Consider the following 50,910-nt stretch of genomic DNA (forward strand, 5'->3'; position numbering starts at 1 on the left):
TCAACAACTAATGGTACAACTACAGAATCAGCTGCATATACAATAAAAACAGTTAATGGTAAAACATATGCTTATAAAAATGGTAATAAAGTGACTGGCTGGGTAACTGTAGGAACAAAGACATATTATTTTCGTACAAGCGATGGAGTAATGCTGCACAGTTGGCAAACAATAAATGGTAGAACATATTATTTTCGTACAAGTGATGGAGTAATGTTACGCAGTTGGCAAACAATAAACGGTAGAACATATTATTTTCGTACAAGTGATGGGGTAATGTTGCGTAGTTGGCAAACAATAAATGGTAAGACTTATTATTTTTATACTGATGGTAAGATGTTGCGAAGCTGGCAGACAATTGATAATAAAATATACTATTTTTACACTGATGGTAGAATGCTACGTAGTTGGCAAACGATAAATAGTCAGACATACTATTTTTATACTGATGGTAAGCTATTAAGAGGTTATCAAGTTATTTCAGGAGTAACGTATCATTTTAATGAGTTGACAGGAGTACTAATAAAATAAAAAAGTTAAATCCACGTTCTTCTTGAATGCTTCCCCGAGATTGGACAACAATCTTGGGGTTCACTGCATTTATGAACACGATTTAACTTTTTTTATTTTATCTTTTTTAATATTAACGATATAGTAAAATATGCAAAATAGTTAGTTATGAGAGTTATTTTTTTTCTTTAATAATATAAATGGGGCGATGCTTAACTTCAGTGAATATTTTGCCAATATATTTGCCAATAATTCCTAAAAACATCAGCTGAATACCACCGACAAAAAGAATTAGACAAACAGTTGAAGCCCAACCACTTACAGAGTTTCCATGTAAAATATATCTAATGATAATAAATAGGATACCTAATCCTGAAACAAAAGAAGAAAAAAATCCAAAAAATGCAGCTAAGTCTAATGGAAATTGTGAGAAGTTAACAATACCATCAATAGAATAGGTAAATAACTTCCAAAAATTCCAACTTGTTGTTCCAGCAACGCGTTCTTGATTTTTGTATTCAAGATACTTTGTTTTAAAACCGACCCAACTAAAGATTCCTTTCGAAAAACGATTATATTCAGATATTTCTAAAATAGAATTTACCATTTGACGTGTCATTAGTCTAAAATCACGAGCACCATCAACGATTTCAGTATCAGATATTTTATTAATTAGTTTATAAAACAGTTTTGCAAAAGCAGATCTGATTGGCGGTTCGCCTTTACGGTTCATACGACGTGTTCCAATGCAATCATAGCCCTGATTAATGTAACTAAACATATCGATGAGCATTTCAGGTGGATCTTGCAAGTCAACGTCCATAACAGTCACATAATCACCAGTAGCCATTTTTAAACCACAGTATAAAGCAGCTTCTTTACCAAAATTACGCGAAAAAGAGGCATAGTGAACTTGATGTGGATCTTTAGCATTAAGTTGTTGCATTTCAGATAATGAATTATCAGTAGAACCATCATTAATAAACCAATATTCTAATTCATCTATAGGAAGTTGATTCTTAATTTCTTCAACTGCTTCATAAAAGAGAGGAATGGATTCTTCCTCAAAGTAGCAGGGTATAATAATAGAAAGTTTTTTAGTCATGTTTAGAAATGACCCCCAATTGTTAAGTATTAATTTTAATTCTAGCATATTATATCTAAAATTGTGGTTTTTAAAATAATCTAATTAATTTTTAAAATACCAAAATGTCTAGTGATAAATGGTGCTGTGATAGCTTTCAATTTTGACCAAGAATTGCTTCCAATTTTTGCTTCCGTATAGTGAATACCATTATAAATGGATTCGCCTGCTTTATTAGTTTTATAAGGATCAACATAAAGTCGAATTTTATTTTTGTAAAATAGAGCTTCTAGACCTTCTGCAGATACATATGAACCCAAATCTACATTTAAGGATGTTGATTTATATGGGCCTAAATAATTATTAGAAGTTGCAATAGTTAATTTATTTGTTGTTACATCTTCATTTTTGTAAAATAATATATATTTTCCGTGAGAGTAAGTAAGATTTCCATCAATCATATTTGTAGGAAGATTTTTTCCAGTAATAACTTTCCAATTGTTTTTTATGTGACCAGTTTTTTCGTTAAAATCTGAAACATATAATTGAAAAGAGTGCGTGGTCACTGAATTTCCGGCCATAATAATGTGATATTTTCCATTTTTGTCTTTAAAAAACTCAGGAGCCCATTCGAAGTGATTAACAAATAAACTAGAGTGATGCCAAGGTATCTTCTCCCAATGACGAAAATTTTTTGTTCGAATAAGTCCCTTGGTATAGACGATATACCAATATCCATTAATTTTGGCAATGCTAGGATCACGTATATTTAGCTTAGGATAACTTATGTTCATTTTTTTCCATTTTATGCCATTATTAGAATAGATTAAGCGCAAACTATCTTTTCCAGTTTCTGTACCGATATAAGTTCGTGCGGTGTTGAAAGGATCTGATTGGAATCCATTATGTGATGATACAGTCATAGGTTGAAAGGTAGCAGCCACATATTTTGCACTGTTAAAGTTCTTTACTTCTTGAGAGAAATTTTTTGATTTGAATTTAACGGTAATTTGTTTGCTATGTCTGCTGAAAAAAATATATTTATTTACAGGCTGATATCCAGGAACTGCTTTTTCCAGCTTTTTAGTATTTAAGAGTAGATAAGGTTTAGAGTAATAAGTAATATTCTTTACTTTTAATAAGGTGCCATTTTTATCAACAAAATGGACAGTAATGCTAGATGTTGCATTTATCCAATAATAAAAGAAACTTGCAAAACAGATGATAAAAATAGTTAGAAAAATAGTGTAGACTTTTTTAATATGCATGTATAAGCATCCCCAATATTAAGCATTAAATGATGTTAATAACATAGTACACCTTAAGTCTTAAAATAGTATTACAAAAAGGAGAAACTATTGTAGTCGCTCCTTTTATTATAGTGTTAGTTATTTAATTTTCTTTCAATAACAATTGTTTAACAGCTTGCTCCATTTTCTCTGGCGTAACTACAGTGTTGTGAATGGTGGTTGCCTTAAAAAGTTTTTTAACTGTTTCAGGAAGTGGCGTTTTAATTTTTTCGTGTAATAGTTTAACGGATTCCAAGCCAGAAACAGAAGTTGAATCACCTAAAGCGCTAAGGACAGTTTGCGGAAATTTATAAGGACTAGCTGTTGAAACGACAATCATAGGCGTTAAGTCACCCGTAGCTTTTTTGTATTGGTTGGCCACGGCTGAGGCAACAGCAGTGTGTGGATCGATAGCTACATTTTCTTCGGAGTAAACGCGGGCTATTTCAGCTAGTGTTTGTTCTTCACTTGCATAACCAGCAGCAAAATCAGTTAAATTAGCTTTCATTAAGTCAGTTAAGCTATATTGACCTGTTGTATTTAGCTGTGACATTAAATCTGCTGTTGTTTTAGCATCTTCATTAGAAATGTAAAATAGGAGCCTTTCTAAGTTACTTGAAACTAAAATATCCATTGAAGGGGAACTAGTAACGTAGAATGGGCGTTTTTTATCGTAAACACCTTCATTGAAAAAATCCGTTAAAACATTATTCTTATTGGAAGCGCAGATGAGCTTATTAATTGGTAATCCGAGTTTTTTAGCAAAATAACCGGCTAAAATATCTCCAAAATTCCCAGTTGGAACAGAAAAATTAACTTTTTGACCACATTTTATTTTTTTATCTTTTATTAATTGACCGTAGGCGTAAAAATAATAGACAATTTGAGGGAATAAGCGCCCAATATTGATAGAATTGGCAGATGAAAACTGATATCCACGATCAGCTAATTTTTTAACGAGTGTTTTGTTGTTAAAGATGTTTTTGACATTGGTTTGGGCAACATCAAAATTCCCTGTAATACCAATAACATGGGTATTATTTCCAGTTTGTGTTACCATTTGCTTTTCTTGGATAGGACTTACACCATCTTTAGGGTAAAAAACACAAATTTGAGTTTTATCCACATTAGCAAAGCCAGCCATAGCAGCTTTACCTGTATCACCAGAGGTAGCAGTTAGAATAACAATTTCTTTAGTAGAATTATTTTTTTTAGCAGCAGTCGTCAATAGATGTGGTAATAATTGTAAAGCAATATCTTTAAAAGCAATGGTTGGACCATGAAATAGTTCTAAGTAGGCATTGCCAGCATAATAAGTGACAGGGGCAATTACAGGCGTTGAGAAGTTATCAGCATAAGCAGCATTTATACAATTTCTTAATTCTTCAGCTGTATAGTCAGAGAAAAAAGGTTGTAATATTTGGTAAGCTAATTCCTGATAAGTGAGTGAGACTAAGTTCTCTAAGGCAACATTAATTTTAGTTAACTTCGTTGGAACATAAAGACCGCCATCTGGGCTTAATCCTTGTAAAACTGCTTGAGAAGCAGTAATAGGTTCTGCATTTTCATCGCGAGTGCTGCGATATAGTGTAGACATTAAAAAAGCCTCCTTTTTAATCAATTCTTTTTTTAAGAATAGCACATCTCACTATTTTTTCATATAGAGAAGTAGCCTTTTGAATAGGAATAAAGTACAATATAGAACAACAATTAATTAGTCATGTAGAGATAATTATTTAATTAATTGTAGTTATTACACAAGAATTATGTGAAATATGTTAATATAAAATTAATTAAAAAATGTAATTATATAGGAGGCACAACATGGAAGCCATTAATATCGGAATACTAGGTCTAGGTACGGTTGGGAGCGGGGTCGTTAGAATGTTAACCAACCATGCAGAAAAAATCTCTTCTATAACAGGGCGCAGACTCGTTGTAAAAACGATTGTTGTTCATGATTTAAGCAAGAAACGGTCTGTTGATATGACCGGTATTAAGGTTACAGATGATGTTGATGCTGTATTAAGTGACCCAAGTATTCAATTAGTAGTAGAAGTAATGGGAACAGTCGAGACTGCAAAAAAATATATTGAACAAGCATTGAAGGCAGGAAAGCATGTAGTGACTGCCAATAAGGATTTGATTGCTACATATGGCCCAGAATTAACAAGTCTAGCTTTACAACAAAAATGTGATTTATATTATGAAGCCAGTGTTGCAGGTGGAATCCCTATTTTAAGAACGATTGTCAATTCGTTTGCGGCGGATAGAATTGTTGAAGTTAAGGGAATTGTTAACGGAACAACAAATTATATAATGACACAAATGAATCAAAAGGGTGTATCATATGCTGCAGCTTTGCAACAAGCACAGGAACTAGGCTTTGCTGAAGCAGATCCTACCAATGACGTAGAAGGTATTGATGCGGCCTATAAGATGATTATTTTAACGCAATTTGCATTTGGAAAAGACATCACATTAAGCAATGTTAAGTTAGAGGGTATTAGTGGTGTCAAATTAGAGGATATTGAAGAAGCAAAACGTTTAGGTTATAAGATTAAATTGTTGGGTATATCAAAACTTATTAATGAACATTTGGATGTTTCAGTTGGTCCGGTTTTAGTACCGCGTTCGCAACCATTGGCTACAGTTCAAAATGAAAATAATGCAGTTTTTGTAACAGGTGCTGCTGTGGGTGAAACAATGTTTTATGGCCCTGGAGCTGGTGAATTACCAACAGCCAATAGTGTCTTAAGCGATATTATTACAGTCACGAAGAATATCGCTATGGGGACAACAGGTGTCCGCTTTAACGATTACTCAGCGCAAATTAAATTAGCAGAATCATCAGAAGTAGTATATCCATATTATATTTCATTAAAAGTTTTGGATAAACCGGGACAAATGTTAAAAATAACAGAAATTATGACAAAAGAAAATGCCAGTTTTAATTTAATTACACAAACGGAATTAGATGAAAAAAATGCACGAGTAACGATGGTAACGCATGAGATGAGTGAAGCTCAATTAAATAGAATTAAAGAACAGATTAATGCAGTAGATACAATAGAAGTAATTGCAGCTTATAAGGTTTTGGGAGAGTAGAGGTAAGCTATGGAAATAATCAAAGTTCCAGCAACTAGTGCTAACCTGGGGCCAGGTTTTGATTCATTAGGCATTGCTGTAAATGTCTATCTTACTGTGACAATTGCAGAACAAACGGCTAACTGGGTAGTGGAACATCAATTAGGCAGCGATGTTCCGACCGATGAACGTAATATGATTGTTCAAACAGCTTTAAGTCTTGTCCCAAACTTGACTCCACATCGAATAATAGTAGATTCAGATATTCCGTTAGCGCGAGGTCTAGGGAGTAGTTCTTCTGCAATTGTAGCAGGATTAGAAATTGCAAATATTATTGGGAAGTTAGATATGGATAAAGAAACATTATTGCAAAAAGCTACCTATTTAGAAGGGCATCCAGATAATGTTGCACCGGCAATCTTAGGTGATTTTGTTGTTTCTGCCTATGTGAGTGGTCATGTAACTAGTGTAAAGGGAAGATTTCCTGAATTAGAAATGCTTGCTTATATACCAAAATATGAATTACCAACAAGTAAGAGTAGAGAAGCATTGCCTAAAGAATTGCCATTTAAAGAGGCAGTTGCGGCTGGTAGTATTGGTAATGCATTAGTGGCATCTTTATTAACAGAACGTTTTGATGAGGCAGGTCGTTTAATGGAAGCAGATCGCTATCACGAAATATATCGGGCTGCTCTTGTGCCTCATCTAGCAACACTACGTGAGATTGGGCATCATGTGGGGGCAATGGCTACATATTTAAGTGGAGCTGGCCCAACCGTAATGACAATTGTCGACAAAAAAAAGGTACCTGAGTTTATCCGGATAGCACGTGAAGCGTGGCTTGATGGTGATTTTAGACAATTAAATGTTGATCGTAACGGCGTAGTCGTTGAAAAAAAGTAGTAATTAAAAAATTAAGGATAATAAAAAACATCTTCCAAGAGTTCACTTGCTGTCTTTGGGAGGTGTTTTAGTTTGGATAAGGTTAGTAAAACTTAGTTTTAAAGAAATATTTTTTAATGCGGCGATAAACTTTGATATACCAGCTAACAATTGAGGGACCTAACTTTTTTTCAATGCTAACTCTTATTTGTTGAACATCAGTTGCAGTCAACTCAGTTGCTTTAAAAGGATAGTGTTTGAATTGAGCAGTATTTGAATCTAATTGAGCAACATAGTTACCTGCTAAAGAAGTGATAATTTCTTTTGATGCGAGAAACTCCTCTTTCGTTGGGACTTTGTTTATTGTCTTAAGGACAGTAGCGCAATCAGTTGCTAAGTCTTTAGTAATCCATGTTATTAGAGGTACTTTACTAAAATTTTCATAAATAACGTCATCATCGCCCCGATATGCAATAACACGATGGCCATTAGCAATACTTTCAGCGATGGAATAGCCAAGTGTTTCTACTTTAGCAGTTGATAAGCAGGTATAGTTTTGCGGAAGATTTTTACTATTGATAAAGACATTTGCGGTAAGATTATCTTTCTTAATCCAATTACGATACTTACTTTTGTCAGGACCCTTTCCGACCAGATACAGCATGAATTCCGAATGTATTTTTTGATTAACCAGCTGGGACATCAATTTAAGCGCATAATGGATATCCTTTTGACTTTCATCAAAACGTGAACGAATTAGTAGATTAGAATTGGATATTTGATTTTTAAGAAATTTCCATTTTAAATGCGCTAGACTAACTGTTTGAACATAGATGCGGTCAAAGTGATAACGCTGTTTGAAAGCCCTTTTTATCGAAGGTGTTGCAACCCGAATGCATGAGAAAGATTCTAGTTCACCCAGTGTTTGAGGTAGGAGCGTAAGTGGAGTATGGATTTCACCAATGATAATAGCGTGTGGGTAAACATTACGTAAAATTTTAGCTAGTGGAAAGAAATCTTCACGCGTAAGAAATATATAGTCATATTCACCATGGGGAATCAAATCGTATAATGCTGGAAAAAAGTGAAATGAGACATTTTCATTAATAGAAAGCTGCTTTTTTAAAGTTTCAACATCTTGCTTTGAAAAAGAAACATAATTGTAATAATTAACAAGATGTCCTGTATGGGTAAACTCTGTTATTAGATTAAGGTTGCTACGCGAGGTTCCACCAATTCCAAAAATATTATAACCTAAGATGGCTATATTAGACACAAAATCTCCTCCTTACTAATTGCTTTATCTGAATTGATTATACTAGAATTAACAGCATTTTAAAAATGTTCACTTTACAAATCTTATGATAATTGCTATTGTAATGGAAGAATTTTTTATGGATAGGAGAAAAAAATGAATAACTATGTATTATCATCAGTGCTTGACAAAAACAGTAAACATGCAGGTCCAAAAGCAAAAGTTGATATTGATGAATTCTTACAAGAAGAAGGTTATCAAGTGTTATCACTCAATTTGCCAACTTCTCGTTTAGATAAGCTAGGTTATCGTTTTTTTAAATTACCACAACTTTTCAAAGGCAAAAAGATTGATAATATTATTTTTCAATATCCAATATATTCAGTTTTTTTGACTAAACAAATAATTGCAGCTATTCGAAAATATACTCAGGCACGAATTATTTTTGTTATTCATGATGTTGAGACGTTACGGATTTATAAAGAGAATAGTATTTTTAAACAGGATGAACTAGCTATTTTTAATAGTGTTGATATGTTAATAGTGCATAACGCTAAAATGCTTAATTGGTTAAAAAAACAAGGGATAATCACTAAGATGATAACATTAGGAGTTTTTGATTATCGTAATCATCAAATAATGCAGCCAGAACATAGATATAATAAAACGGTCTGCTTTGCAGGAAATTTACAAAAATCTAGCTTTTTAACTGAATTGTCTTTACAAAATAGTTGTTGCAAAGTCTTTGGGCCACATCCAGCTGCAAGCTATCCAAAATGTATTGAATATTTAGGCGTCTATCCGGCTGATGATTTACCAAAGTACTTAACACAGGATTTTGGTTTAGTTTGGGATGGGACCTCACTTGATGAGTGTGATGGTGTTTTTGGAGAATATTTAAAGTACAATGCCCCCCACAAAACATCACTTTATCTAAGTACGGGATTACCGGTAATTATCTGGAAGCAAGCTGCCATGGCTGATTTTATTGTGGCGAATAAGGTTGGGATTGCAATTGAAAATTTACATGATTTAGATGATATATTAGCTGCTGTTACACAAGAGGAGTATCATCAAATGAAAGAAAATGCTTTAGAAATTGGACAACAGATTCGACAAGGAAAATATATTATTACAGCACTTAAAAAAGCATTATCAATTAGTTAAAAAAGATAATTAAAAAAATATGGTATAATTAACTGTATTTGCTGAATTGTAGGAGTAGATTCTACATGTCAAAGTAATTGTGCTATAATACGATAGATTGTTTGAAATATGAAGATACATACTTAAATGGAATAATAATGTTAATGATGGAGGATTTAAGATGACTAAATATTTAGTAGTAGGTGCAGGACTTTTTGGAGCAACATTTGCATTCGAAGCCGCTAAACGAGGCCATGAAGTAAAGGTAATTGAAAAACGGGGTCATTTAGCTGGTAACATCTATACTAAAGAAGTTCATGGTATTCAAGTGCATCAATTTGGTGCACACATTTTCCATACTTCAAATAAAAAAATTTGGGATTATGTTAACCAATTTGCTGAATTTAATCGGTATACAAACTCACCAGTTGCAAACTATAACGGTGAAATATATAATTTACCATTCAATATGAATACTTTTAACAAATTATGGGGTGTTATCACACCTAAGCAAGCTCAAGCTAAAATTGATGAACAACGTTCTATTTTAGCTGGTAAAAAGCCAGAAAACCTTGAAGAACAGGCTATTTCATTAGTAGGAACAGATATTTATGAAAAATTAATCAAAGGGTATACGGAAAAGCAATGGGGACATAAAACAACGGAGTTGCCAGCTTTTATTATCCGTCGTTTACCCGTACGTTTAACATATGATAATAACTATTTCAATGATTCCTATCAAGGAATACCTATGGGTGGGTATACACAAATTGTTGAAAAAATGCTCCAACACGAAAATATTACAGTTGAACTCAATAAAGACTTCTTTGCAAAAAAAGAAGAATATTTGCGTGATTACGATAAGGTTGTATTCACAGGCATGATTGATGAATTCTTTGATTACAAATTGGGCGAATTAGAGTATCGAAGCTTGCGTTTTGAAACTGAGGTCTTAGATGAGGATAACTATCAAGGCAATGCAGTAGTTAACTATACGGATGCAAAGACACCTTTTACACGTATTATTGAACATAAGCATTTTGAATTTGGAAAAGGTGAAAAGAATAAAACGGTTATTACACGTGAGTATCCAGCTGATTGGAAACGTGGCGATGAACCATACTATCCAGTAAATAATAAAGAAAATAATGCTTTATACAAGACATACAAGCAATTAGCAGATACGCAAGCACAAAATGTAATTTTTGGTGGACGTTTAGGACAATATCGTTACTATAATATGGACCAAGTGATAGGGGCAGCTTTGGTGACAGTGGATAAAGAATTCGAGGGATAATATGAAAGTTGTTCGTAACTATCTGTATAATGCAGGTTATCAGATTTTAGCATTGATAACGCCGCTGATTACAGCGCCATATATCAGTCGTACATTAAAACCACATGGTGTGGGAATATATGCTGATACAAGTGCATGGATTCAATGGTTTGTCTTAATTGCAAGCATAGGGATATCGTTATACGGGAATCGTGAAATAGCTTATGTACGTGATAGCAAAGAAAAGATGAGCCGTATCTTTTGGGAAATACAAATTATCAAAATGGTCATGACTATTGTGGCTTATTTTGCATTAATTATTTTCTTGCAAATATATACTGAGTACACATGGTATATTTGGCTTCAATCATTGAATATAATCGCTGCAACGTTAGACATTTCATGGCTTTATATGGGATTAGAAGATTTTAAACGGACAGTTGTGCGTAATACGATGGTGAAAATAGTTTCATTAGTATTAATTTTAACTTGTGTTAAAACACAAAATGATATAGGCCTGTATATAGTATTAACTGCTGCATCAACTATTTTTGGCAATATTACACTATGGCCAAGATTACGTATTCTTTTAACTAAAGTTAAATTGAGCTCTTTGCGGCCAATGCGTCATTTACGACCATCTATTGCATTATTTGTACCACAAATAGCTACGCAGATTTATTTAATTCTAAATAAGAATATGTTAAGTGTTTTCGACGGATCAACAGCGGTTGGATTCTATAATAATTCTGATAGTTTAGTTAAGATGGTTTTGGCACTAGTTACAGCAACAGGAACAGTCATGTTGCCACATGTAGCTAGCGAGTTTTCAAAGGGAAATAAAGAAGCAATTAAGGAAATGTTATATTCTTCTTTTGACTTTATATCTTTTATAGCGGTTGCAATGGCATTTGGCTTAGCAGCGGTTGGATTACATGGTGTGCCATATTTTTATGGTAAAGGATTTGATCCTGTTGGCCCCGCAATAATGATAGAGGCAGCAGTAATTGTTATAATAGGATGGAGTAATGCGGTTGGTGTACAATATTTATTACCAACAAATAAAGTAAATGCATATACGACTTCCGTTATAATTGGTGCTGTAGTAAATATAGTTCTCAATATTCCATTAATGAAATATTGGGGTTTAAATGGTGCAATGGTATCAACAGTTTTATCTGAAGCTGCTGTGACATTCTGCCAATTTTGGTCTGTACGAAAAGAAATTAATTTTAAAAAGTTATTTACAAATTTATGGAAATATATTATAGGTGGAGTTGTAATGTTTATTCCTGTTTTTAAATTGAATGTATCGTTACATACAAGTGTACTTTCTATAGGAATAGAAGTTGTTTTGGGAGTTTTAATTTATTTGTTAATGATGATTATATTAAAACCAACAATTTTGAAAAAAGCTAATAGCATGCTTGCACATATAATTAAACGAATATAACTGAGAAAGGAGATGATATTAATGATTTCTGTTATTATAGCAACTTATAACGGAGAAAAATATATCCAGAAACAATTACAGTCGATTTTAAATCAAAGAAAGCAACCAGATGAAGTAATAATAAGGGATGATTGTTCTACAGATAATACTGGAAATTTGATAAAAGAATTTATCAAAGAAAATGAATTATCTAACTGGTCTTTTGAAACCAATGTATCCAATAAGGGTTATAGGGGGAATTTTAATAATCTTCTTTCTTTAGTAAATGGTGATTATATTTTTTTAAGTGATCAAGATGATGAATGGTTGCCAAATAAAATAGAAAAAATGGTTTCAATTTTTGAAAATAATCAACATATTTTAGCTTTAAATGGAAGCATATCTTTAATAGATGGTCATTCACATAGTATTGAGATTATAGATGGGAAAAATATGTATAATTCAAATTTCTATTTTTCAGTTAAGAAGCTAAAGAGATTAAATCAAATACCTTTATCAGATTTAGTTATCAGCAATGTAACGCCTGGATGTGCAATGGCAATTACAAAGAATTTAAAAGAAATGTTTTTGCAATCGTATAATGAGATGATACCCCATGACTGGTATTTGAATATGATTGCAGCGATAAAAGGTGGATGCTATTATTTGAATGAACCAGTAATAAATTATCGAGTTCATTCAAATAATGCAATTGGGTTATCCTCAGCTGCAGAAAGAGGACTTAAAGCAAAGCTTAAATCTTTTGATAAAGAGGAAAGAATTAAAAACTTTCAGATGCAAATTGATGCTATAGATAAACTAACTATAGATTTTGCAAATGTTGACATTAAAACTAAAGAATCACAAAATTATTTAAAAACAAGAGTGGCTTTTTATAAAAAATCAACGTTTATGAATTTGTTAAAAATGTGTAAATATAAAGATTATCAGGAAAGAACAGCTATTCGAGGGAGAATATGGGATCTAGTTTTAGCATTAAAAATTGATTCATTAGCTTACTTATTAGATAGAAGAGCATAGTGGGAGGAAAATACGGTGGAGCTTATACTACAAAAAAGGAATGAGTTTAGTTTTTTTGCAAATAAATATAAAATTGACAGTCTTTTGTTTTTTATTTCATTTATAATTTATTTGATTGGACATTTTGTAAGTGGAACTATGTTTATCTATGTTTTGAATGAGAGTTTTCCTTATCAACTTTGGATGCTTGCTTGTGTTTTAGCAATAATAAAAATATTGTTATTTAATCACTTTGAAAATTGGCAGGGATGGGCATTTGTTATTTTGATAGGGTTGTTTATTTGGTGCTGTAGCTTAAATACAAATACTTGGGATATGGTTTATTATTATGTAATGATTATAGCAGCAAAGGATATCAAATTTGAAAATATCATTAAAACTTTTCTAGTAGTTGTAATAAGCTGTTTGGCAATAACTTTTATCTCAGCAAAGTTAGGTATAATTGATGGAATTACAAACATGAGAGATGGTTCTAGTGAATTAAGATACGCATTGGGAACAGTATATCCAACAGATTTAGCGGCACGTATTTTTTATATTGAATTATTTTATGTTACATTGAAAAAATTTAAGCTGACGATAGCTGAATATGTAATTTGGATAACTTTAGCGATATTTAGCTATATAGTGACAGATACAAAACTGGATTTTATTTTAATGATTTTAATATTAGTGACAGCTGTTTTTCTACCATATGTAATTAGAATTTTAGAACGGATTGGAAATATTGGAGTATCAAGTATCTTAGGCTTGCTAATAGCAGGTATGATGGGGGCAACTTATTTATATAGTCCACATAATTCGGTTCTATTAAAAATAAATAATGCCTTATCAGGAAGATTACAGTTTAGTCATATAGCATTTAAAAAGTTTAACGTTCCATTATTTGGACAAGTGATTGAACAGACTGGAAATGGGGGATTGCATCATGGAATATATGCCTATTTTTATATAGATAGCAGCTATATTCGAATTCTAATGATGAATGGTGTATTTTGCTTTATTTTAGTAATTGGAACTATGATATGGTTATCGAATAAACTTTTAGATGAAAAAATGTTTGCACTTGAATTAGCGTTAATTTTTATGGCAGTGAGTTCCATTATTGATCAACATTTATTGGAGATTTCATTTGAATGTATATTTTTAGCACTTTTGGCTAACAATCAAGTATTCAAAAATAGACAGGGGTATTAGGGGTATGTTTTTAAATCGAGAATTTTTAGATGCATGTACACAAAGGACTAGTTTAGTTATTAGCTTACATAAAGTACAAAATCAAAAATTCAGAAAATTTTGTGATAGTAAAGCTTTATTAATATTGGGTTGTTTAAATTTCTTGAGATTACTATTTTTAAAAAAATTAAAAAGTAATCCTAAGTATGAGTTAGCAGTTGTTGCTATTGTAAAAAACGAGGGATTATATCTAGAAGAATGGCTAAAATATTATTATTCTATTGGTGTAGGACAATGTTATATTTATGACAATGATAGTTCAGACAATACAAAGCAAATATTAAAAAAATATGATGACTTTGTAACATATAAAAAAATATCGGGTGCTAAACGCCAGTATGATGCATATAATGATGCTTTAAATCATTATAGAAAAGATTGTAAACTTATGGCTATGATAGATGGAGATGAGTTTATTTTTTGCCCTCCAAATAATACGAAGGTTATAGAAACTATTTCTTCTTATTTTAAAGATAAATCGATTGGAGGACTAGGTGTAAACTGGGAGATTTTTGGATCGTCGCATCTAGAAAATAAACCTGACGGACTAGTAACTGATAATTTTGTTTATAGAGCAGAAAACACATTTGAAAAAAACAAGCATATAAAAACGATTTGCGATCCTAATAAAGTTGTAGGGTTTATAAATCCACATTATGCAACTTATCTTCCTGGATATAAAGCAATAAATGAAAATGGTAAGGTAGTCACAGGCGCATTTACACACTACGTAAGCACTAATATAATTCGTGTTAATCACTATTTTACAAAGTCCAAAGCTGAATTTGTTTTGAAAAAAGCACGAGGAATGGCTGATAATTTATCAATTAGAAATAGCAATGATTTTAAAATGCATGACAAAAATGATGTATTGGATGAGTCAATGAAAAAATATAATCAATTAAATGGTTTAGACTAATGGAGGTGTAAAATGAATAATATTATTCTAACATCATTGGATCCAGGAAAAAATACAGGTGGAGTAAAAGCAAAAATAGATATTATTAATTTCTTAAAAGAACATGGATATACATCTTATGAAGTAAATCCGTATGTATCAAAACTTAAAAAAGCTATTTTAGCAAACATTACGATACCTAAAGATATTAATAGACTATCTCCTGATAAGGTTATTATTCAATATCCTATCCCTTCAGAGCATATTACGAGAAAAATTATTGAGTGTATAAGAAAAAAGAAAGACAGCAAAATTGTATTTTTGATACATGATATCCAAGGGTTACAATCAACTGAGTCAGAAACAATTGTAAAAGAATTGAAAATTTTTGATTTAGCTGATGAGATAATTGTTCATAATAAACATATGGGGAAATGGTTACAAGAAAAAGGGTGTCAAAAGCCGTTAGTTGATTTAGAGGTTTTTGATTATGCTAATCCACAGCCTATAAATAAAGCAGTAGAATATAATCGTAGTATCTGCTTTGCAGGAAATTTATTTAAATCAGAGTTTCTAAAAGACTTGGATTTAAAACATGGTTTCTATGCATTTGGACCTAATATGTTTTCTGAATATCCTAGTTGTATTGAATATTGTGGACAATATAGTCCTGAAGAATTACCAGCACATCTAAATCAAAATTTTGGTCTCATATGGGATGGTCCAAGTATAAAAACATGCAAGGGAACCTATGGGAATTATTTGCGCTATAATAATCCACATAAAACATCGCTATATATAAGTTCAGGTATTCCAATTATTATATGGAAAAAAGCAGCTTTGGCTGATTTTGTTTTAGATAATAAGATAGGAATTGCAATTGATAGTTTAAACGAGTTAGATTCTGTATTGGATTCTATTTCTGAAGAGCAATACCAGCAAATAAAAAGCAATACAAGAGAAATTGCCCAAAAATTACGTGAGGGATATTATACTAAAAAAGCTGCGGATAGTGTTAATTAATAAGGAGCTAATTATGAAAACAACTGTTGTAATGACTACTTTTAATGGACAAAAATATGTCAAAGCTCAGCTAGAATCACTATATACGCAAACATATCAACCGGATGAAGTTATTATTTTAGATGATAATTCAGAAGATAATACTGTTTCTATAGTTGAAAAATTTATTCGAGATAATGCATTATCTAGTTGGAAGATAAGTGTTAACAAGGAGAATAAAGGTTGGCGTCAAAATTTCATGTGTGGAATCTGGCAAGCTAAAGGTGATTTAATTTTTCCATGTGATCAAGATGATATCTGGCATCATGATAAGATTGAGAAAATGGAAAAAGTAATGGAAGAAAACTCACAAATTAATGTATTGGTATCCAATCATCGGAATTTCTATGATGATGGCTCTAAAAAAATTATGCCATCTAAAAATAATGGTCAATTAGAGAAAATACCGTTAAAAAACAATTGTATGGCCGTAATATATCCGGGGTGTACCTATTGTATTAGAAAAGATTTAGCCGTAAAAAGTGAAATGTATTATCGCAAAGGTTATGCACACGATGATTTAATGTGGCGTTTAGGTCTTTTTAGTGATGGATTATATGTTTTAAGGGAAGATTTAATTGATTATAGACAGCATAGTGATAGTACTTACTCTCTTGAAACAGTTGAAATGAAAACTATTTCTGAGAAAAAAAAGTGGATTGCTATGACACAAAACTTTTGTTTTGATTTAATAAGATTTGTTCAGGATAATAATTCATCAAATAAAGAAAAACAGCTAAGAATATTGAGTGGAGTTCAAGAATGGTTAGATGAACGCGCTAAATTGTATGAAAGAAAAAAAATCTGGCAAGCAGTAAAGCTGATTCGTTATTGGGGATATTATCAACGACGTCGCCAATATTTGGGTGATTGGTATATTATTTTTTTTAATAGAAAGTAGGAATAGATTTGAAAGCAGAAATTTATGTTGTGAGTCATAAAATTGCTAAAATGCCACAAGATAAGATGTACTTTCCTTTACAGGTTGGACAGGAAAAGGAAAACTTTCCTGGTTTTTTACGAGACAATACAGGAGACAATATTTCTGAAAAAAATGAAAATTATTGTGAACTAACAGCACAATATTGGGCTGCTAAAAATCGAACGGCAGATGTAAAGGGTTTGGTGCATTATAGACGCTTATTTTCTAATGGAAAAAAGAATTTTTTTAGTACTATTGATAAAAAGTTTGCAGATGTTATGACTAGTAGAACTATGGAGAATCTACTTTCGCAACATGATATGATTTTACCAACAAAGAGAAATTATTATATTGAAACATCATGGTCACAATATGCGCATGCACATCATGAAAAAGATTTGGAAATTACGCGGCAAGTTATTGAAGAGAAATTTCCAAATTATTTAACAGCATTTGATAAATGGACGCAACAAAAAGCAGTGCATAAATTTAATATGTTTATTGCTAAAGCGCAAATATTTGATGAGTATACATTTTGGTTAATAGATGTGTTAGAGGAAGTTGAAAAACGAACAGATATTTCGGATTATTCAGCTTATGAAAAAAGAATTTTTGGTTTTTTAAGTGAAATACTAATAGATGTTTGGGTGGAAGCAAATAAAGTTGATTATATTGAAATTCCTGTAATGTTCATGGGAAGTCAACATTGGCTAAAAAAAATAACCAATTTTTTAATTCGCAAAGTTAGAGGAAAGGCAAATATGAAATAGGTAGAATTTTGGGAAAAAAAATAATAATTTCATTTATCATACCAGCGCATAATGCCAGTAAAACAATTGAAAAAGCAGTAAAAAGTATAATTTGTGATCAAGAAGTAATGGATAAAATTGAAATAATAATTGTTGAAAACACTTCTAGTGATGAAACAACAAAAAAATGTGAGGAATTAGTAAATACAAATCATAATGTGTATTTATATCATTCTGATAAAGGTGTTTCTAATGCACGAAACAAGGGTATAGAGAAGGCTAAGGGCTGTTGGCTTTTTTTTGTTGATGCAGACGATTACTTAACCATAGGGACAACAAAAAAACTGTTAATTGACGCAGAGTCTAACAATGCGGATATGATTATGTATGGATATGAGTCTGGTAATGAGAAAGTAAGGCTAGTAACTAAAGACCAACTTTTTTCAAAAGAAAACTTAAATGACATAAAAGTAAAAATGCTTAAAAATCCAACGCGCTATATGACAGTTTGGTCTAAATTATTAAGAAAAGAGATAATAGTTAATCAAGAGATATCATTTAATTCGGAACTAAGATTAGCAGAAGATGGAGATTTTATTATTAATTATAATAGATATTGTCGATTAATTAAGCTTAGTTCTATAATTGGCTATCATTATACTGCCAATAGCATCTCAACTGTGCATGAATATGATGGAAATAAAGCCAGAGATTATATTACTGCTCTTATTACTAGCAAGAAAGCAATAGCTGATGAGAATGATGTTATTAAAAAAGCATATAACTTTTATATTATGATGCATCTTAATGTTATAATGGTGCATGAGGTTTTTGCTGTTGAGAATAAACTTAACTGGTGGAAGCAAGTAGGTTTATTAAGGACATTAGCTCAGACAGAAACTTTTAAAAAAGCTATACAAGAAACAAAAATTTCGGAATGTAAAACTGGCAGAATGTTACCTATATTGTTTATCAAAATGCATTTGTATAATTTAGCAGGCTTTTTGTTTCGTGCAAGAATATGGCAAAACAAGCGTAAGGAATTATTTGATAAATAATGAATATGTAAACTTAATATAATTATACTTTTTTTTAGACTTAAAATATAGTAGAATGATAACGGTATGTTTCTAATTTTGATAGTGTTTTTTATTATTACACACTTGTAAGTTCAATTAGAAATGTAATTAAATTGGACAACTTATGGGAACGTTTAAGTCTAAAGGAGTGCAATATTTTGTTTAATGGAGCAAATCAGATGATATACCATTTTATTAAACGACTACTAGATATTATTATTTCTTTAGTAGCACTGGTGTTTGTTTTGCCAATTACAATTCTCGTTTTTGTGATTGATTGTTTTGGAGATAATAAAGGACCGGTTTTTTATAAGCAGCGACGGATTGGTAAGGGTCATAAGCCATTTTATATCTATAAGTATCGTTCAATGATTGTTGAAGCTGAGAAACGTCTTTATGATAACAAAGAACTTTATGATAAATATGTAGCAAATAGTTATAAGTTACCTCCACACGAGGATCCTAGAATTACACGTTTTGGTCGTTTTTTGCGTAAATCATCTTTAGATGAATTACCACAATTTTTAAACATTTTGAAAGGCGAGATGACATTAATAGGTCCGCGACCAGTTGTTGAGCCTGAACTGCAGATGTATGGCGATAAAGTAGATAAACTTTTATCGGTAACACCTGGGGCAATGGGATATTGGCAAGCTTCAGGTAGAAGTAGCATAGGTTATCCAAAAAGATGTGAGTTAGAGTTGTACTATGTTGATCATGCATCACTTTGGTTTGACTTTAAAATAATGTTGAAAAACATAGTCAGTATTTTTAAGACTGATGGAGCTTTTTAAAATAACTATAACTTATAGGCAGGGAATATTTCCTGCTTTTTTAATAGATTTTTAAAACATAAAGTAATTGATGTTTTTAAGTGCGTATTCTAATTTACTACTTGCAAGAACGTGGAAAATATAAGACAATGAATACTGGAAGCATGGGCGATTTTTACCAATGCTTAATTAAAAAGCAAAGGAACTGAACAGATGAAAGGAATAATTTTAGCCGGTGGGAGTGGCACACGCTTGTACCCCATTACAAGAGGGATTTCCAAGCAATTGATTCCCGTGTATGATAAGCCAATGGTTTATTATCCACTATCCACATTGATGCTGGCAGGTATTCGCGATATTTTATTAATCTCTACACCAGAATACACTCATCTTTTCAAAGAGTTATTAGGTGATGGTTCTGAATTTGGAATTAATTTAGAGTATAAGATTCAAGATAAGCCAAATGGATTGGCAGAAGCATTTATATTAGGCAAAGATTTCATTGGAGATGATTCAGTCTGCCTGATTCTTGGAGACAATATTTATTATGGTAGTGGTCTTTCAGGACTATTACAGGATGCGGCCGCTAAAAAAGATGGCGCAACAGTATTTGGATACCATGTAAATGATCCAGAACGTTTTGGAGTAGTTGACTTTGATCAAGATATGCATGCTTTATCTATAGAAGAAAAGCCAGCACAGCCTAAGAGTAATTACGCTGTCACAGGACTCTATTTTTATGATAATGATGTCGTTGATATTGCCGCTAATCTAGCGCCTTCTGCTCGTGGCGAGTTAGAGATTACAGATGTGAATAAAGAATATTTACGACGTGGTAAGTTAGATGTTAAGTTGATGGGGCGTGGCTATGCATGGCTTGATACAGGAACACATGAGTCAATGCTAGAAGCAGCTAGTTTTATTGCGACAATTCAAAAACGTCAGAATTTAAAAGTTGCTTGTTTAGAAGAAATAGCTTATCGCATGAATTGGATATCTAAAGAAAAATTAGTTGAATTAGCTCAACCAATGAAGAAGAATGACTATGGACAATATTTATTGCGCTTAGCCGAAGAATAGGGAGGAAATATTGTGCGTATTTTAGATACAACATTACAGGATGCAAAAATCGTAGAAACAGATGTCTTTGGTGATCATCGTGGTTTCTTTACTGAAACGTATACAAAGAATAAATTTGAAGAAGCCGGGATTAATGTTGATTTCACACAAGATAATCAATCATTATCAGTTGAACCTGGCGTCTTACGTGGTTTACATTTTCAACGTGCACCATATGCACAAACAAAGTTATTGCGTGCAGTTACAGGGGTTATCTATGATGTGATTGTTGATGTGCGTAAAAGTTCACCTACATATGGTAAGTGGGAAGGCTTTATTTTAAGTGAATATAACCATCGTCAATTACTAGTTCCTAAGGGCTTTGCTCATGGCTTTGTGACATTAACACCTAATGTTAATGTAGCTTATAAAGTTGATGGTTACTATAATCCTGAAGCGGATGGTGGGATTGCATTTGATGATCCAGATTTAGCAATTAACTGGCCAATGCCAGTGGAACACTTGATTCTATCAGAAAAAGATAAGCATCATCCCCAATTAAAAGATGCTGACTTGAATTTTGTATACGGAAAGGATTAATTAAGTAATGAAGAATTTATTAGTTACAGGTGGTGCCGGTTTTATCGGTAGTAACTTTGTACATTATATGTTGAACAAATATCCAGATTATAAAATTGTTAACCTTGATTTACTAACATATGCGGGCAATATTCATAATTTAGATGATATTAAGGATAATCCTAAGCATACATTTGTACGTGGCAATATTTGCAATCGTGAATTAGTAGAATATTTAGTCAAAGAACATAACATAGATACAATTATCAATTTTGCTGCAGAAAGTCATGTTGATCGTTCTATTTTACATCCAGAGATTTTTGTAGAAACAAACGTTCAAGGAACATTAGCTTTGTTAGATGTAGCTAAAAATATGAAATTAGAGAAGTATCTACAAGTTTCAACAGACGAAGTTTATGGTACTTTGGGTAAAGAAGGTTATTTTACAGAAACAACACCACTTGCTCCTAATTCACCATATTCTGCAAGTAAAGCATCAGCAGATATGGTTGTACGTGCATATTTTGAAACATATGGTTTAAATGTTAATATTACACGTTGCTCAAATAACTATGGCCCATATCAATTCCCAGAAAAGCTAATTCCATTAATGACTTCAAATGGGATGGATGGTAAGAAGTTACCTATCTATGGTGATGGTAAGAACATTCGTGATTGGTTACACGTTTATGATCATTGTCAAGCCATTGACTTAGTACTACACCAAGGCCGTAAAGGTGAGGTGTACAATGTAGGTGGACATAATGAACGTACAAATAATGAAATTGTCCATTTGATTGTTAAAAAGTTAGGCTTAACTGAAGATGCAATCGAGTATGTTCAAGACCGTTTAGGTCATGACCGTCGTTATGCAATTGATCCAACTAAACTTGAGACTGAGTTAGGCTGGAAGCCTAAGTATACATTTGATACAGGAATTGAAGAAACAGTCAACTGGTATTTAGCTAATGAAGCTTGGTGGCGTCCCTTGAAGGAAAAAGCAGCTTTAAAATAGTGGATAATTAGCTTAGTAGCGCACGATTTGTTTTTATCGTGCGCTACTAGTTGTAAATTGGAGGATTTAAGATGAAAGTTTTAATAACAGGTGGAAATGGGCAACTAGGACAAGAACTACAACATCTTTTAGATGAACGTGGCTTTAGTGATTACGATGCAGCAGACGTTGAAAAGTTAGATATAACCGATGCAACAAGTGTTGAAGCATATTTTGCAGCTAATAAGCCAGAAGTAGTTTATCATTGCGCTGCATATACAGCGGTTGATAAAGCAGAAGGTGAAGGAAAAGCAGCGAATGAAGCAGTTAATGCATTAGGCTCTGAAATTATCGCTAAAGCATGTGCAAAGTATGATGCAACTTTAATATATCCAAGTACGGATTATATTTTTGAGGGCAATTTAACTGAAGGTGAATATATGCCTGATGCACCAACTGGTCCTAAAAATGAATATGGACGCGCTAAATTACTAGGTGAACAAGCAGTTAAAAAGTACTGCAAAAAATATTATATTGTTAGAACAGCTTGGGTGTATGGAAAATACGGGCATAACTTTGTTTACACAATGCTTAATTTAGCTAAAACACATGATAAGTTAACTGTTGTAAATGATCAAGTTGGACGTCCAACTTGGACACGCACACTTGCAGAATTTGTAACTTATTTAATTGACAACAAGATTGATTATGGCGTATATCAATGTTGTGATGATGGAACATGTTCATGGTATGAGTTTGCCAAAGAAATCTTGAAGAATAAAAAAGTAGCAGTAAAACCAGTTTCTTCAGATGAATATCCAGCAGCTGCATTTAGGCCAGCATATTCAGTGATGCATTTAGCCAAGGAGACAGGTTTTGAATTTCATCCATGGCAAGAATCATTAGCGAAGTTTATGAATCAGATTGAAGAATAAAATAAGAAAATAAATAGGTTCGCAAAAGTTAGACTAAACATATCTTTTGCGAACCTAATTTATATTTTTAAAATTAAAGATTAGTAGTTATTCTTTTTCATGTGATTGATCATTTAACTTGGAACTAGGTGTTGGATAGGTTATTTTCATAACAGCAGGCATGACAATTGGAATTAGGAGAACTAAGAGCAATATTCCAACAATAACAACCAAGGCAACTTGAACTAAGGTTAATACACCTGAAGGGATTAAAGCTGCAAAAGTACCGCTAAGAATAACGCCAGCCGATATAACAACTGAACCAATGATGGACGTTGCACGTAAAACTTTAGCGTCAATAGAGATTGGATCTGCTAAACCTTCACGGAACTTAATTACAAGGAAGATAGTATAATCAACTCCTAGGGCAATTAACATTATGAAAGCAAAGAATGGTGTATTCCAAGTCAACATTGATTGACCTAGAATAAGACTACTCAACCAATGAACAATATTTAAAGCACTGTAGTAAACAAAAACTAATAATAGTTCAATCGTTATTGATTGGATAAGCGAACGAGTTACAAACATTAAGGCAATCAAGATACCAATTAACATTAAGATAGCGGTTCTGCTAAAGTCACCAGAAGCTACATTTTTAAGATCTTTAGTACGTGAAGTTGAGCCACCAGCTACGACCGTTGCATTTGACAGGACAGTACCTTTTAAAGAACCTTTAACTAGTGTTTGAAGTTTGCTTAAAGTTTGAATAGCTTCTTCAGAGTTTGGATCAGCTTTTAAAACAACAGTTAATTGGGTTATTTTTTTGCTATCTGAGAAGTAAGTATCCAAGATAGGTTTAAATGCTTTACTATGCAGTTGTTTTTGAGGAATATAGTATACTTTTGAAGCAGTAGCTGTTTTGAGACCAGTTAGATAAGAATTCATACTTTTACTACCACTAGTTACTTGATTAATACCACTACTTGCACTGCCTAAACCTGAAGAAAGGGATAAGGCTTTTTGAGCTAGTGAGGTAAAACTCTGTGAAAGTTCTTGGTTACCAGTTGCAACTTGACTTGCACCAGATACTAACTGTGATGTTTGACTATTTACTGTGGAAATAGCTGTATATAATTGGCTAGTATTACTACTTAATGTTGAAAGCCCTGAACTTAATTGAGTAATAGCAGTAGCCGCAGATGGTAACAGTTTATTTGAATTAGTAGCTAGTTGACTAATAGCAGACTTCAAGCTATTTGAAGAGGTCTGTAAACTGGATAACTGAGTAGCTAAGGTACTATCTGCATTTCCAATCGTTGAAGTATCGGTTCCAATTTTTGTTAGTGAGGTAGATAATGATGATTTTAGAGTAGAAAGTGCTTGTGATTGTGCAGTGTTATTCTGTTCAACAACTTTTTCTATTGTTTGAATTTGGTCAGTGGTCAAATTAGCACCAGCAGATTGCAGTTGTGATACTAAGGTTTGGCCTGATACAGCCGAACTGCTTAGGGAAGACATTGATGAATCAATTTTTGTTAACTGATCTTTGATATCAGTTGCAGCAGTTGCAATGCTCGTTAAGGAATCAGATGTTGTTGTATCTGAACTGCTATTAGCAACTTCTTGATTAAGTTGATTGATTGCACTGTTTAACTCAGGTAGTGATTCTTCTAATAATTTTAATTGACTACTTTGGGAGCTGATACTTGAACTTAGGTTACTATTCAATGTTTTAATAGCAGTCGTAATTTGTTGAATCCCACTACTTAATTCGCTAGTTCCTGATGCAACTTCTGTAGAACCTTGTGCTAGTTGTGAAACAGAGGATGTTTTACTTTGAATGTTAGAACTGTTGATTTGGGTTTTAGCGGAACTTAACCCACTGCTGATTTTACTTAAGCCTTTTTGTGATTTGGCAAGACCGGTAGTTACTTTATTTAACTGATTGCTAACATAAAGACTCTTTATTTTTTTACCACCGGGCTGAGTTGCTGATAATACGCTCTTAACTCCAGAAACATGTTTAAGCTGATTAGTAACTTGATCAATTAGCTGTAGATATTTTTCTTTCGTTAATTTCTTATTGGTTTTTATATAAATAGTTGTTGGCTCTGATAATCCCTTTGAAAAATGTTTTTGAATTAAATTAAAGCCAATCTTGGAAGGAGTACTGTTACTAACTTCATCAGCATCATTATAGTTCAAGAGACCTTGACTTTGTGAAGCTAAAGGTAAAATAACAATTAAAACAGCAATAATTGTTAGAATAGGTCTTAGCAGTGAATATTTGGCTAAACTATGCCAGAGAGTACTATTTTTCTCGCCTTTAAATTCCTTGATGGGCCAAAACATTTTTCCTCCCATAACTTCCATGAAGAAGGGATTTAAAGTTAGAAGAACGAGAAGTAAAATAGCTATACCAACAGCAATTCCAGCTGCGGAACGATATAGCGAAAACTTAGCAAAAAACAAGGTGGTCATACCAATTAAAACAGATGCACCAGAATAGATAATAGTGCGACCACCTACTTTTAGTGCTTGCCTAGTTGCCTCCGATTTAGTCAGTCCATTGGTGAGGCCTGAACGAAATTCGTTGTATAATAAAATATTATAGTCCGTTCCTATTCCAAATAAAACGATGATGATAAAGACTTCTGAGAAATTTGAAAATGGGAAACCAAAGTACTTAACTAAGTTAGTAACAAGACTGATAGAAATCAATCCGGAAACACCAACAGTTAATAAAGAAATAATAGGTGTGATTGGTGATCTGAAAACAAGTAAGAGGACAACGAAAATAAAAATGACAGCAATTATTTCTGTCTTTTTTACACCTTTTTCAGTGGATTCTGAAAAATCGTGATCCAAAACATCACTACCAGTTAGGTAGGTTTTGACACCTTTTGTTTGAATAGCACTGGTAAGTTCTTTTTTGATAGTTGCTATTGTATGTGAATTTGTTTTCTTTACTGATAATTCTACAATTTGAGTAGTTTTATCTTTAGAGATTAGTTGTGATTTGACTAATGGCGTATCTTTAGCATCGGTGATATCTTTGATTTGATACTTATTCTTGTTTTTCTTTAGTCGTTCTATTGTCTTGTTGATTTGCTTATTTTGTGTCGCAGTCAATGCTTTATTATGATTGTTGAAAACGACAGCAACAGAAGTGGTTTTGTTTTGTTTTGAACCCCATTTATTTTGAATTTGAGTTGCGCGGCTACTTTGATAGCTACTTGGAATTTGGCTACTTGTACTAGTTGTAATATGTGGTATCAGCAATAACGCAACAATTAAAAGGACGGCCCAACCAAGTGCCCACCAGGTATGCTTACTTGAAAATAGTTTCTTCAATATGAATTTCTCCCATCTCTTAACAATTAAAGTACAGTATTTCTTGAAAATTTATATTTTTTTAAGATATATGTTTGATTTTGATAAAAATACATAACATTAATGTTTCCTCTCTTAAAATCCAAGAAATTCTGTTCTATTATAGTATTAAGGTAAATGAATATGAAGCACACATTGAGAAAACGTGTATAGTAATAGACAGTATAAGTAAAATTGTCTATTCATGAGGAGGATATGAATGAATACTGATCGGCGAATAAATAAAACAAAAAAAGCGATTCAAAAAAGCTTTCTTAATATTTTAGAAAATAAAAATATTACTGAAGTAACAGTTGCCGACATAGTTAAAGATGCCGACATAGCACGGAGTACTTTTTATTTACACTATGCAGATGTATATGATCTTTATGAACAAATAGTTATTGAGTTGATGGACGAATTAACCGATCGTTTTGATAAACTGTATCCCAAAGGACCAGCAGCTTCAAATTTTATGCAACTAATGGAGGAACTGATAAATTATATAGTTGAACAAAAAGAATTATTTTATTTATTGGTGAAAAAAAATAGTGAAAATAAATTGATTGATAACTTAACGGATATTTTTACCAATAGGGTATTAACAATTGAGAAGATAGATAAAAATAATAAGAAAGAATATTATGAAGTGTTATTCACAGTTACAGGAGCCATCAGTTTATTTATAAATTGGTTAATGAAAGATAGAGAAATGAAACCGTCAGAGTTATCGAATATTCTTAATGATATTATTCTCAAACTTGACTGATGTATACTTGAAATGTTAAGTATAAAGTTAGAACGAGCGGAACAAAAGATGGCTGGATAGAGAGTATTGATGTCGTAAAAAATCAACTAGTTGATTTTTAGCGTATATTTTGATATCAACTATTTGGAGATAAGAGGAGCCCGAGATTTTCGTCTCGGGCTCACTTTTTTATATTTGAAAAAATTATTTGGTGTTATTTGAAGAAAACTGAGGGAAAAAGAACAACCCTTTTTTAAAAGGATGCCAATTTGGACGTCCGATTAAGAAACCAAAAGGAGGGACTTTATAACAAAACAGAGCGAATAAAAATGAAACAGTTATTACAAAAATCCATCCAACTGGGATTAAAATAAATAGTAACAAATTAGATGGAGCCAAAGCATCTAGAATCCATTTAAGTGCCAATAGTCCGAGTGTTTGATTCAGATACATGCCAAAGCTGACTTTGACAGCATAGTCCATGAAAGTTTCTAACCATTGTGGCAACCCTCTTTGATGCCAAGTAGCATATTTTTTACCAATCCAAAATATTAATCCAAGCATAACAATGTCATAGCAAATAATATATGGTTGATGTAATGAAAGAGATTTATCATCACTAAGACCAAGTATTTGTTGATTCCAGATACGATAGTAAAAAATCATTCCTAAAGCCATTATGATTGCTAGACTAATAATTTTTTTAATATGTGTATTGATCAGAGTGTATATGCGTTGATGATGCAAACAGGTAAAGACACCTAGAAATATATAAAATTGATATGCAAAAATGTTAATGCTAACAGCTTTGAACCAATAAGGCCAATTAGAAACATCTAGGTGACTCATTCCAAATTTGACACCAAAGTCAAGCATTAGTTGGATGATAAAGCTGGTAATTAAGATTTTGGTGTGCGAATTTTGCCAATGTTTAAAAATCCAGACAACGCCTGGAAAAACTAAGTAAAGTTGCATAACTAATAACATGTAATAGAGATAAAAACTACTTCCATGAATAACGATGGTTAGATAATGGTTGCCAAAGTCATTGAGTGAATAGTCAGCATTACCTACCAAAAGCATAACTAACATCAAAAGAGCATTCCAAGCTAAGTATGGCCAGATACTGCCATTAAGGCGCTTTTTAAAAAAATTAGGCCAATCATTACGATTAAAGTATGTTAAGGTTAAAACCACACCACTGATAAAAATAAAACCCATTCTAGTATAATGAAACATTACTCTTAAGCTGCGAACAGTATTATACGTGTCACTTGAAGTCATAGCTGAAGTGAATTTATTTACTGTGTGATTAAATAATACGCCAAAAGTAAAAAAAACACGCATAAAATCGATTTCATAGAGATGTTTGCGTGCTGAACTAGTTTTAGTCGCAGAGTTTATCAAAAAAACACCCTTTCTAATAGATAAATTGAGAACATCTATTAATTTTAGAGAGAAGATAAGATTTTTTTTCGAATAAAGCAGCAATTGTTTCTGAAGACTTAACGAATAAATGCAATAAACTATAGTTAATAATTAATATTTTTAAAATCAATAGAAGACCTATGAAATGTAAATTTAAATAACAGATTGCGACAGTATATAATTTCTTAATTATGGTAATAAAAAAACTGTCTATTCTAATTTGAGAATAGACAGCTATAGAAATACAGCTCAGTTTTTAAGTTTAGAAGGTGTTGTATTATTTTTTATCCATAGCATGACCACCAAAGCCATTACGCAAAGCAGCAACAACTTTGCCAGTCATGGTATCTTCTTCTTCAGAACGATAGCGCATCATTAGCGCACTGCTAATTGCTGGAGTTGGTACGTGTAACTTGATAGCTTCTTGAACTGTCCACGCTCCTTCACCTGATGAATGCATAGTCCCTTTTATATTAGTTAAGTTAGCGTCTTTTGCAAAGGCTTGTTGGGCCAAATCCATTAACCAACTTCGAATGACTGAACCGTTATTCCACATTTTTGCAACAGCTTCATTATCATACTTGAATTGACTTTTTTCTAAAACTTCAAAGCCTTCGCCAATAGCTTGCATCATACCATACTCAATCCCATTGTGAACCATTTTTAAGTAGTGCCCAGATCCAGATGGTCCCGTATATAAATAACCATTTGGTGCAGAAATTTTTTCAAAAAGTGGCTTGATTCGTGGGAAAACCTGTTCTTCACCACCAATCATAAAATTGCCATTTCTCCGTGCACCACTCATACCTCCAGAAGTTCCGACATCAAAAAAATGAATATTTTTTGGTGCTAGAAACTGGGCGTGTTTTTGTGACTCGACATAAAATGAATTACCACCATCAATTAAAATATCGTCTTTATCTAACAGCTCTTTTAATTGAGAAATAGTTTGTTCAGTTGGCTTACCAGCTGGAAGCATTAACCAAACAATTCGTGGTGTCGGCATCTTACTAACTAAATCAGCTAGATTTTCTGCTGGTTCAGCATCTGTTGCTGTTACTTTTGCTAAGGTAGTTTTATTAACATCAAATGTAATGACTGAAATCTTATTTTCAAGCATATTTTCCATTAAATTCCAACCCATTTTACCTAATCCAATCAATCCAATTTGCATATTGTTCATCCTCCTCTATACTTATAAAAAATATTCAATGTATTATTTAGTAGTTTTGTTTTGAGTTGCATACTTTCTTTGAAATTCAGCAATATTAGTGTATTCGGTAGTTAATTGCCGAGTTAAACGAATATAAATGCTGATTAATTCTCGATATACCGGATAGTTATCTGAATTTGGACTATATGTGACTGTTTTTCCAGCAAATTTTTTAGTAGCAGATAAATCATCAATTAGTCCGACTGATTTCATTGCAATAATGGCAGCACCTAAACATGAAGATTCGAAATCCTTTGGAATAGTAACAGGTCGTTCAAAAATATCTGCAAGCATCTGACGCCATAATGGTGAACGCGCAAATCCGCCGGTTGCCATAATTGTTTTAGGTTGGCCCACAACTTCTTCCAAGGCTAATAAAACAGTATACAAGTTGTAAACAATACCTTCTAAAACAGCCCGTATCATATGAGCTCGTGTATGCATTTGTGTTAAGCCAAAGAATGAGCCGCGTGCGTTAGCATCCCAAATAGGTGCTCGTTCTCCCCCTAAAAAAGGATGAAATAACAGACCATCAGAACCGGCAGGAACCTTTTCAGCAATTTCTGTAAGGAGATTATATGAGTTTTTGTGTAACAGGTCCGCCGTACTTTTTTCTGCGTCAAAGAGGTTATCACGTGCCCAACGAAAAACCACACCACCATTGTTAACAGGTCCGCCTACAACAAAGTGCTTTTTGTCAACTGCATAACAGAAAATTCTACTTTTAGGGTCGATAACAGGGTGATCAGTAACAACACGTACAGCCCCTGAGGTTCCAATTGTTACAGCAGCAATGCCAGTGTTAAACGCACCAACACCTAAGTTAGATAATGCCCCATCAAATGCACCTTGAACAAAGATTGTTTTTTGTGGGCATCCAATTAATTGAGCGTATTCTGGGCGCATACCAGAAAATTGCGCATAGGCATCGACTACAGGTGGTAACTGGTTAGCAGTAATGCCTGCAAGTTTAAGGGAAGGCTTATTCCAATTCATTTCAAAGATGTTATATAAACCAGTACAACTTGCGATAGAGACATCCATTTGCCAGATACCAAAAAGACGGTAGAAAATATATTCTTTAATTCCACAATAGTATTGTGCTTTTTGATAGATATCAGGGTGTTCATTTTTTAACCAAGCCAACTTACACAAGAGTGACATGGGATGGATAGGTGTGCCTGTTTTTTCATATAAAGCTTGTCCTTCGACGGAGTCTTTAATTTTTTGAGCATATTTTGCTGATCTTGTATCACCCCAAGTTATAACTCTAGTAAGTGGAGCATGATTTTTGTCTAATGCGATTAGGCTTTGATTAGCGCTAGAAAATGAAACTGCACGAAGGTTGTCTTCTGTAAAATCGATATTTGTGATTAGTTTTTTTAAAACATAAATAACAGCATTAAGAATTTCTTCTTGATCCTCTTCAGCCATGCCAAATGCATCACGATACAGAGGATATTCTTGATTAGATTGTGCTATAACGTTAGCAGAGGTATCATAGAGAACACCTTTAGTGCTTGTAGTGCCAATATCCATGCCGATAATATAATCCATAATTTAAAACTTCCCTTCAAAACTGATTATTAAATAAATAATGAAAGTGCATAAACTGAGAGTAGCCCTGTTACTGAAATAACGGAGGTTAATGTCGTCCAAGATAAAAATGTTTCTTTAAGGGATAGGCCGAAATATTCTTTCACCATCCAGAATCCTGCATCATTAACATGGTCTGCAAATATGCTACCTGCACCCACTGCTAGAACCATTAAAACAGGATCAACTCCTGTTTGTGCAATTAAGGGTGTTACAAGTCCAGCAGATGTAAGTGCGGCGACCGTTGAAGAACCAAGGCTAACACGTAAAATAGCTGTAACTAACCATGCTGCTAAAATAGGTGACATGTTAATATTAGTAAATAGAGTTGAAATATAGTGAGCTACACCACCGTTAACTAAAACCTGTTTAAATGCACCGCCACCAGCAATAATAAAGAGCATAACTGCAATTTGTGTAATTGCTGATTCAAGTGTATGGCCAATTTCAACCATTTTTTTCTTTTGACTAACTCCCATTGTATACAATGCAAACAATAAAGATAGTAGCATAGCAACATCAGCATTACCAATAAACTGAATGACTTTACTAGTTTCGTTATTTGGAAGAAGATATTTTAAAATTGTTGAAATACTAATCAAAATTACAGGCATCATTGCAGTTAAAGCACTACTTGCAAAAGAAGGAGTTTCTTCAAGCTTAAATTTTTTTATGTTACCTAAACCAGGAATTGATTTTTGTATTCTATACACTTTTGGATAAAATTTGTGCAAAAAATGATTAAAAATTGGTCCAGAAACTATAACTGTCGGAATTGCTACAATAATTCCAAATAAGATTACTTTTCCAACATCTGCATGCATTATTTGAGCAATTGCCGTTGGTGCGGGATGTGGAGGAATAAAGCCATGCATAACATTTAGTGTTGCGGCCATTGGAATTGCTAATGTTAATAAGGGTAAGCCTAATTCATTAGCAATTACAAAAATGATAGGTAATAATACGACTAAACCAACTTCAAAAAATAGTGCTAAGCCTACAATAAAAGATGCTATGATAACTGCTAGCTGAATTCTTTTCCTTCCAAATTTAGCGATCAATGTATGCGCAATTCGATAACCACCGCCAGAATCAGATACTAATTTTCCAATCATGGAGCCCATTCCAAAGACGACAGCAAGATCTCCTAATTGGTCACCCATCCCAGAGGTAATGACGGTAGGCAATTTATCTACGGGAATGCCCAAAACTAAGCCTGTTAAAAATGCAGTTACAATTAAAGAAATAAATGTATTTAATTTAACTTTTACAATCAAGAAAATTAATAGACAAACAGCAATTGCTACAATCAGTAATTTCATAGTTATATCACTCCTTAATTAGGTATAATAGTAATTGAATGTGGTGGGTTTGAATATTCTACAAACAGGGAAAGCCCCACGAAACTTAGCACATTTGCAAAAAATTCTTAAAAACATGGTAAAAAAATTCTGATTATTATCAACTTGTGAAAATTATTATCATAATAAGAAAGAGAATCATGAATGTTTTTTACATCTCTATTATATATGAAATCGATTACATTGCAAGACTTTTTTAGGAGGTAACTATTATGGAAAGTAAGATTAGTGAACGAATTATAAAAAAATATCCGAAAATGGGGGAGAGTAGCAAACGGTTAGCTGATTATATTGTTAAGAATTCAACTCAAATAACAGAACAAACTTTAGCGCAATTAGCTGAGAATAGTAATGTTTCTTTGGCAACAGTTTCGAGATTCGCTAAAGATATGGGATATCACAGCTTCTCACAATTTAAATGGGCTCTAAGTAATCAAGTAGAGAAGAATGTGACTGCAATAGAAGAGATTTCAGAAGAAGATTCGCCGAAAGCGGTTGTGAAAAAGGTATTGAGTGCCAACATTGAGACATTAACAGAAACATTTGATTTAATGGATGATAAGGATTTATATCTTGCTAGGGACTTAATTGTTAATGCAAGAAGTCTATCTTTTTTTGGAATGGGTGGTTCAAATATTGTTGCATTTGATGCATATCATCGTTTCTTACGAGTACCATTACCGGTTTTATATAACACAGAGTATCATATGGCATTGATGCAAGCCTCAAAGTTAAATGGGCAGGATTGTGCCATTATTATTTCACACACAGGCAGTAATAAAGATACTTTAATAATTGCTGAGACATTGAAGAAAAAGAAGGTTCCAATGATTATTATTACGAGTACACCTAAATCGACATTAACAAATTATGGAGACGTATGCTTCTTTTCAATCTCTAAAGCATTACATTATAGATCTAAGGCATTTCTTTCGATGACGTCACAATTAGCAATTACAGAATGTTTATATATGGTTACTGCTCAATACTTTGGAAAGAATGCAGATAATGTTTTTGATAATTTACAAGATACAATAACTAAAAGACATAGTTAAGAATGGAGAATTGTATTTTCTAGATAGATGGATTTGAATTTATAGAAAAGGTAACGCAAAAAAAGCCCAAGACAAAAGTCTTGAGCTCTCACAAAGATGGGAAAAACCCAATCTTCAAAAGGAATAGGCACAACTACTAATGGGGATTAGATAGTTGTTTTTCATTTACTTATAGGGGGGAGCAAATGAAAGAGTTGTTTTACTAGGTTATGAGCATATAATAGAGCTAATACTTTAAGAATTGCTTAACTAAAGAGAAACAATTCTTAAAGAAAAATCTTTTTTTGGAAAAGATTTATTTGTAACTAGAAAGTAAACAATTATTTGTTACTTGCAGGTTCTGCTTTTTCTGCAAGTGTAATAATACCCACAGCATTTAGACCAGTATGAGTCATAATAATAGGACTTGTTAACGCTTCAAGTGGACGAATATTACTACCCTCAGGTAAAATGGTATCGGCTAATTTCTTTAAAAAATCGGAATCTGTTCCAACATTAGAAAGACTCATAGATTTGATAGGGTTGCTTAAATGGCGTTCAGCAATCTCTTTTGCATGTTTTAAGAAGAGCTTACGACTTCTTCCTTTGGAATACATATCTAGACTATTTTCACGTAAACGAACAATAACCTTTAAATTAATTAGTTTAGTCAGCATACCAGCCATTTTGCTGACGCGACCACCAGCGACTAAACAATCAAGATTATCAATTAAAACATCAGTTGTTGTTCGTTGGTGGATGTCTTTACAATGAGCAATAATATCATCAACAGATTTACCAGCAGCAATATCTTTAGCTGCAGCCAAGACTTGAAAGGCTAGTCCACGGTCAGTGGCTTTACTGTTGATAACAGTAACTTTGGTATCGGTCATACTTGCAGCTGTTTTAGCTGTTTCACAAGTACCACTTAAAACATCAGACATCATAATAGCGATAACTTCGCTACCATCAGCACCAAGGGAATCATATGCTTCAACAAAACGTCCTACAGCTGGCTGACTGGTTTTTGGAATATTTCCTTGACGAAGTTGGTCAACTAATTCTTCACGTGAAATTTCTTCACCATCTACATAGCTATGACCGTTAATTTCAACAGAAAGTGGAATAATGGTAATATCATAATTTTCTTTTTCTTCCTGAGTTAATTGAATAGAAGAATCTGTTAGAATTTTGAGCGTTGTTGTCATTTTAAAAGCTCCTTGATTTTTCTTATATTTCTTAATGTTAAGTATATTATAAACCAAATAGTATGTAAGTCAAAAGTATTTAGATTTTTAGTCTAGGTCTAAGTTAACTGCATAACTTGATTTATTGGTACAAATAAGCTAAATTAGATGTGAGTGAAAACGATTAATTTAAGGAGTATACAACTATGTATAAGATGATAACTTGCGATATGGATGAAACATTATTAAGTGATAAACGTGAAATAACCCCTAAAACAGTAGCAGCGATAAAAAAAGCAGTGGCAGCTGGTGTTTATTTTGTGCCAAATACAGGGCGTAACTTTTTAACGATTCAAGATAACTTAGAAACGCTAGGACTACTGCAGAAAAAAGGGCAATACGTTATTTCATTTAATGGAGGAGCTATTGTCGAAAATGCGGATTTAAAAGTTTTAATGACACAAGCTATTCCATTTGAAACAGCACGTGCTTTATGGGAAATAGGTTATAAAAAGGGTTACTGTACACATATTTATACTGTAGACAAATTATATATATGGAATCCAACTAAAACAGATAGTGATTACTTAACTGGTAGAGTTGATGGTTGGGAAGAACCTAAAGAAGAAGTAACGATGCTTGCAAAGACACCTATTGTCAAAGTGTTGTTTGAAATTTCAGATGAAAATAAGCGAGTTGAAATGCAAAGTTATATTGAAGAAAAAATAACTGCAAATTTGAACATTACATTTTCATCTGATCGTTATATTGAATTTAATGATACCAATGCCACTAAAGGCAAAGCAACGCAATTGTTAGCTGAAAAATTGGGAATTAAGATGGAAGAAGTAATTGCTGTTGGTGATAATGGTAATGATTTATCCATGATTGAGGCGAGCGGGTTAGGTGTATGTATGCAAAACGGACGTGATTTTGTAAAGGCCAAGGCACAATATGTAACTGAAAATGATAATAATAATGATGGTGTTGCAGAAATCATTCAAAAGTTTATCCTGAATTGATGCAGATATTTTGCACATATACTATAATTTAGAAGACGAGTCTTAAAAAAATAAGTAAAGCTCTAAATTATGGAAGATAGCGAGGAAATTTTGTTGGCAAAAAAACTAACTGCGAAAAATATACAGCAAGAAGTTAGTAAAGGTCTGGTATTAGTTGATTTTTGGGCCGATTGGTGTAATCCGTGTAAGATGATGAATCCAGTATTAGATGAACTTGAAAAAAAATATCATGGGCAGATAAAGTTTGCAAAAGTAGATGTTGAAAAAAATAGAGATGTAGCATTAAAATACGATGTTATGAGTATCCCAACTTTACTCTTATTTAAAGATGGGATAGCAAAGGAAAAAATTAGTGGTTATCGTTCACAAATAGCAATGGAGCAATATCTAGATAGTAAATTGAGCAAGTAGTGTAAGCGCTAGGTGCCTTTTATTTAGTAATGGCTAATCTTAACTAAGATTTATACTTATTGATAAAAAAACGATTCGGATAGGTATATAATCTAATTTTAAGAGGGTGAAATGTAATGAATACATTGCTGTAATTAGCGAGTTGATAACTTTTATAGAAACAATTATTAGTAAAAATATGGTAGTATTAATGGGTGAGCAATTTGGTTTCTCATGAACTATATGAAAATTATTAGTAGGAGACACATATGCGAATCGCAATTTTAACAGATAGTGCGGCAAATCTAAGCCAAACAGTCATAGAAACTTTAAATATTAATGTAATTTCTGTTCCAATTGTGATAAATGGAACAACTTATCGAGAAGATGTTGATTTAACTTTTGAAGAATACAAAAAATTGGTTGAGCAAGACGAGACCACACCTACTGTAGCGCAATTGACAGTCGAAGAGTTAGCTAGTAGATTAAAGCAGATAGCTGCCGAAGGTTACGATGCGGTTTTGGGTATCCATTCAGCTAGCGGGCTAAGTACTTTAGGCTCCCACTTACGTGCATGTGGTGAATTAGTTGATAATTTAGCAATATACACATTTGATACACAAGCTATAGGCTTAGTGCAAGGACAGATAGCTCAAGCAGCAGCTTTGTTAGTAGCAAAGGGTGATAGTATTGAGATGATTATCGAGAAACTTACACGTTTGCGTGATCAAACACAAACATTTATTTCATTAGATGACTTACGGACATTGACAAAAACAGGTTATATTTCAAATGGAGCTTCACCATTTAGTAACTTATTGTTACCAGTTAAAACAATCCTTTATATTAACAAAGAAGGTCAATTAGAGGCACTAAACACGCAAGTCCGTAGCAAAAAAGCATATGAGGAATTACAGAGCTGGATTTTTTCGGTTTATGATAATTATGAAGATAAAATGCGGTTGACAATTATGGGTGATTACGAGAGTAAGGAATTTCAAGAGCAGTGGGCGCCTAATTTGCAAATTGATTTTCCAAAAGCCCATTTCACATATGGTAAGCTATCACCATCGATAGCCGTACACATGGGAGTTAAAAGCTTTGTAGTAAGTTGGGGTTTAGACTGGAAACAGTTGCAATAAAGGTTTAAAAATAATGCTATAGGTAGCGTAAAGCGCTAAAAAAGGCAAGCAATGATTTTTTGCTTGCCCTTTTGTTTGTTGTAGATACACGACTATTGTGAAACGTACTTACATTCAGATGTTTAAAATTCACGAATACCATGTAGATAGACTTGTTTATCAAGTTGTTTTACAGCAGTGACATCGACTAAGGGGTTGTTCTTTAAAACCAAAAAGTCAGCGAATCTGCCAGTTTCAAGAGTTCCATACTCGGATTCAATTTGGCAGAGTTTAGCCGAATTGATAGATGAACATTTAAATGCCTCAGCGGGTGTCATCCCTAGTTTAGTTAATAGTTCAAACTCAGCTGGTGTTTTATCAAAGTCATTGAAGACAGTGCCGGCATCTGTACCACAAGTAAATTTAACCCCAAGTTTATAGGCTAAAGATAAGTTTTGATAGGTATCATCAAGGGCATCAGCAGCCTTTTTTAATTCCCATTCTGGAATTTTGCCTTTACCAAACTGTGGAATAACCCATTCAGCGATTAGAGTTGGTGTTAAATAGGTATCTTGAGCCAGCATTTGTTGAGCTTCTTTTTTGGTGACATAAAAACCGTGTTCGATGGAATCAGCTTTGGCATCAAGTGCGTTTTGGATTCCGGGGTTTCCTTCAGCATGGACGGAAACTTTTTTATGTTTGTGATGAGCCTCAATGACACCAGCACGCATTTCTGCGGTAGATAGCTGAGGATCTTCCATGAAGTCACTAGGTGTCATCACACCGCCAGTGGCAACCATTTTTATAGTTTGAGCACCTTTTTTTAATCCTTTTCTAACAGCTTTACGCATTTCATCGGCAGAATCAACACGATATGCTGCGTGTGGAGCATCTCCATGGCCGCCTGTCATAACAAAAAGCCGCCCAGAAGGTAAAATTGTTGGAATATGATGGAGCACACCTTTTTGCTGCATTTTACTTAATTCGATATCAATATCATAAAGACAGCCACATTCACGAATGAAAGTCACACCAGATTTAAGGAGTTTTCTCAAATGCTGATATGCTAGTATGGTAGTTTCAACTTTAGACTTTCCAAAACCACCATCAAAAGCTGTTGGATCTAGACTAATATGAGTATGGACATTGATAAGACCTGGCATAACGTATTGACCAGCTAAATCAATTTCCAAATCATTTTGTGGAATTGCTCCAGAGCCGACGTCAGTTATTTTTCCAGTAGCTTGATCTACAGCTATCCAGGCATCATTAATGTTTTTCGTTCTTTTGCCGTCAAATAATGTTAAGTTTTTGAAAATAGTTACTGTCATATAATGCACCTTCTTGTATTTAAGTGTTTTTTATTATACCTTGTAGTTAGATGTAATTCAAAGTAAGTTGTAATAAATATAATAAGTAAATGGTTTTAATTTAGAGTAAAGCAGGCGAAAATAGCTTATTATGTAATGGAAAGGAAGATTATTATGAGAAACGAACAATTTAAGTATCCGGATGGAGCGTCATATGATTTTGTCATAGCGTATTTCAAGAAAAAAGGAGTAACCACTGAAGATATTGCGGCAATAACATATAGTATTCAACGGCAATATATATCAGATCTTGAGATTGAAGAAGTTTATGATGCGGTTAATGATGTTTTGCATAAGCGTGAGGTTTTAAATAATGCAATGGTTGGAATTGCACTTGACCAATTAGCAACGAAAAAGCAGCTTCCTGAACCATTACAGAGTATCGTTGAAAATGATAGTGGTGTTTTCGGTGTTGATGAATTATTAGCCGAAGGAGGAATTTCTGGAATCTACGGCAAAATTGCTACGACAAATTTTGGTTATTTAGATAAAGAAAAACATGGAATCATTAAGCAACTTGACCAAAATGATGATAATGGTGTAAATACCTTTTTAGATGATATAATTGCTGCCTTAGCTGCAGCAGCTGGTGCAAAGATTGCACATGCACATGCGTAATTAATGCTAGTAAGTATACTTAATGGATGGGCTACTTTAAAGAGTAGTCTATTTTTTTGCAATATAAGTAATTTAGATATAACAAAATTAGCATTAAAAACAAGAAAAGTTGATTAGTGATTATTAAAAAATGGTGTCAATAGATATATCGTGAATTTAAAGGTATAAAAAATATTTTTTAATATATAGGTTATTATAAAGCTTTCTATAGAACTGTTGTTATAAAAAGTATTGACATAAAAAATGATTAGTATTACAATTTGATTAAGTTATATAAGCGAATGATAAAAAACTTGTGAGAAGAAGAGTAGTTGTAAGAAACAATTTTCAGAGAACCTGAATTAGCTGAAATCAGGTATTGTAGATGACGACGAAGATGAGCTTTGAGAAAGTAACAGTTAGTGGTTGCTAACTGTTCGGTAGGAACCGTTAGCTTCCCAGGTATGATTGTACTGTTGAGGCGCTATTAATTTAGCGTAAATAAGGGTGGTAACGCGGATATTCGCCCCTTACTTGTTGTAATAAATGAGTAGGGGGCTTTTTGTTTGCTTAAAATAACCAAATATTAACAAAGGATGGGGTAGATTATGACTAGCACAGTAGTAGAAGAAAAATTGCATTATGATATTGTCGGGAGTTTTCTTAGACCAGAGAAATTAAAACAAGCACGAAAGGATTATACTGCTGAAAAAATAACGAAAGAACAGTTAAGGAATATTGAAGATACAGCGATTCGTGATTTAGTTGCTAAAGAAAAAGAAAATGGATTAAGAATTGTAACAGATGGCGAATTTCGGCGTAGTTGGTGGCACTTAGATACATTTTGGGGTTTTTCAGGAATTGAGCATGTTACTAGTAAGCAAGGGTATAGCTTTCATGATGAGGAAACTAGAGCGGAATCGGCTAGAGTTATTGGAAAAATTAAATTTTCTGCAGATCATCCAGATGTTGCTGCTTATAAATTTCTACATGATTTGACAGCCAATGATGAGGATATTACAGCTCGTCAAAGTATACCAGCACCTGCACAGTTCTATGCTGAATTAGTTAGAGGAGAAGAAAATGTAGCAGCTTTACGAGAGGTGTATCCTGATGATACTGAGTTGATTGTTGATATTGGAAATGCATATAGAGGATTATATTTGGCTTTATATGACGCCGGTTGTCGTGACATTAAGATTGATGATTGTACATGGGGGATGGTAGTTGATAATAAGTTCTGGGCAACAATGGCAAATGGAGAATTTGATCGCGAAACTTTGCAAAAATTATATTTGGCGGTTAATAATGCTTCTTTAGTTGATTTACCGGAGGACTTACGGATTAGCACACACGTTTGTCGTGGTAATTATCATTCGACATGGGCAACTTCAGGTGGCTATGCTCCAGTAGCAGACTATTTATTTGCTAAAGAAAAGGTTCAAGCATTTTATTTGGAATTTGACGATAATCGCTCAGGGGATTTTGCTCCTCTGGCAGCTGTTCCGGATAATAAAAAAATTGTATTAGGCTTAGTAACTAGTAAAAAACCTGAACTAGAAGAAACACAAAGTTTAATTGCCAGAGTTAAAGAAGCTACACAATATGTTCCATTAGAAAACTTGGAATTGAGTACGCAGTGTGGTTTTGCTTCAACTGAAGAAGGAAATAAACTAACAGAAGAACAACAATGGGCAAAAATTCGATTAGTAGTTGAAACTGCCAAAAAAATATGGGGATAGATAATTAAGGAGAAAACGCAAGTATGAAGAAAAAAACAACCATTATTGGAATATTGGCTGTAATTGTTTTAGCAGCTATATTTATATTTACAAGTCAACACAAAAAAACGACAGAAAAGATTGTTTTAGGATCACAGGGAACTGATACTCAAGTGTGGGAGTATATAGCTAAGAGTAAAGAAGCTAAGAAAATGGGTTTAAAAATTACAGTAAAAGACTTTACAGATTCTGCGTCATTAGATAGAGCTACAGCTGAAGGAAAACTTGATGTTAATGCCTTTCAATCATATGCATATCTTGTTACATACAACAAACAAAATAAAAATAGTAAGTTAGTTGCTTTAGGCACAACATATATTCAACCAATGGGTTTATATTCAAAAAAGTATACTAAATTGAAAGATATTCCTTCGGGGTCAACTTTAGCAATTGCTAATGATGCTGCAGCTGAGAGTAGAGGGCTAAAATTATTAGAATCAGCAGGATTGATCACATTAAAAAAACATGGTGTTAATGATTTGGTTAATATAAAAGATATTAAGTCTAATCCTAAAAATTTTAAAATTAAAACTGTGCTTTCGACTAGTGCACCAAATATTTTGAATGATAACAGTGTTGCAGCTGTAGTAATTGATAATAATACTGCACAAGAGGCGGGACTTAATGTATTTAAAGATTCAATTTATCATGAAAAAATAGAACAGAACACTAAAGCTAATGTAAATGTAATAGTTACAGCTAAGAAAAATGAGAATAATTCCCAATATAAGAAATTAGTCAAACTATATCATAAAAAATCAATTCAAAAGTATATTAAGAAAAAATTTCCAGCTAAAGTTGAAGTAAAGAAAAATATTAAATACTTAACAAACTAGAAGGGAAGAATAGATGAAAATTTCAATTACTGGTGATAGTTTATTTTCGAGTCGCAATATAAGTCAACGTATAGATGAAAAAATTGCTACATCTTTGAAATCAGCAGATGTTAATTTTACTAATGCTGAATTTTGTACACCGCAAGTAGATACACCTCCGGCTGCAGGTCGAGGTTATGTAACAGCTGTTAGAGAAAACAAGCTCGATGAGTTAAAAAAACTGGGTTTTAACTTAATAAATTTTGCGAATAATCATACAGGTGATTTTGGAGTTAAGGGAATCTTAGATACGATTCAAGCGGCCGAAAAAAGAAATATTGATCCGATTGGGATAGGTCGTAGTTTAGATGAAGTACATTTACCCAAGTTTTACGATACCAAAACAGGAAGAATCGGAATAGTAGCTGCGGCCACTACACGTTCAGAGGTATTTTTAGCAAGTAACGCTGGAAACGGTGTTCCAGCTAGACCAGGACTTAATCCATTACGTTGGGATCGTACTTATATTGTTCCAGAGGATGCATTTGGAACAATTAAAAATTTTAGTCAACAATTAGGTCTAACACAAAGTATTGAAGTAGGGACTAGAATCGAACGGTGGCAGCAGTTACCAAATTATGAATTATACTTAGGTTCTATGTATCAGGAAAAGCTGCATTTTAAAGAAGGAGATAAGTATAAAGTTGAAACAGTACCAAATCAAGAAGATCTGAATAATATTGTTAGACAAATAGCTGATGCAAAAAAACGGGCGCATTTTGTTGTTTTTAGTTTACACACACATGAAGGTATTAATGAGAATTGGTATGCTGATGAGCCAGCGGAGTTTGTGAAACAAGCCGCATACCAGGCAATAGATGCAGGGGCTGATATTGTAATTGGCCATGGTGCCCATTTTTTGAGGGGAATCGAACTTTATCATAAAAAACCAATTTTCTATAATTTAGGTAGTTTTTTAATGGAATTCGAAGCAGGAGAATCAATTATCCCCCCTGAAATGTATCAAGCTTATCAACTGCAAACCAATTCATTGCCATCAGATTTACATCAAATGAGAGCTTATGATAATGGAGAACTAGCAGGTTTTAACAGCGATGAAATTTTTTCAATGGGTTTTGTTTTATCCGTTGACTATACAGAAAAAAACAAGCAACCGGAATATGGACTACTACCAATAGATTTAAGAATGGCAAACGAAGACTCTTTGAAAAGAGGTATTCCAGTAGTTGCCAAGAAAGATTTAGCACAACGCATGCTCAAGCGGATACAAAAACTAAGCTTAGATTTAGGAACAAAAATTGAGTATGACACTACATCAGGTAAATTAAACTTTAGATAGAACTAAATAAAAAAGATGAATTACGTAAGTTCAAAGTGTATAAAGATAACACTTAGGATAGACACGTAGTTCATCTTTTTTTAATTTCCAATTTCCAATTTAATTTTTCAAAAATTACTAATTATAAAACTTGTGAAAAGAAGCACAATCAATAACGATAAATAATTAAAATGAGCAATTTAATAAAAACTTTATAAAAAAATCTTTATACAAATTTTATACAAGCCGTTAATAAAAATAGTTGTTATTGACATTTTAATGAATAAAACTAAAAAATATACATTTGTATAAATAACAGTTTTCTTAGTTAAAAAGTCTTGTTAAATAAAGGATTGACAACGCTTTCTCAGGTTAGTAACATAGGCATGTAATAAAATTTATGCAGGATGGTGATTGAAAATGGCAAGCCCAATTAATGTAAAATCAGAAATTGGAAAACTAAAAACGGTTATTTTAAAACGACCGGGAAAGGAAATTGAAAATATTACTCCAGAGACAATGCCAAGGTTATTATTTGATGACATTCCATATTTACCAGTTGCTCAAAAAGAACATGATGAGTTTGCAGAAGTTTTAAGGGATACAGGAACAGAAGTACTTTATCTAGATGATTTAGTTGCAGAAGCACTTGTTGATAAGAACGTGAGACAAGAATTCCTACAAAGAATAATTAACGAATCAGGTTATGAAAATAGTGAAATTTCGGGTTCTTTAAATGATTATTTAAATAGTTTTGATGTTCCAACAATGCTCGAACATATTATGCAAGGAGTTAGGAAAGATGAAGTTGAGATTAAATCATTAGATTTGAAAGAAGTGTCAACAGATCAAAGTTATCCATTCCTAATGGATCCAATGCCTAACTTGTATTTTACGAGAGATCCAGCAGCTTCAATTGGTGAAGGATTGAGCATAAACCATATGACATTTAAAGCTAGACAAAGAGAATCATTATTTATGGAATATATAATAGCCCATAATAGTCGTTTTAAAGATAAAGGAGTAAATGTATGGCGAAACAGAAATCATGAAACACGAATTGAAGGTGGAGATGAATTAGTATTAAATAATCACGTCTTAGCTATTGGTGTTTCACAGCGAACTTCTGCAGAAGCAATTCAAGATATCGCTAATAATTTATTTAATGCTTCATCGGGATATGATACTGTGATTGCAATTAAAATACCACATAATCATGCAATGATGCATTTAGATACAGTTTTTACAATGATTAACTATGATCAATTTACAGTTCACCCTGCTATTTTAACTGAGGATGGTCAAGTAGACAGTTGGATTTTACATCCATCCGAAAATGGTGTGTCAATTGAACATCATCGTGATTTAAAAGAGGTACTTAAAAAGGCACTAGATCTAGATGATTTAGATTTAATACCAACAGGGAATGGCGATCCAATTGTAGCCCCAAGAGAGCAATGGAATGATGGATCGAACACCTTAGCAATTGCACCAGGCGAGGTTGTAACTTACAATCGAAATTATGTCTCAAATGAAGTTTTACGAAAACATGGCATAAAAGTTCACGAAGTTCTATCAAGTGAGCTTTCTAGAGGACGTGGTGGTCCACGTTGTATGTCAATGCCTATATATAGAGAAGATTTAACAAAATAGATTAATTATAAAAGGAGCGAATATTATGTTTAATGTACGTAATAAAGATTATCTAACACTTATGGACTATACACCACGTCAAATGGAATATCTATTAAATTTATCGGAAGATTTGAAAAAAGCAAAATATACAGGAACTGAACAACAAAAACTTAAGGGCAAAAATATCGCATTGATTTTTGAAAAAAGTTCAACAAGAACTAGGTGTTCATTTGAAGTTGCTGCATATGACCAAGGAGCTCATGTTACATATCTGGGACCATCAGGAAGTCATATGGGTTACAAAGAATCCGTTAAAGATACAGCTAGAGTACTAGGTGGAATGTACGATGGAATTGAATATCGAGGATTTTCACAAAGAACAGTAGAAACATTGGCTGAATACTCTGGTGTTCCAGTATGGAATGGCTTGACGGATGAAGATCATCCAACACAAGTATTAGCTGATTTCTTAACAGCTAAAGAGGTTTTAAAGAAAGAATACAAAGACATTAAATTTGCTTTTGTTGGTGATGGACAAGATAACGTGTCAAACGCTTTGATGATGGGAGCGGCCAAGATGGGAATGACATACCATGTAATTTGTCCAAAGGAATTAAATCCATCAAATGAATTAATTCAAAAAGTAAACGAAATAGCTGAAAAAACAGGAGCACATATTGAAGTATTCAATGATATTGATGCAGGAGTAGACGGAGTAGATGTAATATATGCTGATGTTTGGGTATCAATGGGTGAACCAGATAGTGTTTGGGAAGAAAGAATTAAATTATTAAAACCATATCAGGTGAATAAGGAATTAATGAAAAAAACAAATAATCCAAATACAATATTTGAACATTGTTTACCAGCCTTCCATAACACGGAAACAGGAGTCGGTAAAAAGATTGCAGATAAATATGGTATCACAGAAATGGAAGTAACAGATGAAGTATTTGAAAGCAGTCAGTCAGTTGTATTTCAAGAAGCAGAAAATCGTATGCACACAATTAAAGCGATAATGGTGGCTACATTGGGTGAATAACATAATTACTAGGAGGAGTGAAAATGAAGAAAATAGTTGTAGCATTAGGAGGAAATGCAATTTTATCCAAAGATGCTAGTGCTGATTCACAACAAGCTGCCATTTTAAAAACAGCTAAAGTTTTAGCTGAATTTATAAAAAAAGGACACAAACTTGTTATAGTTCACGGAAACGGTCCACAAGTTGGAAATTTGTTATTACAACAGGTAGCGGGCAGCACGGAAAAAAACCCGGTTATGCCATTAGATACAATTGGTGCAATGACAGAAGGTAGTATAGGGTATTGGTTACAGAAATCCTTAAGGCAAGTATTACAAGCTGAAAATATTGATAAAACTGTAGCAACTGTGGTTACGGAAACAGAAGTTTTACCAGATGACCCAGCTTTTAGTAATCCAACTAAACCAATTGGCCCTTTTTATACTAGAGAAGAAGCTTTAAAAGAAGAAAAAAGCAATCCCACATACACATTTGTAGAGGATTCCGGTCGTGGCTATAGGCGAGTTGTTGCTTCTCCTATTCCAACCAAAATTATTGAGTATCCAGTTGTTTCGATGATGTTGGAAAATGATATGATTCCAATCGCAGCTGGTGGTGGTGGTATTCCAGTATCTCAAAGTAGTGATGGTAAATATATTGGAAAAGAGGCTGTTGTTGATAAAGATTACGGTGCATCAAAATTAGCAACTAGTATTCATGCCGATGAATTAATTATTTTGACAGCTGTTGATTATGTATACGTTAATTTTAATAAACCAAATCAAAAAGCTCTTACACAAATTAAAGTTGATGAATTAAAAAAATACATTGCAGAAAATCAATTTGCAGCCGGAAGTATGTTACCTAAGATTAATGCAGCAATTGAATTTGTAGAACAAACAGGTGGAACAGCTGTTATTACCTCGTTGGATAAAGTAAACGAATTGTTAGATAAAGGAATTGGAACTAAAATAACAGCTTAACATATATGAGTAGATAAATAAGTTAATTGGATGGAGATCAGGTGAGTGAATGTTTTAGTTAGAACTTGATCTTCTTTTTTAGATTAGGGAAGTGAAAACTTATGAAAGATGATAAATTAAATTTAACAGCCTTAGTGGGTTTAGTTGTTGGTTCAATTATCGGTGGTGGAATATTCAACTTAATGAGTGATATGGCATCTTCTGCTTCAGCAGGATCAATTATTTTAGGCTGGATTATTACTGCTGTCGGAATGGTGATGCTTGCCTTATGTTTTCAGAATTTGAATATGAAGCGACCAGACTTAAATGCAGGTATTTATAGTTATGCTGAAGCAGGATTTGGTAAGTATATGGGATTCAATTCCGCATGGGGATATTGGATTTCAGCTTGGTTAGGAAATGTAGGGTATGCTACTTTATTAATGAGCTCTGTAGCATATTTTATGCCAATATTTAAAGATGGGCAAAATCTTTACTCAATCATTGTAGCATCGATAATTTTATGGGGTTGTCATTTTTTGATTTTGCAAGGAACAAAGTCTGCTTCATTTATTAATACAGTGTTAACAATTGCAAAACTAATTCCTATCGGAATATTTTTAGTGGTAATGTTTATTTCGTTTAAATTAGGCGTTTTTACAACAGACTTTTGGGGTACTGTTTCAGGAAACTTTGAATTAAAACCGGTATTATCACAAGTTAAAGGAACAATGTTGGTAACAGTTTGGGTGTTTATTGGAATAGAAGGAGCTGTTCTTTTTTCTGGAAGAGCTAAAAAAAGATCTGATGTTGGAAAGGCTACAATCTTAGGTATTGTTACAGTTATTTTAATATATATGTTAGTAACATTACTATCATTAGGTGTAATGACAAGACCAGAACTAGCTAAACTTCGTCAACCAGCAATGGCATATTTATTACAATCAATTGTTGGAAAATGGGGGGCAGTCCTTGTAAATTTAGGTTTAATTATTTCAGTTGTAGGTGCATGGCTATCATGGACAATGTTTGCTGGACAATTGCCTTATGAAGCAGCTAAAAATGAAACATTCCCTAAGTTTTTTGCAAAAGAAAATAGGAATGGAGCACCTGTTAATTCATTACTAGTTACAAATATACTAATTCAAATTTTCTTTTTTACCTATTTGATATCAAGTAGTGCGTATAACTTTTTCTATTCTTTGGCTAGTTCAGCTATTCTTATTCCATATGCATTTTCAGGATTCTATCAATTGAAATACTCTTTAAAAGAAGACAAAGAAGTTCCTGGAAGAACAATAAATATTATTATTGGAATAATTGCTAGTATCTATGCATGTTGGTTAGTTTATGCTGCTGGAATGAAATATTTATTGCTTACGACAGTTTTATTTGCACCAGGGATGGCTTTTTATTATGTGATGCAAAAAAAGGATAATCACGAAGAACATGCTTTCTCGAAAAGAGAATTATTAATATCCATTCTAATACTAGTTTGTGCTCTATGTGCGCTTTATTTAATTTTTACAGGAAAAATAACATTTTAATTACTTATTTTCTAAATTTTTAAAGCAAAGGAATGGTTATTTTGAAGCGAGACAAGCGAAGAAAGTTTATTGAACTAATAATTGTGCAAAACAAGGTTTCTACTCAAGAGGAATTAATAAATTTACTTAAGGAAAATGGAATTGAAACAACACAAGCAACTGTTTCAAGAGATATTCGAGAACTTAGCATTATAAAAGAGAGAGATGATAGCGGTAAAATCTGTTATAGACAACAGCGGGTAGATAAAAGAAAAGAAATTGAAAAATTATATCAAGCAATCGAGTTGTATGTATATAGTATACAATGTATTGAATGCATAAACGTAGTACATACTAGTCCAAATTATGCAAATGTTATAACAGCTATTTTAGATGGTGTTGAGCTAGTAGAGATTGTTGGCAGTATCGCAGGATATGATACAATATTTATTATTAGTAAAAATCAATCGGACGCAGATACTATAAACAAGCTTTTTAAAAAACATATTGATGCAATGTTGCAGTAATAAAAAAATGTACTGTGTTCAGTAGAGCTGTGATCAAAAAATGTTCACAGCTTTATTTATGGAAAGGATATATTGATGAAAAAAAAAGCTAAATCCAAGAAATTAGGATTAATTCCACTAGTCTCTATTGTTATAACATCAGCTTTAGGTTCAGGCATTTTTACTATAAATACAGTTCTTGCCAAAAGTGCAACAGCAGGTTCAATCATATTAGCATGGATTATAGTTGGAGTAGGAATACTTATGTTGGCTTTGTCTATAAATAATTTAGCTTTAAAACAGGCTGATTTACAAGGAATCTTTTCGTATGCACAAAATGGTTTTGGAGATTTTATAGGCTTTTTAAGTGGCTGGGGGTATTGGTTATCTGCATGTCTTGGAAACGTAGCATTTGCTATAATTCTAATGAGTTCTTTTGGCTTTTTTTCTTCAATATTTAAATCAGGTCAAAATCTAATTTCAATTGTAACAGCTAGTGTTATTTTATGGATATTAATTTTTGTAGTTATTCGAGGAGTAGAAAGCGCAGCAATTTTAAATACAATTATTACCTTTTGTAAGTTAGTCCCTTTAATATGCCTAATTGTGGCATGTATATATAATTTTAAATTTGGCTTATTTAATAACAACTTGTGGATGGAAAAGGGGACATTAGGTGGAAAGATTACCTTATATGAAGTTTGGAATCAGGTCAAGACATGCATGTTAACTATGGTTTGGGTTTTCGTTGGAATAGAAGGTGCTACAACTATGTCCGGACGTGCTAAAAAGAAAAAAGATACAGGTAAGGCAACTATCATTGGTATGCTTAGTTTATTAAGCCTATACGTTTTAGCATCAATTTTGCCATATGGATACTTGAGTAGACAGGAAATTTTAAGTTTTTCACAGCCAACTTCGCTATATATTTTTAAAGAAATGGTTGGAGATTGGGGCGCCCCCTTTATAGGTATTGGGATTATTATCTCAATTTTAGGAGCGTGGTTATCGTGGACGATGCTTCCAGCTGAAACTACTAGCATTATGGCTAAAAACAAATTGTTACCAAATTGCTTTGCAAAGGTTAACAGATATGGGGCGCCAACTCTTTCGTTAATAACAGAAGCAATTATGTGTCAAATATTTTTAATTATCGTTTATTTCTCTGAAAATGCATACAATTTAGCATATTCATTATGCACTTCATCTATAATAGTATGCTATTGTTTAGTGGGACTTTATCAAATAAAGATATCACTAAAAAGTAAAGAAGTGAAAAATGTAGTTATTGGAGCTGTAGCAGCAATATTTCAATTATTAGTGCTGTGTTTGGTAGGGCTAAAATATTTATTATTTTGCTTTGTTGCATATTTGCCCGGGCTGATATTATTTATTTGGAATAGGAAAAACAATAAAATTAGTTATACTAAAGCTGAATTAATTGGAATTGCGGCTCTTATTATGATTGGAATATATGGGATAACCTTGATACCTAGCTTTCTTTAAATAGAGTTGTACTAATAAGTAAATAAATAGTTCAGTAAGCATCCACCAGCATAGCTGGTGGCTTTTTTATAGCCCTAGAAGGGCTTGGGCCAACGCAAATAGCCCCTTTA

The 50,910-nt window shown here is 32.9% G+C and carries 44 protein-coding genes and 1 other annotated feature; of the genes, 33 read left to right on the plus strand and 11 right to left on the minus strand.

The features are described 5' to 3' along the window. The coding region (locus LB941_RS09660; RefSeq protein WP_425270533.1) for an N-acetylmuramoyl-L-alanine amidase family protein at window positions 1-531 on the plus strand (531 nt) is incomplete at its 5' end. A 154-nt stretch (window positions 532-685) separates the two neighbouring features. On the opposite strand, the gene LB941_RS09665 is transcribed toward LB941_RS09660, so the two are convergent. The 3 genes from LB941_RS09665 to thrC all read right to left on the minus strand — a co-directional run bounded on the left by LB941_RS09665 (window position 686) and on the right by thrC (window position 4,480). Beyond that, on the minus strand, window positions 686-1,615 hold the full coding sequence (locus LB941_RS09665) for a glycosyltransferase family 2 protein (protein ID WP_253361627.1): 930 nt from the start codon (window positions 1,613-1,615) through the stop codon (window positions 686-688). A gap of 80 nt (window positions 1,616-1,695) precedes the next feature. Next, the gene (locus LB941_RS09670; RefSeq protein WP_253361629.1) at window positions 1,696-2,862 is read right to left on the minus strand and encodes a glycoside hydrolase family protein; all 1,167 of its coding nucleotides are present in this window, start codon (window positions 2,860-2,862) and stop codon (window positions 1,696-1,698) included. A gap of 124 nt (window positions 2,863-2,986) precedes the next feature. Further along, complete coding sequence (gene thrC, locus LB941_RS09675; RefSeq protein ID WP_253361631.1) at window positions 2,987-4,480, minus strand: threonine synthase; 1,494 nt, start codon at window positions 4,478-4,480, stop codon at window positions 2,987-2,989. Window positions 4,481-4,707: 227 nt separating this feature from the next. Between thrC and LB941_RS09680 the strand changes: the two genes are divergently transcribed. Together LB941_RS09680 and thrB are read left to right on the plus strand one after the other, a co-directional pair. Next, the gene (locus LB941_RS09680) at window positions 4,708-5,991 is read left to right on the plus strand and encodes a homoserine dehydrogenase (protein WP_253361633.1); all 1,284 of its coding nucleotides are present in this window, start codon (window positions 4,708-4,710) and stop codon (window positions 5,989-5,991) included. Window positions 5,992-6,000: 9 nt separating this feature from the next. Continuing rightward, window positions 6,001-6,873 (plus strand): homoserine kinase, encoded by an 873-nt coding sequence (gene thrB / locus LB941_RS09685; RefSeq protein WP_253361635.1) that lies wholly within the window; start codon window positions 6,001-6,003, stop codon window positions 6,871-6,873. 82 nt (window positions 6,874-6,955) lie between these two features. On the opposite strand, the gene LB941_RS09690 is transcribed toward thrB, so the two are convergent. Next, window positions 6,956-8,128, minus strand: coding sequence for a glycosyltransferase (locus LB941_RS09690; protein WP_253361637.1), 1,173 nt, complete (start codon window positions 8,126-8,128; stop codon window positions 6,956-6,958). Between the two features lie 135 nt (window positions 8,129-8,263). Between LB941_RS09690 and LB941_RS09695 the strand changes: the two genes are divergently transcribed. The 15 genes from LB941_RS09695 to rfbD all read left to right on the plus strand — a co-directional run bounded on the left by LB941_RS09695 (window position 8,264) and on the right by rfbD (window position 23,288). After that, window positions 8,264-9,274: a glycosyltransferase gene (locus LB941_RS09695; RefSeq protein ID WP_253361639.1), complete on the plus strand. Its 1,011-nt coding sequence runs from the start codon at window positions 8,264-8,266 to the stop codon at window positions 9,272-9,274. 160 nt (window positions 9,275-9,434) lie between these two features. Further along, on the plus strand, window positions 9,435-10,550 hold the full coding sequence (gene glf / locus LB941_RS09700) for a UDP-galactopyranose mutase (RefSeq protein ID WP_253361641.1): 1,116 nt from the start codon (window positions 9,435-9,437) through the stop codon (window positions 10,548-10,550). Window position 10,551: 1 nt separating this feature from the next. Beyond that, window positions 10,552-11,982 carry a flippase gene (locus tag LB941_RS09705; RefSeq protein ID WP_253361643.1) on the plus strand — a complete coding sequence of 477 codons (1,431 nt, stop codon included), beginning with the start codon at window positions 10,552-10,554 and terminating at the stop codon, window positions 11,980-11,982. Between the two features lie 21 nt (window positions 11,983-12,003). Next, window positions 12,004-13,002 (plus strand): glycosyltransferase family 2 protein, encoded by a 999-nt coding sequence (locus tag LB941_RS09710; protein ID WP_253361645.1) that lies wholly within the window; start codon window positions 12,004-12,006, stop codon window positions 13,000-13,002. Window positions 13,003-13,017: 15 nt separating this feature from the next. Further along, complete coding sequence (locus LB941_RS09715) at window positions 13,018-14,199, plus strand: hypothetical protein (RefSeq protein ID WP_253361647.1); 1,182 nt, start codon at window positions 13,018-13,020, stop codon at window positions 14,197-14,199. Between the two features lie 4 nt (window positions 14,200-14,203). Continuing rightward, complete coding sequence (locus LB941_RS09720) at window positions 14,204-15,157, plus strand: glycosyltransferase family 2 protein (protein WP_253361648.1); 954 nt, start codon at window positions 14,204-14,206, stop codon at window positions 15,155-15,157. A gap of 12 nt (window positions 15,158-15,169) precedes the next feature. Further along, complete coding sequence (locus tag LB941_RS09725; protein ID WP_253361650.1) at window positions 15,170-16,159, plus strand: glycosyltransferase; 990 nt, start codon at window positions 15,170-15,172, stop codon at window positions 16,157-16,159. 13 nt (window positions 16,160-16,172) lie between these two features. After that, window positions 16,173-17,099 carry a glycosyltransferase gene (locus LB941_RS09730; RefSeq protein ID WP_253361652.1) on the plus strand — a complete coding sequence of 309 codons (927 nt, stop codon included), beginning with the start codon at window positions 16,173-16,175 and terminating at the stop codon, window positions 17,097-17,099. 8 nt (window positions 17,100-17,107) lie between these two features. Beyond that, complete coding sequence (locus tag LB941_RS09735; RefSeq protein WP_253361654.1) at window positions 17,108-17,890, plus strand: DUF4422 domain-containing protein; 783 nt, start codon at window positions 17,108-17,110, stop codon at window positions 17,888-17,890. 8 nt (window positions 17,891-17,898) lie between these two features. Next, window positions 17,899-18,927, plus strand: a complete 1,029-nt coding sequence (locus tag LB941_RS09740) for a glycosyltransferase family 2 protein (protein WP_253361656.1) — start codon at window positions 17,899-17,901, stop codon at window positions 18,925-18,927. Between the two features lie 200 nt (window positions 18,928-19,127). Further along, entirely contained in the window at window positions 19,128-19,742 is a 615-nt protein-coding gene (locus tag LB941_RS09745; protein ID WP_253361709.1) for a sugar transferase, read from the plus strand. A 192-nt stretch (window positions 19,743-19,934) separates the two neighbouring features. Further along, on the plus strand, window positions 19,935-20,801 hold the full coding sequence (rfbA, locus tag LB941_RS09750) for a glucose-1-phosphate thymidylyltransferase RfbA (protein WP_253361658.1): 867 nt from the start codon (window positions 19,935-19,937) through the stop codon (window positions 20,799-20,801). Between the two features lie 9 nt (window positions 20,802-20,810). After that, window positions 20,811-21,380, plus strand: a complete 570-nt coding sequence (rfbC, locus tag LB941_RS09755; protein ID WP_425270534.1) for a dTDP-4-dehydrorhamnose 3,5-epimerase — start codon at window positions 20,811-20,813, stop codon at window positions 21,378-21,380. Window positions 21,381-21,387: 7 nt separating this feature from the next. Then, window positions 21,388-22,374 carry a dTDP-glucose 4,6-dehydratase gene (gene rfbB / locus LB941_RS09760; protein ID WP_253361662.1) on the plus strand — a complete coding sequence of 329 codons (987 nt, stop codon included), beginning with the start codon at window positions 21,388-21,390 and terminating at the stop codon, window positions 22,372-22,374. Between the two features lie 71 nt (window positions 22,375-22,445). Then, on the plus strand, window positions 22,446-23,288 hold the full coding sequence (rfbD, locus tag LB941_RS09765) for a dTDP-4-dehydrorhamnose reductase (protein WP_253361664.1): 843 nt from the start codon (window positions 22,446-22,448) through the stop codon (window positions 23,286-23,288). Between the two features lie 87 nt (window positions 23,289-23,375). On the opposite strand, the gene LB941_RS09770 is transcribed toward rfbD, so the two are convergent. Next, window positions 23,376-26,624, minus strand: a complete 3,249-nt coding sequence (locus LB941_RS09770) for an MMPL family transporter (RefSeq protein ID WP_253361666.1) — start codon at window positions 26,622-26,624, stop codon at window positions 23,376-23,378. 238 nt (window positions 26,625-26,862) lie between these two features. Between LB941_RS09770 and LB941_RS09775 the strand changes: the two genes are divergently transcribed. Then, complete coding sequence (locus LB941_RS09775; protein ID WP_253361668.1) at window positions 26,863-27,411, plus strand: TetR/AcrR family transcriptional regulator; 549 nt, start codon at window positions 26,863-26,865, stop codon at window positions 27,409-27,411. Between the two features lie 183 nt (window positions 27,412-27,594). Here LB941_RS09775 and LB941_RS09780 read toward each other — a convergent pair whose 3' ends face one another. The 4 genes from LB941_RS09780 to LB941_RS09795 all read right to left on the minus strand — a co-directional run bounded on the left by LB941_RS09780 (window position 27,595) and on the right by LB941_RS09795 (window position 32,949). Next, window positions 27,595-28,797, minus strand: a complete 1,203-nt coding sequence (locus LB941_RS09780) for an acyltransferase family protein (RefSeq protein WP_253361670.1) — start codon at window positions 28,795-28,797, stop codon at window positions 27,595-27,597. A gap of 298 nt (window positions 28,798-29,095) precedes the next feature. Next, complete coding sequence (gnd, locus tag LB941_RS09785; protein ID WP_253361672.1) at window positions 29,096-29,992, minus strand: phosphogluconate dehydrogenase (NAD(+)-dependent, decarboxylating); 897 nt, start codon at window positions 29,990-29,992, stop codon at window positions 29,096-29,098. A 42-nt stretch (window positions 29,993-30,034) separates the two neighbouring features. Next, entirely contained in the window at window positions 30,035-31,588 is a 1,554-nt protein-coding gene (gntK, locus tag LB941_RS09790) for a gluconokinase (RefSeq protein ID WP_253361674.1), read from the minus strand. A 29-nt stretch (window positions 31,589-31,617) separates the two neighbouring features. Next, a complete protein-coding gene (locus LB941_RS09795; protein ID WP_253361676.1) occupies window positions 31,618-32,949 on the minus strand; it encodes a gluconate:H+ symporter in 1,332 nt (443 codons plus the stop codon). A 251-nt stretch (window positions 32,950-33,200) separates the two neighbouring features. Here LB941_RS09795 and LB941_RS09800 point away from each other — a divergent pair, with 251 nt between their 5' ends. Further along, the gene (locus tag LB941_RS09800) at window positions 33,201-34,043 is read left to right on the plus strand and encodes a MurR/RpiR family transcriptional regulator (RefSeq protein ID WP_253361678.1); all 843 of its coding nucleotides are present in this window, start codon (window positions 33,201-33,203) and stop codon (window positions 34,041-34,043) included. A 320-nt stretch (window positions 34,044-34,363) separates the two neighbouring features. Here the strand turns inward: LB941_RS09800 and fakB are convergent, their stop codons facing one another. Beyond that, window positions 34,364-35,230 (minus strand): DegV family protein, encoded by an 867-nt coding sequence (gene fakB, locus LB941_RS09805; RefSeq protein ID WP_253361681.1) that lies wholly within the window; start codon window positions 35,228-35,230, stop codon window positions 34,364-34,366. A 185-nt stretch (window positions 35,231-35,415) separates the two neighbouring features. On the opposite strand from fakB, the gene LB941_RS09810 reads away from it, so the two are divergent. The 3 genes from LB941_RS09810 to LB941_RS09820 all read left to right on the plus strand — a co-directional run bounded on the left by LB941_RS09810 (window position 35,416) and on the right by LB941_RS09820 (window position 37,763). Beyond that, complete coding sequence (locus tag LB941_RS09810) at window positions 35,416-36,231, plus strand: Cof-type HAD-IIB family hydrolase (protein ID WP_253361683.1); 816 nt, start codon at window positions 35,416-35,418, stop codon at window positions 36,229-36,231. Window positions 36,232-36,324: 93 nt separating this feature from the next. Continuing rightward, on the plus strand, window positions 36,325-36,642 hold the full coding sequence (trxA, locus tag LB941_RS09815) for a thioredoxin (protein WP_253361685.1): 318 nt from the start codon (window positions 36,325-36,327) through the stop codon (window positions 36,640-36,642). A gap of 248 nt (window positions 36,643-36,890) precedes the next feature. After that, a complete protein-coding gene (locus LB941_RS09820) occupies window positions 36,891-37,763 on the plus strand; it encodes a DegV family protein (protein WP_253361687.1) in 873 nt (290 codons plus the stop codon). Between the two features lie 122 nt (window positions 37,764-37,885). Here the strand turns inward: LB941_RS09820 and LB941_RS09825 are convergent, their stop codons facing one another. After that, window positions 37,886-39,073, minus strand: coding sequence for an amidohydrolase family protein (locus LB941_RS09825; protein ID WP_253361689.1), 1,188 nt, complete (start codon window positions 39,071-39,073; stop codon window positions 37,886-37,888). A 153-nt stretch (window positions 39,074-39,226) separates the two neighbouring features. Here LB941_RS09825 and LB941_RS09830 point away from each other — a divergent pair, with 153 nt between their 5' ends. From LB941_RS09830 to LB941_RS09875, 10 genes are all read left to right on the plus strand, one after another. After that, window positions 39,227-39,730 carry a phosphatidylglycerophosphatase A family protein gene (locus tag LB941_RS09830; protein ID WP_253361691.1) on the plus strand — a complete coding sequence of 168 codons (504 nt, stop codon included), beginning with the start codon at window positions 39,227-39,229 and terminating at the stop codon, window positions 39,728-39,730. Between the two features lie 286 nt (window positions 39,731-40,016). After that, window positions 40,017-40,243 (plus strand) — a binding site (T-box leader). A gap of 74 nt (window positions 40,244-40,317) precedes the next feature. Then, window positions 40,318-41,451, plus strand: a complete 1,134-nt coding sequence (locus tag LB941_RS09835) for a 5-methyltetrahydropteroyltriglutamate--homocysteine S-methyltransferase (protein ID WP_253361693.1) — start codon at window positions 40,318-40,320, stop codon at window positions 41,449-41,451. A gap of 23 nt (window positions 41,452-41,474) precedes the next feature. Next, window positions 41,475-42,326, plus strand: coding sequence for a MetQ/NlpA family ABC transporter substrate-binding protein (locus LB941_RS09840; protein WP_253361695.1), 852 nt, complete (start codon window positions 41,475-41,477; stop codon window positions 42,324-42,326). A gap of 13 nt (window positions 42,327-42,339) precedes the next feature. Beyond that, window positions 42,340-43,665, plus strand: coding sequence for a CapA family protein (locus LB941_RS09845; protein ID WP_253361697.1), 1,326 nt, complete (start codon window positions 42,340-42,342; stop codon window positions 43,663-43,665). Window positions 43,666-44,064: 399 nt separating this feature from the next. Then, a complete protein-coding gene (gene arcA / locus LB941_RS09850; RefSeq protein ID WP_253361699.1) occupies window positions 44,065-45,297 on the plus strand; it encodes an arginine deiminase in 1,233 nt (410 codons plus the stop codon). Window positions 45,298-45,319: 22 nt separating this feature from the next. Further along, window positions 45,320-46,321, plus strand: coding sequence for an ornithine carbamoyltransferase (argF, locus tag LB941_RS09855; RefSeq protein WP_253361711.1), 1,002 nt, complete (start codon window positions 45,320-45,322; stop codon window positions 46,319-46,321). A 23-nt stretch (window positions 46,322-46,344) separates the two neighbouring features. Next, complete coding sequence (gene arcC, locus LB941_RS09860) at window positions 46,345-47,283, plus strand: carbamate kinase (RefSeq protein WP_253361701.1); 939 nt, start codon at window positions 46,345-46,347, stop codon at window positions 47,281-47,283. 101 nt (window positions 47,284-47,384) lie between these two features. Continuing rightward, window positions 47,385-48,809, plus strand: coding sequence for an arginine-ornithine antiporter (gene arcD / locus LB941_RS09865; RefSeq protein ID WP_253361703.1), 1,425 nt, complete (start codon window positions 47,385-47,387; stop codon window positions 48,807-48,809). A gap of 41 nt (window positions 48,810-48,850) precedes the next feature. After that, entirely contained in the window at window positions 48,851-49,315 is a 465-nt protein-coding gene (locus tag LB941_RS09870; protein ID WP_253361705.1) for an arginine repressor, read from the plus strand. A 75-nt stretch (window positions 49,316-49,390) separates the two neighbouring features. Further along, a complete protein-coding gene (locus LB941_RS09875) occupies window positions 49,391-50,800 on the plus strand; it encodes a basic amino acid/polyamine antiporter (protein WP_253361707.1) in 1,410 nt (469 codons plus the stop codon). Window positions 50,801-50,910 lie beyond the last annotated feature (110 nt).

This window comes from Ligilactobacillus ubinensis (assembly GCF_024160875.1).
Lineage (GTDB): Bacteria > Bacillota > Bacilli > Lactobacillales > Lactobacillaceae > Ligilactobacillus > Ligilactobacillus ubinensis.

What these genes read in the sequence shown, in the direction of transcription:
- LB941_RS09665 (WP_253361627.1), bottom strand. Translation starts at nt 1,615, where the DNA reads ATGACTAAAAAACTTTCTATTATTATACCCTGCTACTTTGAGGAAGAA.
- LB941_RS09670 (WP_253361629.1), bottom strand. Translation starts at nt 2,862, where the DNA reads ATGCATATTAAAAAAGTCTACACTATTTTTCTAACTATTTTTATCATC.
- thrC (WP_253361631.1), bottom strand. Translation starts at nt 4,480, where the DNA reads ATGTCTACACTATATCGCAGCACTCGCGATGAAAATGCAGAACCTATT.
- LB941_RS09680 (WP_253361633.1), top strand. Translation starts at nt 4,708, where the DNA reads ATGGAAGCCATTAATATCGGAATACTAGGTCTAGGTACGGTTGGGAGC.
- thrB (WP_253361635.1), top strand. Translation starts at nt 6,001, where the DNA reads ATGGAAATAATCAAAGTTCCAGCAACTAGTGCTAACCTGGGGCCAGGT.
- LB941_RS09695 (WP_253361639.1), top strand. Translation starts at nt 8,264, where the DNA reads ATGAATAACTATGTATTATCATCAGTGCTTGACAAAAACAGTAAACAT.
- glf (WP_253361641.1), top strand. Translation starts at nt 9,435, where the DNA reads ATGACTAAATATTTAGTAGTAGGTGCAGGACTTTTTGGAGCAACATTT.
- LB941_RS09705 (WP_253361643.1), top strand. Translation starts at nt 10,552, where the DNA reads ATGAAAGTTGTTCGTAACTATCTGTATAATGCAGGTTATCAGATTTTA.
- LB941_RS09710 (WP_253361645.1), top strand. Translation starts at nt 12,004, where the DNA reads ATGATTTCTGTTATTATAGCAACTTATAACGGAGAAAAATATATCCAG.
- LB941_RS09720 (WP_253361648.1), top strand. Translation starts at nt 14,204, where the DNA reads ATGTTTTTAAATCGAGAATTTTTAGATGCATGTACACAAAGGACTAGT.
- LB941_RS09725 (WP_253361650.1), top strand. Translation starts at nt 15,170, where the DNA reads ATGAATAATATTATTCTAACATCATTGGATCCAGGAAAAAATACAGGT.
- LB941_RS09730 (WP_253361652.1), top strand. Translation starts at nt 16,173, where the DNA reads ATGAAAACAACTGTTGTAATGACTACTTTTAATGGACAAAAATATGTC.
- LB941_RS09745 (WP_253361709.1), top strand. Translation starts at nt 19,128, where the DNA reads ATGATATACCATTTTATTAAACGACTACTAGATATTATTATTTCTTTA.
- rfbA (WP_253361658.1), top strand. Translation starts at nt 19,935, where the DNA reads ATGAAAGGAATAATTTTAGCCGGTGGGAGTGGCACACGCTTGTACCCC.
- rfbB (WP_253361662.1), top strand. Translation starts at nt 21,388, where the DNA reads ATGAAGAATTTATTAGTTACAGGTGGTGCCGGTTTTATCGGTAGTAAC.
- rfbD (WP_253361664.1), top strand. Translation starts at nt 22,446, where the DNA reads ATGAAAGTTTTAATAACAGGTGGAAATGGGCAACTAGGACAAGAACTA.
- LB941_RS09775 (WP_253361668.1), top strand. Translation starts at nt 26,863, where the DNA reads ATGAATACTGATCGGCGAATAAATAAAACAAAAAAAGCGATTCAAAAA.
- gnd (WP_253361672.1), bottom strand. Translation starts at nt 29,992, where the DNA reads ATGCAAATTGGATTGATTGGATTAGGTAAAATGGGTTGGAATTTAATG.
- gntK (WP_253361674.1), bottom strand. Translation starts at nt 31,588, where the DNA reads ATGGATTATATTATCGGCATGGATATTGGCACTACAAGCACTAAAGGT.
- LB941_RS09795 (WP_253361676.1), bottom strand. Translation starts at nt 32,949, where the DNA reads ATGAAATTACTGATTGTAGCAATTGCTGTTTGTCTATTAATTTTCTTG.
- LB941_RS09800 (WP_253361678.1), top strand. Translation starts at nt 33,201, where the DNA reads ATGGAAAGTAAGATTAGTGAACGAATTATAAAAAAATATCCGAAAATG.
- fakB (WP_253361681.1), bottom strand. Translation starts at nt 35,230, where the DNA reads ATGACAACAACGCTCAAAATTCTAACAGATTCTTCTATTCAATTAACT.
- LB941_RS09810 (WP_253361683.1), top strand. Translation starts at nt 35,416, where the DNA reads ATGTATAAGATGATAACTTGCGATATGGATGAAACATTATTAAGTGAT.
- LB941_RS09820 (WP_253361687.1), top strand. Translation starts at nt 36,891, where the DNA reads ATGCGAATCGCAATTTTAACAGATAGTGCGGCAAATCTAAGCCAAACA.
- LB941_RS09825 (WP_253361689.1), bottom strand. Translation starts at nt 39,073, where the DNA reads ATGACAGTAACTATTTTCAAAAACTTAACATTATTTGACGGCAAAAGA.
- LB941_RS09830 (WP_253361691.1), top strand. Translation starts at nt 39,227, where the DNA reads ATGAGAAACGAACAATTTAAGTATCCGGATGGAGCGTCATATGATTTT.
- LB941_RS09835 (WP_253361693.1), top strand. Translation starts at nt 40,318, where the DNA reads ATGACTAGCACAGTAGTAGAAGAAAAATTGCATTATGATATTGTCGGG.
- LB941_RS09840 (WP_253361695.1), top strand. Translation starts at nt 41,475, where the DNA reads ATGAAGAAAAAAACAACCATTATTGGAATATTGGCTGTAATTGTTTTA.
- LB941_RS09845 (WP_253361697.1), top strand. Translation starts at nt 42,340, where the DNA reads ATGAAAATTTCAATTACTGGTGATAGTTTATTTTCGAGTCGCAATATA.
- arcA (WP_253361699.1), top strand. Translation starts at nt 44,065, where the DNA reads ATGGCAAGCCCAATTAATGTAAAATCAGAAATTGGAAAACTAAAAACG.
- arcC (WP_253361701.1), top strand. Translation starts at nt 46,345, where the DNA reads ATGAAGAAAATAGTTGTAGCATTAGGAGGAAATGCAATTTTATCCAAA.
- arcD (WP_253361703.1), top strand. Translation starts at nt 47,385, where the DNA reads ATGAAAGATGATAAATTAAATTTAACAGCCTTAGTGGGTTTAGTTGTT.
- LB941_RS09875 (WP_253361707.1), top strand. Translation starts at nt 49,391, where the DNA reads ATGAAAAAAAAAGCTAAATCCAAGAAATTAGGATTAATTCCACTAGTC.